Annotated in this window: 53 protein-coding genes (2 of these 53 only partly in view); 42 read left to right on the forward strand and 11 right to left on the reverse strand. The window is 32.4% G+C overall.

What is annotated here, in order from left to right; genetic code table 11:
- From rhuM to N508_RS07545, 6 genes are all read right to left on the reverse strand, one after another.
- Positions 1–178 carry the 5' portion of a RhuM family protein gene (gene rhuM / locus N508_RS07520; protein WP_023275809.1) on the reverse strand. 812 nt of this gene lie to the left of the window's left edge, so the window shows 178 of its 990 coding nt (coding positions 1–178); the start codon lies at positions 176–178; the stop codon falls past the left edge of the window.
- Between the two features lie 139 nt (positions 179–317).
- The gene (locus N508_RS07525) at positions 318–1,808 is read right to left on the reverse strand and encodes a type I restriction-modification system subunit M (protein WP_023275810.1); all 1,491 of its coding nucleotides are present in this window, start codon (positions 1,806–1,808) and stop codon (positions 318–320) included.
- Positions 1,805–2,371 (reverse strand): restriction endonuclease subunit S, encoded by a 567-nt coding sequence (locus N508_RS07530; RefSeq protein ID WP_023275811.1) that lies wholly within the window; start codon positions 2,369–2,371, stop codon positions 1,805–1,807. Before N508_RS07530 ends, N508_RS07525 begins: the two co-directional genes overlap by 4 nt.
- Positions 2,372–2,561: 190 nt before the next feature.
- Positions 2,562–2,981, reverse strand: coding sequence for a protein-export chaperone SecB (locus tag N508_RS07535; protein WP_023275812.1), 420 nt, complete (start codon positions 2,979–2,981; stop codon positions 2,562–2,564).
- Complete coding sequence (locus N508_RS07540) at positions 2,982–3,278, reverse strand: hypothetical protein (protein WP_023275813.1); 297 nt, start codon at positions 3,276–3,278, stop codon at positions 2,982–2,984.
- A 3-nt stretch (positions 3,279–3,281) separates the two neighbouring features.
- Positions 3,282–3,806 (reverse strand): poly(ADP-ribose) polymerase family protein, encoded by a 525-nt coding sequence (locus N508_RS07545; RefSeq protein WP_023275814.1) that lies wholly within the window; start codon positions 3,804–3,806, stop codon positions 3,282–3,284.
- 158 nt (positions 3,807–3,964) lie between these two features.
- Between N508_RS07545 and N508_RS07550 the strand changes: the two genes are divergently transcribed.
- From N508_RS07550 to ppk1, 3 genes are read left to right on the forward strand one after another with little or no spacing between them, the layout of a single operon-like run.
- Positions 3,965–5,491, forward strand: coding sequence for a Ppx/GppA phosphatase family protein (locus N508_RS07550; RefSeq protein ID WP_023275815.1), 1,527 nt, complete (start codon positions 3,965–3,967; stop codon positions 5,489–5,491).
- Position 5,492: 1 nt separating this feature from the next.
- Positions 5,493–7,007 (forward strand): Ppx/GppA phosphatase family protein, encoded by a 1,515-nt coding sequence (locus N508_RS07555; protein ID WP_023275816.1) that lies wholly within the window; start codon positions 5,493–5,495, stop codon positions 7,005–7,007.
- A gap of 14 nt (positions 7,008–7,021) precedes the next feature.
- Positions 7,022–9,043, forward strand: a complete 2,022-nt coding sequence (gene ppk1 / locus N508_RS07560; RefSeq protein WP_023275817.1) for a polyphosphate kinase 1 — start codon at positions 7,022–7,024, stop codon at positions 9,041–9,043.
- A 2-nt stretch (positions 9,044–9,045) separates the two neighbouring features.
- On the opposite strand, the gene N508_RS07565 is transcribed toward ppk1, so the two are convergent.
- The 3 genes from N508_RS07565 to mdh form a co-directional block, all read right to left on the reverse strand.
- Positions 9,046–9,456, reverse strand: a complete 411-nt coding sequence (locus tag N508_RS07565; RefSeq protein ID WP_023275818.1) for a SoxR reducing system RseC family protein — start codon at positions 9,454–9,456, stop codon at positions 9,046–9,048.
- The gene (locus N508_RS07570; protein ID WP_023275819.1) at positions 9,443–9,658 is read right to left on the reverse strand and encodes a ferrous iron transport protein A; all 216 of its coding nucleotides are present in this window, start codon (positions 9,656–9,658) and stop codon (positions 9,443–9,445) included. Before N508_RS07570 ends, N508_RS07565 begins: the two co-directional genes overlap by 14 nt.
- Before the next feature lie 769 nt (positions 9,659–10,427).
- Complete coding sequence (mdh, locus tag N508_RS07575; RefSeq protein WP_023275820.1) at positions 10,428–11,402, reverse strand: malate dehydrogenase; 975 nt, start codon at positions 11,400–11,402, stop codon at positions 10,428–10,430.
- A 291-nt stretch (positions 11,403–11,693) separates the two neighbouring features.
- Between mdh and N508_RS07580 the strand changes: the two genes are divergently transcribed.
- The 33 genes from N508_RS07580 (at position 11,694) to N508_RS07740 (ending at position 45,143) form a co-directional block, all read left to right on the forward strand.
- Complete coding sequence (locus N508_RS07580) at positions 11,694–12,560, forward strand: fumarate hydratase (protein ID WP_023275821.1); 867 nt, start codon at positions 11,694–11,696, stop codon at positions 12,558–12,560.
- Positions 12,553–13,134 (forward strand): FumA C-terminus/TtdB family hydratase beta subunit, encoded by a 582-nt coding sequence (locus N508_RS07585; protein ID WP_023275822.1) that lies wholly within the window; start codon positions 12,553–12,555, stop codon positions 13,132–13,134. Before N508_RS07580 ends, N508_RS07585 begins: the two co-directional genes overlap by 8 nt.
- A 64-nt stretch (positions 13,135–13,198) precedes the next feature.
- Complete coding sequence (locus N508_RS07590) at positions 13,199–13,882, forward strand: DNA alkylation repair protein (RefSeq protein WP_023275823.1); 684 nt, start codon at positions 13,199–13,201, stop codon at positions 13,880–13,882.
- Positions 13,883–14,225: 343 nt separating this feature from the next.
- Positions 14,226–15,125, forward strand: coding sequence for an EamA family transporter RarD (rarD, locus tag N508_RS07595; protein WP_023275824.1), 900 nt, complete (start codon positions 14,226–14,228; stop codon positions 15,123–15,125).
- Positions 15,126–15,305: 180 nt separating this feature from the next.
- Positions 15,306–16,892: a flagellar biosynthesis protein FlhF gene (locus N508_RS07600; protein ID WP_023275825.1), complete on the forward strand. Its 1,587-nt coding sequence runs from the start codon at positions 15,306–15,308 to the stop codon at positions 16,890–16,892.
- Positions 16,889–17,734, forward strand: coding sequence for a MinD/ParA family protein (locus N508_RS07605; RefSeq protein ID WP_023275826.1), 846 nt, complete (start codon positions 16,889–16,891; stop codon positions 17,732–17,734). The genes N508_RS07600 and N508_RS07605 overlap by 4 nt, the downstream gene beginning before the upstream one ends.
- The gene (locus tag N508_RS07610; protein ID WP_023275827.1) at positions 17,731–17,937 is read left to right on the forward strand and encodes a hypothetical protein; all 207 of its coding nucleotides are present in this window, start codon (positions 17,731–17,733) and stop codon (positions 17,935–17,937) included. The genes N508_RS07605 and N508_RS07610 overlap by 4 nt, the downstream gene beginning before the upstream one ends.
- Positions 17,938–17,951: 14 nt before the next feature.
- Positions 17,952–18,665, forward strand: coding sequence for a sigma-70 family RNA polymerase sigma factor (locus N508_RS07615; protein ID WP_023275828.1), 714 nt, complete (start codon positions 17,952–17,954; stop codon positions 18,663–18,665).
- The gene (locus N508_RS07620) at positions 18,658–19,797 is read left to right on the forward strand and encodes a protein-glutamate methylesterase/protein-glutamine glutaminase (protein WP_023275829.1); all 1,140 of its coding nucleotides are present in this window, start codon (positions 18,658–18,660) and stop codon (positions 19,795–19,797) included. Before N508_RS07615 ends, N508_RS07620 begins: the two co-directional genes overlap by 8 nt.
- A gap of 149 nt (positions 19,798–19,946) precedes the next feature.
- On the forward strand, positions 19,947–20,978 hold the full coding sequence (gene fliM, locus N508_RS07625) for a flagellar motor switch protein FliM (protein WP_023275830.1): 1,032 nt from the start codon (positions 19,947–19,949) through the stop codon (positions 20,976–20,978).
- On the forward strand, positions 20,959–21,873 hold the full coding sequence (locus N508_RS07630) for a FliM/FliN family flagellar motor switch protein (RefSeq protein ID WP_081700797.1): 915 nt from the start codon (positions 20,959–20,961) through the stop codon (positions 21,871–21,873). The genes fliM and N508_RS07630 overlap by 20 nt, the downstream gene beginning before the upstream one ends.
- A gap of 59 nt (positions 21,874–21,932) precedes the next feature.
- Complete coding sequence (locus N508_RS07635) at positions 21,933–22,310, forward strand: response regulator (RefSeq protein WP_023275832.1); 378 nt, start codon at positions 21,933–21,935, stop codon at positions 22,308–22,310.
- A 1-nt stretch (position 22,311) separates the two neighbouring features.
- The gene (locus N508_RS07640) at positions 22,312–22,944 is read left to right on the forward strand and encodes a hypothetical protein (RefSeq protein ID WP_023275833.1); all 633 of its coding nucleotides are present in this window, start codon (positions 22,312–22,314) and stop codon (positions 22,942–22,944) included.
- A 17-nt stretch (positions 22,945–22,961) separates the two neighbouring features.
- Complete coding sequence (locus tag N508_RS07645; protein WP_023275834.1) at positions 22,962–25,121, forward strand: hybrid sensor histidine kinase/response regulator; 2,160 nt, start codon at positions 22,962–22,964, stop codon at positions 25,119–25,121.
- Positions 25,087–25,425 carry a hypothetical protein gene (locus N508_RS07650; RefSeq protein ID WP_023275835.1) on the forward strand — a complete coding sequence of 113 codons (339 nt, stop codon included), beginning with the start codon at positions 25,087–25,089 and terminating at the stop codon, positions 25,423–25,425. Before N508_RS07645 ends, N508_RS07650 begins: the two co-directional genes overlap by 35 nt.
- A gap of 31 nt (positions 25,426–25,456) precedes the next feature.
- Positions 25,457–26,131 (forward strand): OmpA family protein, encoded by a 675-nt coding sequence (locus tag N508_RS07655; RefSeq protein WP_023275836.1) that lies wholly within the window; start codon positions 25,457–25,459, stop codon positions 26,129–26,131.
- Positions 26,109–27,083, forward strand: a complete 975-nt coding sequence (locus N508_RS07660; protein ID WP_023275837.1) for a hypothetical protein — start codon at positions 26,109–26,111, stop codon at positions 27,081–27,083. Before N508_RS07655 ends, N508_RS07660 begins: the two co-directional genes overlap by 23 nt.
- 203 nt (positions 27,084–27,286) lie before the next feature.
- Positions 27,287–28,225 (forward strand): DDE-type integrase/transposase/recombinase, encoded by a 939-nt coding sequence (locus tag N508_RS07665; RefSeq protein ID WP_023274862.1) that lies wholly within the window; start codon positions 27,287–27,289, stop codon positions 28,223–28,225.
- 156 nt (positions 28,226–28,381) lie between these two features.
- A complete protein-coding gene (locus N508_RS07670) occupies positions 28,382–29,980 on the forward strand; it encodes a PP2C family protein-serine/threonine phosphatase (protein WP_023275838.1) in 1,599 nt (532 codons plus the stop codon).
- Between the two features lie 29 nt (positions 29,981–30,009).
- Positions 30,010–30,327 carry an STAS domain-containing protein gene (locus tag N508_RS07675; RefSeq protein ID WP_023275839.1) on the forward strand — a complete coding sequence of 106 codons (318 nt, stop codon included), beginning with the start codon at positions 30,010–30,012 and terminating at the stop codon, positions 30,325–30,327.
- 4 nt (positions 30,328–30,331) lie between these two features.
- A complete protein-coding gene (locus N508_RS07680; RefSeq protein WP_023275840.1) occupies positions 30,332–31,750 on the forward strand; it encodes a HEAT repeat domain-containing protein in 1,419 nt (472 codons plus the stop codon).
- A gap of 5 nt (positions 31,751–31,755) precedes the next feature.
- Positions 31,756–32,586 carry a CheR family methyltransferase gene (locus N508_RS07685; protein WP_023275841.1) on the forward strand — a complete coding sequence of 277 codons (831 nt, stop codon included), beginning with the start codon at positions 31,756–31,758 and terminating at the stop codon, positions 32,584–32,586.
- A 1,058-nt stretch (positions 32,587–33,644) separates the two neighbouring features.
- On the forward strand, positions 33,645–33,941 hold the full coding sequence (locus tag N508_RS07690) for a hypothetical protein (RefSeq protein WP_023275842.1): 297 nt from the start codon (positions 33,645–33,647) through the stop codon (positions 33,939–33,941).
- A 1-nt stretch (position 33,942) separates the two neighbouring features.
- Entirely contained in the window at positions 33,943–34,716 is a 774-nt protein-coding gene (locus N508_RS07695) for a hypothetical protein (RefSeq protein ID WP_023275843.1), read from the forward strand.
- Positions 34,716–35,246, forward strand: coding sequence for a DUF6115 domain-containing protein (locus N508_RS07700; protein WP_023275844.1), 531 nt, complete (start codon positions 34,716–34,718; stop codon positions 35,244–35,246). The genes N508_RS07695 and N508_RS07700 overlap by 1 nt, the downstream gene beginning before the upstream one ends.
- 2 nt (positions 35,247–35,248) lie before the next feature.
- Positions 35,249–36,277: a hypothetical protein gene (locus N508_RS07705; protein WP_023275845.1), complete on the forward strand. Its 1,029-nt coding sequence runs from the start codon at positions 35,249–35,251 to the stop codon at positions 36,275–36,277.
- Between the two features lie 75 nt (positions 36,278–36,352).
- Positions 36,353–37,771, forward strand: a complete 1,419-nt coding sequence (pyk, locus tag N508_RS07710; protein ID WP_023275846.1) for a pyruvate kinase — start codon at positions 36,353–36,355, stop codon at positions 37,769–37,771.
- Positions 37,772–38,378: 607 nt separating this feature from the next.
- Positions 38,379–39,545 carry a hydrogenase small subunit gene (locus N508_RS07715; protein WP_040636865.1) on the forward strand — a complete coding sequence of 389 codons (1,167 nt, stop codon included), beginning with the start codon at positions 38,379–38,381 and terminating at the stop codon, positions 39,543–39,545.
- Positions 39,532–40,596 (forward strand): hydrogenase 2 operon protein HybA, encoded by a 1,065-nt coding sequence (gene hybA, locus N508_RS07720; RefSeq protein WP_023275848.1) that lies wholly within the window; start codon positions 39,532–39,534, stop codon positions 40,594–40,596. The genes N508_RS07715 and hybA overlap by 14 nt, the downstream gene beginning before the upstream one ends.
- Positions 40,597–40,598: 2 nt before the next feature.
- Positions 40,599–41,795: a Ni/Fe-hydrogenase cytochrome b subunit gene (gene hybB / locus N508_RS07725; RefSeq protein WP_023275849.1), complete on the forward strand. Its 1,197-nt coding sequence runs from the start codon at positions 40,599–40,601 to the stop codon at positions 41,793–41,795.
- Positions 41,796–41,879: 84 nt separating this feature from the next.
- Positions 41,880–43,589: a nickel-dependent hydrogenase large subunit gene (locus N508_RS07730; RefSeq protein ID WP_023275850.1), complete on the forward strand. Its 1,710-nt coding sequence runs from the start codon at positions 41,880–41,882 to the stop codon at positions 43,587–43,589.
- Positions 43,590–43,758: 169 nt separating this feature from the next.
- Positions 43,759–44,316 (forward strand): hypothetical protein, encoded by a 558-nt coding sequence (locus tag N508_RS07735; RefSeq protein WP_023275779.1) that lies wholly within the window; start codon positions 43,759–43,761, stop codon positions 44,314–44,316.
- Positions 44,247–45,143 carry an IS3 family transposase gene (locus N508_RS07740; RefSeq protein ID WP_143815552.1) on the forward strand — a complete coding sequence of 299 codons (897 nt, stop codon included), beginning with the start codon at positions 44,247–44,249 and terminating at the stop codon, positions 45,141–45,143. Before N508_RS07735 ends, N508_RS07740 begins: the two co-directional genes overlap by 70 nt.
- A gap of 813 nt (positions 45,144–45,956) precedes the next feature.
- Here N508_RS07740 and typA read toward each other — a convergent pair.
- Positions 45,957–47,810, reverse strand: a complete 1,854-nt coding sequence (gene typA, locus N508_RS07745) for a translational GTPase TypA (protein WP_023275851.1) — start codon at positions 47,808–47,810, stop codon at positions 45,957–45,959.
- A 267-nt stretch (positions 47,811–48,077) separates the two neighbouring features.
- Here typA and N508_RS07750 point away from each other — a divergent pair, with 267 nt between their 5' ends.
- The 4 genes from N508_RS07750 to N508_RS07765 are packed head-to-tail and all read left to right on the forward strand — an operon-like array spanning position 48,078 to position 54,389.
- On the forward strand, positions 48,078–49,493 hold the full coding sequence (locus N508_RS07750) for an NAD-binding protein (RefSeq protein WP_023275852.1): 1,416 nt from the start codon (positions 48,078–48,080) through the stop codon (positions 49,491–49,493).
- On the forward strand, positions 49,486–50,664 hold the full coding sequence (locus tag N508_RS07755) for a cation:proton antiporter (protein WP_023275853.1): 1,179 nt from the start codon (positions 49,486–49,488) through the stop codon (positions 50,662–50,664). The genes N508_RS07750 and N508_RS07755 overlap by 8 nt, the downstream gene beginning before the upstream one ends.
- Positions 50,665–50,719: 55 nt before the next feature.
- Positions 50,720–54,040 (forward strand): PAS domain-containing hybrid sensor histidine kinase/response regulator, encoded by a 3,321-nt coding sequence (locus tag N508_RS07760; RefSeq protein ID WP_023275854.1) that lies wholly within the window; start codon positions 50,720–50,722, stop codon positions 54,038–54,040.
- A gap of 16 nt (positions 54,041–54,056) precedes the next feature.
- Entirely contained in the window at positions 54,057–54,389 is a 333-nt protein-coding gene (locus N508_RS07765; RefSeq protein ID WP_023275855.1) for a hypothetical protein, read from the forward strand.
- A gap of 627 nt (positions 54,390–55,016) precedes the next feature.
- On the opposite strand, the gene efp is transcribed toward N508_RS07765, so the two are convergent.
- Positions 55,017–55,589, reverse strand: a complete 573-nt coding sequence (gene efp / locus N508_RS07770; RefSeq protein WP_023275856.1) for an elongation factor P — start codon at positions 55,587–55,589, stop codon at positions 55,017–55,019.
- Between the two features lie 189 nt (positions 55,590–55,778).
- Between efp and N508_RS07775 the strand changes: the two genes are divergently transcribed.
- Both N508_RS07775 and glyS read left to right on the forward strand, forming a co-directional pair.
- A complete protein-coding gene (locus tag N508_RS07775) occupies positions 55,779–56,981 on the forward strand; it encodes an ATP-binding protein (protein ID WP_023275857.1) in 1,203 nt (400 codons plus the stop codon).
- Positions 56,982–57,214: 233 nt separating this feature from the next.
- Positions 57,215–57,671 carry the beginning of a glycine--tRNA ligase subunit beta gene (glyS, locus tag N508_RS07780; protein WP_023275858.1) on the forward strand. Its footprint extends 1,613 nt past the window's final position, so only the first 457 of its 2,070 coding nucleotides appear in the window; it begins with the start codon at positions 57,215–57,217; the stop codon falls past the right edge of the window.

A 57,671-nucleotide genomic window follows, 5' to 3' on the forward strand; every position in this document is an offset into this window, starting at 1 on the left:
TATCTACTTCATTATCAGATAATATATTGTTTATATGTCTTGAAACACCAGTTCTATCTATATTATATAGTTTTGCAATACTATCCCTATCAAGCCATAATGTTTCATTATCTAAATCTAATTGTAAATCAAGTTTGCCATTTTTTGTTTCATATATAATCAACTGTTTTTCACTCATATTTCACCTGTAACTTATTGATAAATAAAAAATGTGCAAATTTTGCACATTTGGAAAAATGTGAATATTTGAAAATTATATAAATCAATATATAATTTTACTCCCAGTTGTAAAGAGTTACTTTACAACTGGTATTTCCTTATAAGCCTAGATTTTGTAAATGTTTTTGCATTTCTTTTTTTACTGCTTCTAGCTCTTTTTCTAAACTTTCTATTTTACTGGCTACTTCTTTCATATCCACTTGTTCTTCTTCTTCAAAAGTATCTACATAGCGGGGAATATTTAAGTTATATTCATTTTCTTTTACTTCTTCATAGCTTGCAATATGGCTATATTTTTCTATCTCTTTTCGCTCTTTATAGGTAGTAAAGATTTTATTTATTATTTCATCGCTTAGTTCATTTTGAGTTTTATTTTGTATAAACTCATTTGATGCATCTATAAATAAAATATCTTTCCTTGCTTCGTTTACTCCCCCTTGTTGCCTACTTTTATCAAATATTAATATGGCAACAGGTATGCCTGTAGTTTGAAAAAGCCCGCTAGGTAAGCCTATAACTGCATCAAGTATATTTTCTTCTATAAATGCTTTGCGGATAGCTGCTTCGCTTGCTCCCCTAAAAAGCACACCATGTGGCACAATAACCGCCACTCTGCCTTGCTTATCTTTTGCTACTTCTACCATATGGCTAATAAAAGCATAGTCGCCCTTGCTTTTAGGTGGCATACCACGATGAAAGCGGTTATATGCATCATCTTCTAAATTATCATAGCCCCATTTATCAAGAGAAAAGGGTGGGTTAGCAACTACCACTTCAAACTTCATTAAGCCATCTTCATCTTTTAAAAGTGGGTTATTAAGTGTATCTCCCCATTTTATTTCTGCATTTTCTTTGTGGTGTATAAACATATTCATTCTTGCAAGGTTGTAGGTGCTGCCTACTTTTTCTTGCCCGTTTAATGAAAAATCATCATTGCCAACTTCTTCCCCCACCATTAAAAGTAATGAGCCAGAGCCACATGTAGGGTCGCATATTCTATCTCCTGTTTTTGGCATAGCAAGTTTTGCTAAAAGGCGGGATACAGTTTCTGGGGTAAAAAATTCCCCAGCTTTTTTGCCTGCATCGCTTGCAAACTGTTTTAAAAGATACATATAGGCATTACCTAATAAGTCTGTTTTGCCTACATCTTGCAAATCTATCTTTGCAAAATCTCTTAAAAGGTTGCGAAGCATGTTGTTTCTTTGGTCTGCTTGCCCTAGTATTGATTGGCTATTAAAATCAACTGTAAAAATATCTTTTAAATGGTCTCCATTGGCTTCTTCTATAGCATGTAAGGCTTTGTTTATTATCTCCCCAAGGTTATCTTGTGAAATCTGCTTAAATACATCATCAAAAGATGCACCATCTGGTATATGAAACCGCATATTTTTCTTTTTCATTTCAAGCCTTGCAGGGTTATCTCCATATTGTTTTATAAGCTCATTAAGTTCTGCCTTATACATATCACTTAAATATTTATTAAAAAGCATAGCTAAAGAATAATCTTTAAATATACTTGCATCTACTATTCCACGGGCAGAGTTTGCTGCATTCCATAATAATGTATTAAGTTCTTGTTGTGTTATCATATCAAAGCTCCATTCATTAAATTTTCTAACTGCATTTTTCTAAGATTATAAATTTCTTGTTGCAATATAAATTGTTTGCTATTCAGCCGATAAAGTTTTGTAATTTCTTCCTGCTTATCCATACTAGGCAAATCAATTACTAAATCATCTAATGCCGTTCTTGGTAAAACTGGAGTAGTGGCAGAAAGAAGTGTTACTTTATCAAGCTGCTTTTTACATGCTGGACTATTAAGCCATATAGCAAGATAATCACTATTACATATTTTACTATCCACATTTAATATAAAGATAGCATTAGATGTAACAAACTGTTCACTACTTTCAAATACAGCAGCTTTAAAAGTACCCCTTGCTGTAAGCACTATTTCCCCTTGACTAAGTGGGGTTATACGCTTAATATTATCAGTAGATATTTTAATACATTGGTGGTAGTTGATTTCCCCAAATGCATTAATATCTTTTGCTTGCAGCAGATAGAAAGTGCCATTTTCATCTGCTGCGACTTGCCCCCTAAAACTATAACCAGTTTTAATGGTGCAAAAATCTTTGATTTGTAACTTCATTTTAACCTCCTTACTAATTTCGCTACATTCTTCTACTGCTGAAATTAGCGTTTTTAGTTACAATATATCCTAACTTTTTAGGATATATATACCTATACTACTGATAAAATTATTTGTCAAGAGAAAAATGCAGTAGAGAGATGTATCTTAAAAATTATTAGAGATGCTAAAAAAATATGGTGATATAGTGTTACTTTTTACTGTCCTCAATAAGTGCATTTACATTGATTGTTGGTAATAGTAAAGTGGTTCCATTATTTGCAATTTTGGTTATATCAGCTACAGTGGAGCGGATAAATGGAAATAATAAAGCTGTTCCATTATATTCTACTGCCCTTTGAAATTGTCCTGCTTCCAAACCTTTGTTAGTAAAAATACCATATATTATAAACGATAGATAGAATGGATATTTATTATTTCCTTTTTCAAAAAGTTCCACTTCTATTATTAATTGTCCATCATTGCCATTAATAGAAACTTGGCGTGCAAGTTTAAAGTTCTCACCACTTAAAGATATATTGTGTGGTATTACATCTCTATTTAATTGATAATTAATATTATCAACACCATAATGTATGAACCCTAATGCACCATTAATATCTTTTGGCATTTATGCAACTCCAATATAATCATTTTTATTAGCAGAGTAAGAGCTATATTTAGTTGTTATATCCCGCTTATCATTTATATCAAAACTTTTTAAAGATATAGATGTTTTACCAATTTTTTTAATAATAAATTTATCATATTTTGTTATAATATTCTCATATATTTCATTTTTACTATAGTTCTCAGGTAATTTATACTCCCAAGGCAAGTTTTCTGCTTGATTTACAAGCTCTAAAAATTTATTGTTTGGCATATCATTTACATACTTTTCAAAATTTTTCAAAAAATCTTTATTCATCTTTTAAACCTCAACTTTACAATCTGTAATACAATCAGTGTTTATAACACATATTTGTATTCGACCAATTCCAATAGGGAACTTTTGTTTAGCCTTGTTTATATTCTCAAAATTTGTATTTTTAATTTCAAAAAATGCTCTTATAACATCAAAGTTTTCTTGTTGTTTTAATAATTCAATAGTTGTTGACATAAAACTTTTATCTATTTCTTCATTTTGTATTTTATTGTATTTATTGGCTACTATTGCACACATTTTATCAAACAGTTTAAGGTGTTTTGGGTTACCGACTAAGTCAAATACTTTCTCTTCATCTGCTTTAATCATAGCAGAAACTATGCCAATTTCCTCAAATTGCCTAACTTTTTTACTCCAATCTATAGCATTTTGCTTGTTGTCAAAAAAATATACACCATTACCAAGCCATTCAGTTTTTCCACATGATATTTTAAAATTTATTTCATTGCTAGATTTACAAATTTTATTTGCATTTTCAAGGCTTGTACCATGGTATGCCCTTTGCTCCATTATATACCTTAATGTATTTAGAATATTTTTGTATTACTTTATTATATTATATTATTTTTATTCTTGCAATATAATTTTATTTCCCATTTTCTTTTACTGGACTATCTTTGACAATGTAAAATTATTGTGTTAGAATAACAAATTATAAGGGGGTGGATATGGAACATATACAAAAGACTATTGCTGTTATAGATATAGGCAGTAACTCTATCAGGCTGCAGGTTGCCCGTGTAATAGACAAGACTTATAAAGTAATAAATGATTATAAAGCCACTGTCCGCATAGGAGACAATGTATATAAAACTGGTAAATTTTCAAATGAAGCCATAGATACTCTTTTGCAGGTGCTTACAAACATTAAAACTATGATGGATAGTGATAATGTGGAAGTGTGCCGAGCTGTTGCAACTGCATCTTTCCGTGAAGCATCTAATGGGCAGGAAGTTGCAGATTTTATAAAATCTAAAACTGGTATAGATATAGAAATTATTTCAGGTATAGAAGAAGCCCGTCTTATGTATCTTGCTGTATCATATTATTTTCAAATAAATGACTGCAATGTTTTGCTTGTGGATATGGGCGGCGGCAGCACTGAATTCAGCTATGCAGAAAACAGCAGCCTTATTTTTTCAGAAAGCACCCCCCTTGGCTGTTCTAAATTAAGTTATGAATATTTGCAGGGTGACCCGCCAAATGATGAGCAGCTAAAAAATCTGCGTGCTTATCTAAAGGATGTGTTTGATGAAAAACTGCCAAAAAAAGGTGTTACAAAGCTAATATGTTCTGGCGGCACAATAAACAATATTTCAGCCATATATAACAAGCGTCAAAATCTTTCAGATGCTTCTGTTAAGTTTGTAGATACTGTTTTTGCAAAACATTTTTTAAACGAGATAGCAGGCAAGAAGATAGAAGAACGGCTTAAAATCTCTGGAGTAGAGCCAACTCGTGCAGATATTATATTAAGTGCCACTCTGCTTGTAAATATGCTTTTAAAACGGTATAATTTAGAAGGGTTTTACACTCTTTCTGGGGGTTTGCGTGCAGGACTTACAATAGATGTAATGAATAAAATGGGTATAGAGCTTATTTTTCAGGGCGGCAATACTGATGTAACTTATGCAAGGCTTGTAGAAACTGGTAAAAAGTATTATTTTGATGATGCTCATGCAGAGCAGGTTACAAGGCTTGCAAAAATACTTTTTGAAAAACTGCAGAAAATTTTAGATTTAAAAGATGAAGATTACAGGCTTTTAGAAGCTGCTTCAATGCTTCATGATATAGGGCAGCATATATCATATTCAAAGCACCATAAACATTCATATTATCTTATCACAAATACAGAGCTTCCCGGTTTTTCAGACAGTGAGATAGCCATAATAGCTAATATTGCAAGGTATCACAGAAGGTCTGTGCCAAAACTAAGCCATGAAAATTATTTAAAACTATCTAATAATGCACGACATAAAGTTTCTAAACTTGCTTCTATTTTAAGGCTGGCTGACGGGCTTGACAGGACTCACTCTCAGGCAGTAAAAGATATAAATGTAGATATAAAGGATGAAAAAATAATAATATCATTAGAAATAGATAAAAACAGCAATATAGAAATGGAAAAAGCAGGTTTTGATAAAAAGAAAGATTTGCTTGAAAAAATAACAGACAGGACTGTGGAGCTGATATAGTATGAAAACATATCTTTACGGCATAATAAATATTGGTGCCAGTGCATTTCGTATGGCAGTATCAGAAGTAGGAAAAGGATATATTAAAGAAATTGATTATCTTTTAAAGCCTTTGCGGCTTGGGGTAGATACATTTTCTCAAGGATATATTTCATTAGAGCATGTAAAATATGCTGCCACAATACTTCGCGGTTTTAAATGCAAGCTGGATGAATATGGCATAAAGCATTACAAGGCAGTATGCACAAGCGGTGTGCGGGAAGCAGGCAATAAAGATTTCTTTATAGATTATGTTAAGATACATGCAGGCATAGATATTATAATATTAGAGCCGTCAGAAGAAGTTTACATTAAATATTTAGCAGCAAAATTATCTGTTGCAGGTTTTGATAATATGGAAAAAGAAGGGGTAGTATTTGCAAATATTGCAAGTGGAAATATTACTCTTTCAGTTACAAAAGGTGATAATATTCTTTATTCTGGTGCTCTTCCTTACGGCAGTTTAAGGCTTAGGCAGATGTTTAGGCATATAAGCCCTTTAAAAAGGCACAAAGCTTTTGACCAGTATGCAGAGAATATGGTAGCAACAGTTGCAGGCATTATTAATAAAAAGGTGAAAGTAAAAAATCTTGTAGGCAGTGGCAGCTCTATCAATATGATGCTTAGGATATTCAAGCCGAAAGATAAATTTATTTTAAGGGAAGATTTAGAAAAGCTGTATAATAAAATAAGAGTTTATACTAAGCAGGAATTAGTTGATGAGCTTGCATTAAGAGATGACGAAGCAGAAGTCCTTGTGCCTACATTATGTATATATATTCATCTTTTAAAATATACAGGGGCTGACAGGTTTCATTTTTCTCCTGTTGATTTTCCTACTACTCTTACTCAGTTTTATACAGGAAGTCTTAAAGACCGCTGCTATCACAAAAGAATAAAAAATACTACACTTGCTCTTGGAGAAAGGTTTAATATAAATACAATGCATGCAAGGCGGACAGCCAAATTTGCTAAAAAACTTTTTATGGAGTTTGATGATTTACATTCACTTGATAAATCCAGATATGATATTTTAGAGATGGCATCATTTTTATATCAGGTAGGTGAATATATTGATGCTAAGCAGACAGCATATAATTCATATTATATTATTAAATCTATCAGCATACCGGGAATAAGTTCTCGTGATATATTTTTAACAGCATGTGTTGTTTATAATATGAACAGTATATTATCACAGGATGAAAGTATAGAAGGCAACTATCTTTCCCCAGAAGAAAAACTTATGATAAATAAACTTTCGTGTATTTTGCGTATGGCAGTATCGTTTGATGCAAGTAAAACTGGGTTAATAGAAGATATAGATATAGTGCAGAATGATAATATGATTATAATAAATGCAAAAGCGGTAAAAGAGCCTTTTGTAGAGCTTTTTACATTTGAAAAAGTAAAATATACATTTGTAGAAACTTTTGGTATACAGGTAGATATAAGAACGAAAATGATATATGATTAGTGGAAGTGGTATGTATGGATACAAATAAAAAAGAATACTATATAGGCAGAGAATTAAGCTGGCTTGCATTTAATGAAAGAGTGCTTTCAGAAGCTCAGGATATTCATAATCCTTTGATGGAAAAGTTAAAGTTTACTGCAATATTTGCATCAAATATGGATGAATTTTTTATGGTGCGTGTTGCAGGTCTTATTGAACAGATTAGTGCAGGTTATAAAAAAACAGATATAGCAGGCTACACTCCAGAAGAACAGCTTGTGGCAGTATCAAAAGAAACAAGACGGTTGATAGAAAAACAGCAGTCAATATTCAGAGAGCTTGTATCTGAGCTTGAAAAATATAATGTATATTTTAATCCAGTATTAAATAATGAATATGATGAAGATACTGAAAATATTTTTATTGATGCAGTAATGAGTGTTGTAAGCCCTGTAACACTTGACCCAGCACATCCATTTCCATTTATCTATAACAAGCGTATGAGTCTTATTGCAGCACTTGAAAAGCAGGGCAGGGAATATTTTTCGCTTATTATGCTGCCGGAAAATATAAGAAGATATTTTGCAGTTCATAAAGGAAATAAAAAGATAATCTGGACAGTAGAAGAAATTATTAAAAAACATATCCAGAAGCTTTTCCGCGGTTATAATGTTAAGACAGTGAATGTTTTCAGAGTAACAAGAAATACAGATATTGAAATGCGGTCAGAAGAAATGGCAGATATTATATTATCTATGAAAGATTTTCTTTCCCGCAGGGTAAAAGGTGCTGTTACAAGAGTTGAGATAGAAGCAGATACACCAGCATATATTGTGGAATTTCTGCAAAAAATGGTAAACTTTAAGGATATGGATACCCAGTATATACAGGGTGTTATAGATTTAACATTTTTATTCAGCCTTTCATCTATCATGCCAAATATGCAGTTTCCAGTGCATAAAAGTTTTTCAGTATCAGATTTGCCAGAAAATAGTGAAATATTTAACAGAATAAAAGAAAAGGATATATTTTTCTTTCGTCCTTATTATTCATTTTCTACAGTATCAAAACTTATTGCGGCAGCGGCAGAAGATAATGATGTGCTTGCAATTAAAATGACACTGTATAGAACAAATAGAGATTCTTCTATATTAGCCTCACTTGTAAAGGCTGCAAAAAGCGGCAAACAGGTAAGTGTAGTGGTGGAATTAAAAGCAAGGTTTGATGAAGAGAGAAATATTGACTGGGCTAAAAATTTAGAAGATGCCGGCTGTATAGTAACATATGGTATAGCAGGGCTTAAAATTCATGCAAAATGCCTTTTGATTGTCCGCAGGGAGTATGAAAGTATTAAGCGGTATACTCATATTGCAACTGGTAACTATAATGAAAATACTGCCGCACTTTATACTGATGTGGATTTAATTACATCAGATGACAGCATAGGCAGAGATGCGGCACAGCTTTTTAATTATTTAATGGCTTATACAGAAGAACAGCAGTGGAAAGCATTAAGTGTTGCTCCATTTAATTTAAGGGAAAACCTGTATAAATTGTTTGATAATGAAATAAAACAGGCAAAAGAAGGCAGAAAAGCACATATAGTTATGAAAATGAACTCTTTAATAGATAAAGATATGATAGATAAAATGTATGAAGCATCAAATGCAGGTGTCCGTATAGATTTAATTGTTCGCGGAATATGCGGTTTAAAGGCAGGCTGTAAAGGTTTCAGCAGTAATATAAAAGTGAGAAGCATCATTGGCAGGCTTTTAGAACATTCCAGAATATTTTATTTTGAAAATGCAGGAAACCCAAGGTATTTTATAGCCTCAGCCGATATGATGCCAAGAAATTTAAACAGGCGTGTAGAGCTTATGGCAGAAATAAATGATGAAGATTTTAAAAATGCCTTAGGTAAGTTTTTAGATATAACATTAAAAGATAATATGAAAGCATGGCAGCTTACAGGTGATACTTTTATAAAAATTAAAAAAACTGATGATGAAGAGGCAGTTAATTCTCAGGAATATTTTATGAATAACAGGCTTATTTAATACTAATTGATTATTCTAACAGGGCTTTTATTAATATTTTTTGATATATATTTTAAAATAAGCCATGATATTACTAATGATAAAACAGCAGAAAAGGCAGTTAATGTGTCTTTATGGAAAACTGTATCAATAATGGCAGATACAGCAAACATTATTATAAGCGGCAGACCAAAAAGCAGCATTGATATTTTCAGCATATATTTTTCATCTATTATCAAAGAAACAGTATCGCCAGTATTATATTTCTTTTCAGTATAAAGTGTTATTTTTTTAGAAGCTGTAGACATTATACATGATGAAGTGCAGCTTTCACAGCCTGCATCAATCAGAAGTGTAACATTATTTTTATTATCACAGGAATATACTTTTGCAGAGATAACTTTCTGGCAGTTTTGTGAATTATTTTTCAACATTTATCATATCAGCCATATTGTCACTAATTGCTATTTTTCCTGAACCTATCACACATATTTTATAAGGCGAGCTTTGCAGAAGTTTTATTTTACTGCCCGGAATAAACCCAAGAGCAGAGATGCGGAGAGTATCACTATGGTTATCACAGCTTAAAGATGATATTATATATGTATTATTTGCAACAGCATCGCTTAATTTCATTTAATTTCCCACTTCATTATATATTATGATAATCAATATCAACTAATAATATAGTCTAACACTAAATATAAAAAAGTCAACAGGGAAATAAAGTATCTGGAATTATCCAAAAATTTTATATTATAAGTTATTTTAAGCCTGATTTTTTAAAAGTGAAAAATCTAAATGATTTATATTGCAGTAGTGAATAATATATTTAAATTATCTATATTTTTAGATACTTCGCTTAAAAATCAAGCTCAGTAAGACATGGCAGCAGGCTCATGACGAGCCGTCTTTAGTGAGCGATAGACGAACTTGTTTCGGCAGAGCGTGATTTAAAAAATTCAGGGATGAATTTTTTAATATAAATTTATTAGTTCATTTTGAGGTTGATTTTAAAGGTGAAAAATCTAAATTATATATATTGCAGTAATGTATAATATGTTTAAAATATCTACCATTTTTAGATACTTCGCTTAAAAATCAAGCTCAGTAAGACATGGCAGCAGGCTCATGACGAGCCGTCTTTAGTGAGCGATAGACGAACTTGTTTCGGCAGAGCATGATTTAAAAAATTCAGGGATGAATTTTTTAATATAAATTTATTAGTTCATTTTGAGCCTGATTTTAAAGGCGAAAAATCTAAGTTACATATATTGCAGTAATGTATGATATATTTAAAATATCTGTTTTTTATCTACTTCGCCTTTCTGTATCAGTATGGTCTGAATAACAAAGTAATAGTTAGGACATATAATATAGGGCTGCTTAAAGCAGCCCAGTTATTTTATAAAAGGTTTAATTTTTTCATATCTTCTATTAATGTTTTAACAGCATTAACAGAGTTATCAAAAAGAGCCTGTTCTTCATCATTTAAAGTCAATTCAATAATTTTTTCTACACCTTTTCCACCAAGAACTGCAGGAACACCTACATAGTATCCATTAACGCCATATTCGCCGTCAAGGTATGCACAAACTGCTAAAACTCTTTTTTGGTCTTTAATAATAGCTTCTGCCATTTCAATAGCTGAAGCAGCAGGGGAATAGAAAGCAGAGCCTGTTTTTAATAATGCAACAACTTCGCCGCCTGCTTTTGCTGTTCTTTCAACTATTTTATCCATAACTTCTTTAGCTTTTTCTTTGCTGCCGTATTTGCGTTCAAAAAGTTCAAGAGCAGGGATACCAGCAACATTTGCATATCTGATAAGTGGAACCATAGTATCGCCGTGGCCGCCTAAAACTAATGCACTTACATCTTTAACAGAAATACCTAATTCCCATGCAATAAAAGAAGCAAAACGAGAAGAATCAAGAACACCAGCCTGCCCTAAAACTCTATTTGCAGGAAAACCTGTAACTTGACGCATAAGAGTAACCATTGCATCAAGTGGGTTTGAAATAATAATAACATAAGCATCTGGTGCATGTTTTTTAATATTTTCACCAACAGTTTTAATAATGCCTGAGTTTATGCCTAAAAGGTCGTCACGGCTCATACCAGGTTTTCTTGGCACACCTGATGTAACAATAACAACACCTGCACCTTCAATATCTTTATAATCATTTGTACCAGTAACAGAAACATCAAAATGGTCAGTTTTAGAAGCCTCAGAAATATCTAATGTTTTACCTTGTGGTAAGTTTTCAACGATGTCAAGCATAACAACATCGCCAAGCTCCCTTTTAGCAATAATTTGAGCCATTACTCCGCCGATTTGTCCACCGCCAATAAGAGCGATTTTAGGTCTTTTAAATTCCATAGAATAAGCCTCCTTTTAGACTTTTAATATAATGCAATTTTATTTTAGAAATATTTTCTGATTGCAACTACTATATTAATCCAACTTATCAAAATAGTCTAATAAAAAATTAAAAAAAGTAAAAATATTTTTTTTATATTAAAGAACCTGTTGATAATACATTTAAAATATATATTTATCAAGCCTTGCAAAAACATATATTTTAAGTATAAATAATGAAAGATACTTGAATAAATAATAAATTAGTGTTATAATTAGAAGAATAAAGCAATAAATTATAGAGAGGGATATATGGAGCTGAAAACACAGATTTTAGAAATGATTCGCTTGTCGTCAACAAATCTTTCTGCAGATGTAGAAAAAGCAATAATTGATGCTGCTGCAAAAGAAGATGAGGGCAGCCCTGCAAAAAATGCTTTGAATACTATTGTTGAAAATATAAAGCTTGCAAGGCAGCAGTCTACACCAATATGTCAGGATACTGGTGCATTAATATTTTATGTAGACTATAAAGCTGGTGGAGAAGAAAAAGTATATATTGATGCAATTGGAGAAGCTGTGAAAGTTGCTACTGCAAAACAATATCTTCGTCCAAATGCTGTGGACCCTGTTACAGGAAAAAATAGTGGTAATAATACTGGGACAAATGCTCCATATATCCACTTTCATCAGTGGGATAAAGACTATACCCGCATACGCTTTATGCAGAAAGGCGGCGGCTGCGAAAACTGCGGCACACAATACAGACTTCCAGACATTACTCTTGGAGCAGGCAGAGATTTAAAAGGTGTAAGAAAGTGCATTATTGATGCAATTTATAATGCACAAGGTCAAGGCTGTGCACCTGGTATTATTGGTGTTGGTATAGGCGGAGATAGAGCATTATCACATATTCTTGCAAAAGAGCAGCTTTTTAGAAAAATGGGTGAAAGGAATATTGACCCTGAAATTGCAGCATTAGAAGAAAATGTATTAAAAGATATAAATAAATTAGGCATAGGTCCTATGGGTTTTGGCGGTAAAACTACAGCACTTGAAGTGTTTATTGGCTATCAGCACCGTCATCCTGCTACATTCTATGTTTCTATTGCTTATATGTGCTGGGCAAACAGAAGAAAAATGATGACTATTAAAGACGGCGAGGTGACTTATGCTTAAAATTACTACACCAATATCAGAAGAAACTATAAAATCATTCAAAGTAGGTGATTCTGTATTACTTTCAGGCAGAATAGTTACAGCAAGAGATGCTGCTCATAAATTAATGGTGGAAGAAAGACCTGATTTTATAAGAGAATATCTAAAAGATGCAGTAATTTATCACTGTGGTCCAGTTGTTAAGCAGGATGCAAAAGGCGAATGGTCTTTTGTATCAGCAGGTCCAACAACTTCATCTAGGGAAGAGCCATACCAAAGCACTGTTATAGGCGAATATGGAGTTCGTGCAGTAATAGGAAAAGGTGGTATGGGTCCTAAAACTCTTGCAGGTTTGAAAGAGCATGGTGCAGTATATCTGCATGCAATAGGTGGTTCAGGCTCTTTAACAGCTTCAAGAGTTAAAAAAGTGGAAAAAGTTTTCATGATGGAAGAATTTGGCACACCTGAGGCTTTTTGGGTGGTTGATGTGGAAGATTTTCCGGTAATTGTTACAATGGATGCTCATGGCAACAGTCTTCATGCAAAAATATTAGAAGAAAGCGGCAAAGTTTATAAAGAGCTGCTTGGCAAATAAAACAGCTAAAATTAAGCGGTATAAGTTAAGATTATACCGCTTATATTTTTTTGTGGTTATTTTTATGAATTTAGATGAAATAAAATTAAAAATGCAGCAGGCTCAAGACAGGGCTAATGCTGAACATTTTGCAAAAACATCACCTGATGTGAAAAATATAACAGGTGTCCGCATACCTTATATGAGAAAGCTGGCAAAAGAAATAGCAAAAGGCGATACAAAATATTTTCTTGATAATTATAATATAGAAACCCATGAAGAATTTCTGCTTAAAGGCATTGTAATATTGTCTTCTAAATTTTCACTGGAAGAAAAATTTGCTTATCTTGAAAAATATGTTCCTGAAATATATGACTGGTCAGGTTGTGATGTTTTAGTATCAACACTGAAATGTAAGGATGATGAGTTACATTTAGTCTATGATTTTATAATGAAATACAGATATTCTAAAAATGAATATGAAACAAGGTTTATGATAGTTATGCTTTTTAATTTTTTAAGGGAAGACTATCTGGATAAAATCAAAGAAATACTTGAAACAGAAAATTTTGACAAATATTATACTCAAATGGCTGCAGCATGGCTTATATCTGTTATGTTTATAAAATACAGAGATTATACATTATCATATCTTAATAATAACAGTCTTGATGATTTTACATATAACAAGGCACTTCAAAAAATTAGAGAATCAAACAGGGCATCAAAAGAAGATAAAGAGCTTGTAAAGAAAATGAAGCGAAAATAAATATATTTCTTTTAAAAAAATGAATAAAAATGCTTGCTAAATAAAATAAAAAGTTAGATACTGTTATAGTTTACAGTTTCTAAAATTTAAGTTGTAATCATTGTGGATACCTGCTTATGTCTGCTGCATTTTAATAATCTAGATACTTCGCCTAGATGGTTCAGTAGGACATAAAGCAGTATTTATTTTTTAAAACACCTTGTATAATTGTCTATTCTAAGCAGAAGCAAAGAATTTGTATGATAAGTTACAATTAAAATTGCGAATTTTTTTAGAAACTGTAAAAAGTTATCATAATATTTCTACTCTGATATTATTAAGTTTTAAACAGGTTTTTGCTTTTATGGATAAGAAAACATTTGCATTTATTACTGCTTTTTTCTCTTTTTTAATCTGGGGTGTATTAGTCATATACTGGCACCAGCTTTCAAGTGTAAATCCTTTAGAGGTTGTAGCACACCGTGCTGTATGGAGCTTAGTTTTAACTGCTGTTTTAGTGCTTGTAACTAAAAAAGCTGGGGAAGCTGCTGCCATTTTGAAAAATCCTAAAAATATACTTCCATTAATATTATCAAGCATATTAATTGCAGGCAACTGGGGTCTTTTTATATGGGCAGTTGCTCATGACAGAATTTTAGAAAGCAGTATGGGTAACTATATTACTCCACTTTTTAATGTGGCAGCATCAGCCATTATATTTAAAGCTGCATTAAACAAGTATCAAAAATTATCTGTTTTTTTAGCATTATCAGGTGTTATTTATATGATTGCAGTGTATGGGCAGGTGCCATATATTGCTCTATTTTATGCAATTACTTTCTGCACATACGGCATTATTAAAAAACTTGTGCCGGCTAGTGCATTAACAGGACTTTTTATAGAAACATTAATTATATCAGTGCCTTCTGCAATATATGTCTTATATCTTATTTCAACAGGCGAAAGTGCAGTTTTAAAGGGAGATTATTTTATTACTTTTATGCTTGTATGCGGTGGAGTGGTAACTACACTTCCGCTGCTTGGTTTTTCATACAGTGCAAAAGTGCTGCATTTAAGCACACTTGGTATTTTGCAGTATATTACACCAACAATAGTCTTTTTGCTGGGAGTATTTGTGTATAATGAGTATTTTAGTGCAAATATGCTGCTTACATTTGTCTTAATATGGGCAGGGCTTATAATTTATTCCGCAGATGGTTTAATACAGCTTAAAAAATCAAAAAAGAATATATACAGAGACTAATTAGTATAAAGAAACTTTCATTTTTATATACTTATAATAAATATGCAAGTGATTTACATAAAAGAAATTTTGTGAAAATCATTTCTAGTTGTTGCATTTCTTAATTTATTAATCTATACTATATACTGAAATATTGTATAAAAGGGGCGGCAGCATCCTAAAAAGGAGTTTTATCTTTATATGAAGATAAAAAAATATGAAGTATCAGATATGAAAGAAGCACTGCGTATGATAAAAGAGGATTTAGGTCCTGATGCTGTTATTTTATCTACACGCAAAGTGATGAAAAGCAATAATTTTGGACTTTTTGCCCGCCCTGTTTTAGAGGTTACAGCAGCAGTAGAATATGACGGTATTGCTCTTAGCAGGCAGAAACAGTCTGCTCAAGGCGGTGGATATGGATATGAAAGCTATCCATCTGCTTATACATCTAAAACAGCTAAAAAACAGTCAGTTAAACGCCCAGTATATGCAGAAACTCAGCAGCATGCAGCAAAGCCTGTGAAAAAACAGTCAGCACCAAGTATATCTTATGGACCTTATATTAATCAGAAGTATCAAAACACTTATGATATGAATGATGATTATCTGGCGGAAGCTATGGCAGAAGCTGGTATTATAGATGATGAGCCTTTTTATGCACCGCCTGTTAGAAAAAGGCAGCAGATAGAAGATGATGAAATACCTGCAGCATATATGCCAAGGCATGAAGAAGAATATATTGAGCCTGCACCTAAAAAACATACAAAGTATCATAAGTATGAAGAAAATGACAAGCAGGATGTAAAAAAACAGCAGGAGCAGGCTAAAACTCAGGCAGAATTAAATGCAGAAAGAATGGCTGCTGTAATAAAGGCAGTAGGGCTTGATAAATTTACTGATTTGCTTGAAGATATAGGCGATATAAAAAAACAGCTTGCTAATATGCAGAGCAATATAGCCGATAACATAGTTATAGATTTACCTGCAAAATTAAAAGATTATCATGCACTGTTTATTAAAAATGGTGTAGATGATATAATTTCTTACAGGTTATTAAAAGATATTGAAGCAAGAATTGAGGGAAAAGAGGCAACATCTGCTCAGATAAAAAGCATAGCAGTAGATAAACTTGCAGAGCTTATACCTGTTGAGAAAAACTATTATGATGTTATGATTAATAAAATAGTGGCTCTTGCAGGTCCAACAGGTGTTGGCAAAACTACAACTATTGCAAAAATTGCAGCTACTATGACATTAAAATACGGCAAAAAAGTATGCCTTATTACAGTTGATAATTTTAGAATAGGTGCTGTTGAGCAGTTGAAAACTTATGCTGAAATAGTTAATCTTCCCCTTTATGTTGCCACAAGTCCTGAAGAGCTTTTGCGTGTTGTTGCAAAAGTGAAAGATAAATATGACAGTGTATTAATAGATTCTATGGGGCGTGGTCAGTTTGATACAGGTCAGATAACAGGCATTAGAGATTTTTTAAAAATAGATTCCCGCATAACTACGACATTAGTGCTTTCTATGGCATCAAACCATATAGAGCTTTATGATACATTTGAAAGATATGAGGTTTTAGAGCCAGATTATCTTATTTTTACAAAGCTGGACGAAACGAAATATTTTGGACCGCTTATAAACATTCCTGTAAAAAAGAAGCTGCCGCTTTTGCTTGTTACAACAGGTCAGAATGTGCCTGATGATATGGAAATACCAGATGGCAGGAAAATTGCTAAGAGAATGTTACAGGAAATACCTACTTTATGGAGCGACAAATGACAGATCAGGCATTTACTTTGAGAAGAAGAGCATGGGAAGCTAACAGAAACAGCCATTATATTTCCGTATCCAGTGGAAAAGGCGGTGTTGGTAAAACTAACTTTACAGTTAACTTTGCATGCCAGCTGGCAAATCTTGGCAAGAAAGTTCTTGTATTTGATGCAGACTTAGGTCTTGCTAATGTGGATATTATGTTATCTTTATCAGTTACAGCTACAATAAAAAAATATTTAGAAGGCAGAGCAACTATTGATGATATTTTAAAAAAGAATATTTACGGTTTTGATGTTTTTCCAGCATCAAGCGGTTTTATGGAACTTGCTCATTTATCAGATGAAGATTTTGATAAAATATTTAATATTTTTATTACTCTTGATGACAGATATGATTTTATAATATTTGATACTGGTGCGGGTATTTCTGATGCTGTTGTCAGGTTCAGCTCAATTTCAGATACAATAATTGTTGTAACTCAGCCTGAGCCTACTGCTATAACTGATGCTTATGCTTTTATGAAAGTTATTAAGCAGACTTATGATATTAAACTTGTTAATGTTGTTTTTAACAGGGTAGATGATATACAAAATTCAGACAATGTTTTTGCAAGCCTTAAAAATGTTGCATCTAAATTTTTAAGTATGGATTTGCGTCTTTTAGGTCATCTTCGTGATGATAAAAATGTTCGTAAAGCTATCAGGGCTCAAAAACCTGTAAGTATATTAGACCCAAAAACAGCATTCTCAAAAGATATACAGGACTGTGCCAGACGCTTTATAGGAGCACCTGTAGAAAAACAAAAAAGTGCCAATGTTTATGATTTATTTAAAGGAGTATTTAAATGATTACATCTCTTAAATATTATCCTATATTAATCGCATCTGTTGTTATGATGGCATCGTTTTTATTTAAAATACTTTTAGTGCCAGACTTGAAAGTAACATATTTTGCAAGAGATATTGTTTTATTTTTTATAGTTTATTATGTGGTAAAAGTATTAACAAACAGTCTTACAAGAATACTTAAAAACTATTGGAAAATCCTTTAATTCAGGAGCAGTAGGTGGAAAAGTTTAGTGAAGAAGAAAAGCAGAATATTGTAGCGGAATTTCTGCCTAAGATAAAGTCATGGACAATCAGACTTAAAGGGACACTGCCAGACAGTGTTGAAGTTGATGACCTTTTTTCTGCTGCTTCTATTGGTTTAATAGAAGCAATGGATAGATTTGACAAAAGCCGCAATATTAGTTTCAGCACTTTTGCAGAAAGACGAATAAAAGGTGCTATATTAGATTCTTTACGCAATCTGGATTTTCTGCCTAGAAATGTTAGAACAAGATTAAAAGCCCTTGATGCAGCTGTTAATGAGCTGGCAGGAAAACTTGGAAGAAAACCAACAGTTCAGGAAATAATAGATAACACTGAATACAGTGAAGAAGACATTTATCGTCTTATGGGTTTACAAGAAAATGAAAAAATGTTATCATTAGATGAAACTGTTGGTGACGGAGACGATACAAGCCTTGTAGATTTCGTAAGAAGCACTGGACTAACGCCAGAAGATGAAGTTATGAAAACTAATCTTATAGAAAGAATGGCAGAAGAAATAGATAAACTTTCTGAAAAAGAGCGTCAGGTAGTCACTCTTTATTATTATGAAGAGCTTACAATGAAAGAGGTTGCAGAAGTTTTAAATATTACAGAATCAAGAGTATCACAAATTCATACATCAGCTACACAGAAGTTAAAAAGGAGGCTAAAAGATATTTATGAATAAAATAAAAGTCTTAATTGTAGATGATTCTATTTTTATGAGAAAGGCACTAGAGTCTTTACTTTCAGGTGAACCAGATATTGAAATAGTAGGGCTTGCTAAAAATGGTAAAGAAGGTGTTGAAATGGCAGAGCAGTTTCACCCAGATGTTATTACCATGGATATAGAGATGCCTACAATGGATGGTATTACAGCCTTAGAAATGATTATGAAAAAAAATCCGACACCTGTGATTATGGTAAGCTCGCTTACAAAAGAAGGGGCAGATGCTACATTAAAAGCATTAGATTTAGGTGCTGTTGATTTTATGACAAAAGATTCTCAGTCATTTGGCGGAGCAGATATTGAGAAAGGCTTAAAAGATAAAATTAGAAAATTTGCAAGAAATAAAGGGGTTTTAAGGCTTTTCTCTCATTCAAGCTCTTCCCAGTCTCATCAAACTCCGTCATATAAATTATCAGGGACACTTGCATCTCATACTCCAAATGTTCAAACACCATTTGCTCATACTGCTCAAAGTGGCAATACTGATGGCTCAAAAAGAGTTGTTGTAAATAAAACAGGTATAAAAAGAATTGTAGCACTTGGCACATCAACTGGCGGTCCACAGTCGCTGCAAAGAGTTATTCCATTACTTCCTGCTGATTTAGGAGTGCCTGTTGTTGTTACTCAGCACATGCCGCCAAACTTTACACAGTCTCTTGCTTCAAGACTTAATACTTTATCTAAAGTAGAAGTAGTAGAGGCTCAAGGAAAAGAAAAATTAGAGCCAAATGTGGTATATATTGCAAAAGGTGGATACCATTTAAAATTTAAAAAAGTTGGACCATCTGTTTATACAGAGCTTTCAACAGAGCCTAGCAATGTATTTAACATTCCCGGAGTTGATGTAATGGTTGATTCTATTGCAGAATTATACGGCAAAGAGTGTTTAGGTGTTATTATGACAGGTATGGGAAGCGACGGCTGCAAAGGTTTAACTAATCTTAAAAGAATGGGTGGCACAATTATTGCACAAGATGAACCAACATGTATTGTGTATGGTATGCCAAGAGCAGTTGTTGAAGCTGGTATTGCAGATGAAATTGTTCCGCTTGATGAAATAGCTGCAAGAATTTCCTACCATGTTAAATAAATTTATTAATCAAGCTGAATAAACTTGTTAATAAGGTTAAATAAACTGGTAAATAAAATATTTAATTGACTATTGTCATAAAATAATTGTAATATAATGACATAAGTGCCTAGTTTAGAAGTAAATTAGTGCTTATATAAAGGTGATTAATGGCTGATATATTAAGTCAGGATGAAATTGATGCTCTGTTATCAACTGTTTCAGATGAACCAGCAGGCGAAGGAAGCGGTGGCGATAGTGGTGATGATTTTGATGACTTTGCCCCTGATTTTGTCCCGAAAAAAATATCTGTATATGATTTTAGACGGCCAGACAGGGTTTCAAAAGAGCAGCTTCGTTCTATTAGAAACCTGCATGATAAGTTTGCAAGAAACTTCAGCTCAAATTTATCAAGTTTTTTAAGGACAATAACAGATATTTCTCTTGTGGGTGTTGACCAGATGACTTATGGTGAATTCCTTATGTCACTGCCTGACCCAACAAGCTTTAATATTATCTCTATGATACCTTTACAAGGCAATGCTGTTTTAGAGATTAACCCGTCACTTATCTTTCCAATAGTAGATAAGCTTTTAGGCGGGCAGGGGCTGCCGCTTTTCCATGTGCGAGAGCTTACGCCTTTGGAAATGACTATTATAGACAGTATTATTACACTTATTTTAAAAGATTTGGAAGATGTATGGAAACAGATTATTCCAAATGTAAGGCTTAAAAAAGAGTTAAGTGAAAACAGTCCGCATGTCATACAAATTGTTGCACAAAATGAAGTAGTTGTGCTTGTAGTATTTGAGGTTAAGTTTGGTGAGGCTACTGGTATGATGAATATTTGTCTTCCAGCACTTATTTTAGAGCCAATACTTAATAAAATAAGCTCTCAGGACTGGCTTATTGGAGCAAAAAAAGGCAGGTCAGGTGAATATGAATCCCGCATATTAGAGCTGCTTGAAAATATTAATGTGCCATTAATTGTAGAGCTTGGCAGAACAAAATTAAAAATAGGGGAAATACTTAATTTAAGAGAAAACGATACAGTTATTCTCAGTAAAAAAGCAAAACGCCCTTTAAATATATATATTAGTAATAAACAGAAATTTTTTGGAGCTTTGGGTATTCTTGGTATAAAAAAAGCTATCAAGATAACAAGAGCAACTACGGAGCAGGATGATGACAGAAACGGTTAATTTTATTAACAGCCCCGGCTTAGAAAAGTTTTCAGGGCTTATTGTTTCTACATTTGCATCTTCTTTATCAGCCATAAGCTCTAGAACAGTAAATTTATCTCTTAGTGAGATGGTAAAATGTGATGCAGATACACTGTTTGCTGCTTATGAAAATGAAACACTTGTTGTTTCAAAAGAAGATAATGGCGATTATGAAACAGGGCTGCTTTTTAGAACAAGAGATATTACAAAACTTGCAGACTTTATGCTTGCAGGTGACGGCGAAAGTAAAGACGAAATAGATGATGATACAAAAGATGCAGTGCAGGAATTAACTTCTCAACTGCTCAGCAGTTTAAATGTTCCATTTGAGGAAGCATTTACTAACAAGTTTTCATTTAAAAGTGAAGATGTTATTAAAAATACATCATCAGCTCTTTTTCAATGTGCTGAATACTACTGTATAGATTTAGCAGGTGATGTTGATGGTGCAGAGTTAAATTTCAGGTTTGTATGTGATACAAATATTGAAGGAAAATTGGGCGGTCAGGATGATGGCAATTTAATTAATGACGGCAGTATTGAAGCTCTGCTTGGAAATGCAGGCATATCATTTGATGATGAACCCCCTGCAGAAAGCAGCGGCAATACACCGAAAAATCTTGATTTGCTGCTGGATATTGATATACCTATAAGTGTAAGAATGGGCAGTGCTAAATTATTTTTAAAAGATATTTTAGGATTAGGACCAGGAAACATTGTGGAATTAGAGCAAAATGCTGATGACCCTATTGAACTTGCAATTAATGACAAGGTGATTGCAAGAGGGGAAGTTGTTATTGTTGATGGCTATTTTGGTTTTAGAATTAAAGAGATTGTCAGCAAGGCAGAAAGAATTAGAAAATTAAAAGATTGACATATTTAAAAATAATGAATAAATATAAAGGATACTAACCTATAATTGCGGAGGTTTAAATGGGTTACGAACAATCAATAATTACTGTTGATGATTCTTCTACAATGAGAAGAATTATTAAAAATACTCTTCAAAAGCTTGGTTTTGAAACAATACTCGAAGCAGGAAATGGTGTAGAAGCTCTGGAAGTCATGTCTAAAAATAAAGTAGATATGATTGTTACAGACTGGAATATGCCTGAAATGGATGGACTTACATTTGTTAAAGCTGTTCGTGCAAAAGATGAGTATAAAGATTTACCTATTTTAATGATTACAACAGAAGCTGCAAAAGAAGATATTTTAACAGCATTACGCAGCGGTGTAAATAACTATGTTGTAAAACCTTTTACCCCTGAAACATTACAAGAAAAGGTATTTAAATTACTGGATTTATAAAATGAGCGAGTTCAAAGACCTGAATGAATTATTGAGCATAGCACGCAACATTAATGAAGGCAAATATGATGTTGTAGATGTTACTGTTGAGCCTGAAAGTGAGCTTTATGATATAGCTCAGTATTTTAATGATTCATTAAAAAAATTACAGACTGTTTCATCAGCTATAGAAGGGGCATACAGCGATTTGCCTGCTTTTGAAAAAGTGCTTAACGGTGTAATTAATGATTCTAAAAGTGCATCAGAAGATGTTCTGGCATTTGTAGATAAGATAAACTTTAATATTGATGATATTAAGGAAAATCTTGAGCTTGTTAGGCAGTTTATAACATCAGGGGATTATGCGCGTGCTGGCGGTATGATTGACAGGCTGTCAGAGTGTGCTATTCAAGGTCAAGATATATGCTGCGATATAGTTTCTTCCTTAGAGTTTAAAGAAGTAACTAAATCTAAGATTAATGAAAGCATAAAAGTAGTAAACTCATTAGAAGAAAAACTGGCATCTGTTTTAATAAAACTGGGTATTAAGCAGAATGTTATAGATGTTGATGTTTTAGATAAATTTAAAGATACTAAAGAAATATTGCAAGACCAAGATTTAGTTGATAGACTCCTTAAAGAATTTGGTGTATAAGGAAAGCAGGTGAATATATGAATAATGATGATATGCAGGAATTAGTTCAGGACTTTTTAGTTGAAACTAATGAAATAATTGAAAATTTAGACCATGACCTTGTAGAGCTTGAAAGCAACCAAAATGATTTGGAGCTTTTAAACAAAATCTTCCGTGGTGCCCACACAATGAAAGGTTCATCTTCATTTCTTGGGTTTACTAAACTGGCAGAGTTGACTCACCATGCTGAAGATATATTAAATAAACTCCGTAAAAGTGAAATGGTAGTTACTCGTGAGATTATGGATACTCTTTTAGAATTTGTAGATAAAACAAAACAAATTATCAATGATATTGAAAACGGCACAGATAGTGCAGACTGCTCCTCTGTTATTGAAAATTTGAAACTGGCAAGTGAGGGCAAACTTACTGCAAGAGCAAAAGCAGCTCCGGCAGCTCAACCAGCACAGGCAGCTAAGGCGGCAGCACCTGCTCCTGCACCAAAACCTCAGGCAGCCCCTAAACAGGAAGCAGCAAAAACTACTCATCAGGCAACTCAGGTAGAACAGACAATTCGTGTTGATGTAAGCCGTTTAGACTCCCTTGTAAACTTAGTTGGTGAGCTTGTTTTAAGCAGAAATATGCTTTCTCAAATTGCTGGTGAACTTGAGAATAAGTTTGAAAATGAATATCTTGTTGAACAGCTTTTAGTGGCTACAAACTCAATAGGTATGAATACTACAGAACTACAGCTTGCAATTATGAAAACAAGAATGATTGCAATAGGTAAAGTATTTAATAAATTCCCACGAGTTGTTCGTGATATTGCAAGAGATACTGGTAAAGAGATAGAGTTAATCATATCAGGTGAAGAAACAGAGCTTGATAAACAGGTTATTGAATCTATTGGTGACCCGCTTTTACACATGATTAGAAACTCCTGCGACCATGGTGTAGAAACTCCTGAAGCCCGTCTTGCAAAAGGCAAACCAAGAATGGGAACAGTTAATTTATCAGCATACCATGAAGGTAACCATGTCGTTATTGAAATAAAAGACGACGGTGCTGGTATGGACCCTGATAAACTAAAACGAAAAGCTATAGAAAAAGGTGTCATTACTGTTGAAGAAGCAAACAGTATGGATGATAAACAGGCTTTTTCATTGATTTTTAAAGCAGGCTTTTCTACTGCTGAAAAAATTACAAACATTTCAGGCCGCGGTGTTGGTATGGATGTTGTTCGCACAAATATTGAAAAATTAAATGGTATTATTACTATTGATTCTAAAATAAATGAGGGTTCAATATTCTATTTAAAACTTCCGTTAACACTTGCTATTATTCAAGCACTTCTTGTTGAAGTTGCAGGTGAAACATTTGCTATACCTCTTGCATCAGTTGTTGAAACTGTTCGCATTACAAATGAAGAAATCCACTCATTTGAAGGCAGGGAAGTATTAAAATTAAGAGACAGAGTATTATCTCTTGTCAGACTTGATGAAGCATTTGCTCTTGATGAGCTTGAGCAGGACGAAATATATGTAGTAGTCGTTGCATTAGCAGAAAAACAGTTAGGATTTATTGTTGATAAGTTAATTGGTCAGGAAGAGATAGTTATTAAATCTCTTGGCGATTACTTAGGCGGAAACCCTGGTATTGCAGGTGCAACTATTACTGGTGATGGTCGTGTTAGATTAATTTTAGATGTGGCTGGTGTAATTGAAGTTGCACAAAATATGCCTAGAAGAATTAGAAACACTAAAAAACTTTCATCAAATAAACGCTCTAGTATTCAGTCTGTATCTAAGAAAACAAATGCAGTTAAAGTATTAATATGTGATGATTCTTCAACAGACAGAAAAATTACTAAAAAAGTTCTTGAGTCTCAGGACTGGATAGAAACAATTGAAGCACCATCTGGTAAAGATGCACTGAATATTCTTAGCAAAGACAACAGTATAGATTTAGTAATCAGTGATATTATGATGCCAGATATGGATGGTTTCAGACTTGCACGCAGTATGAGAGAAAAAGGTTATGATATGCCTATAATTGCAATATCCGCTAGAATGGAGCCATCGGATAAGAAAAAACTCACTACTTCTGGTGTGAATGCATTTATATCAAAGCCTATAAATCAGCAGCTGCTGCTGGATAAAATTGATGAGCTTATCTCGCAAAAAAATAACAACGGTTAGTTTTGCTGTTGTAATATTATTAATATTATTAGTTAAAGTTGCTGCAGCAAGGGTTTATGTATATGAAGTAACCACTGCAGCAACTCATTTTCAAACTGCATCAAAACTGCCGCCTGATGCTTTTTTATATTATAATGGCGGCTATGATGTAATATATGACCTTAAAGTAATTGCTACATATCCTGATGAAAAAATGGATCAGGCATTAAAGGATTATAACCTTGAAGAAAATAACAGTAATAGTCTTGTTCACAATCCTGTTCCTCGCAGTATACCAAAAAAACCATATTATTGGTGGAGATAATCTATATGCTGCTACTTACGAGGAGCAGAATATGTATGAAGTCAAAATTGAAAATAATTTATCAAAAGTGATTACAACAATGACTGTAATGGCTATGACAGAACAGGAAGCTTATGATAATGTGGCTTTAAATGGCTGGACTGTTATTGGTGTAAAACTGATAAAAGAAAGGGTGAAAGATGAATATACTCTTTCTACTGACTATATAAAAACAGAAATCCCAAACAAAATAGAGCTTGAAGATGCCATAGAGATACCTGCAGCAAAAGAGCTGGAAGAAGAAAGCCGCATTATTGTTTCAAAAGAAAGCGGCAATAAAAATGTGGCAGATAACTTAAACCTTGTTCCTACATCAAAAGATTTAGAATTAATATTAACAATACATTTTCAGCTTGGAAATGTATCACCAATATTTAATGATGACATATCAAAATTATTTGACAGCCTGCCAAAAGACAAAAACTATGTGCTTTTTGGAAATGCAGATGATGTTGCAGTAGGCAGACATGCTACATACAGCAATAACTATGAGTTGTCATATTTAAGAGCAGACCATATAAAAAAACTGCTTATTGAAAAAGGATATAATGCCGATAAAATAAGGACAATAGGTTTAGGCACCGGCTACCCATTAGAAAAAAACAGTAAAAAAGGCAGCCTTAAAAACAGACGAGTAGAGATATATGGATTCAGAACGCAAAGCTAGGTATGAACAGCTCTATAACATTAAACTTACAGAATTTTATAATTTTGTCAGTGAAGTTATGGGTGATTTTAACTACTCACTTCACAGAACAGTAAAAGATATAGAAAATAAACGCCGCATAGAAATATGGTCATATCAAAGCCGTGAAGACCAGTCAGCAGTTGTATGGATAGAAGTTGTAAAACCGGGAGAGATATTAGACCCATACATTACAACAGATGTTCTTAGAACAATGAATGACGAAAATGTTACCCGTCTTTTCTTTTTTACAAATGGTCAAATGGGACCTGAAGAAAAAGAGGTATTAGAAGGCTCTAACCATTTTGTTTTTGGAACAGATGAAATAGTAGAAACATTAATAGCCATAGATATGAAACGCTCTATAAAAGTGGTGCGTAAGCGTAAAAAAGTAAAAGTGCCGTCAGCTATGGTATTAATTAAAAATTTTTTAAAGGCAAATAAAGTAACAAGACGGGAAATTAAACTTAAAACAAGTGCAGTTCCAGAGCTTGCGTCTCAATATTATAAACTTATCCGCAGAGTGTTAAATGAAATAGACAGAATACCGGATATTAATGACATACCTGCTCAGTCAAGAGAGCGTCTTAAAAAAATACAGTATGACCTGCTTCCAGAGCTTTTAAAAACACCTTATTATACTTTTACATATCAGTTTGTATATTTAAGAAATGCTCTTTTTTCTTTAATTGAATATACAATAATATATATAGGCAATGTTATTGAATATGAAGCAGAAGATGATTTAAAGAAAAACAGAGAAGTTATAGAAGAAATTATGAGTAAACTTGACAGTGTTGATGAAGAGATTTCAAACTATAAATCAGACCTTATGTTTACTTCTGAAAAGGTAGCATTAAAATTAATAATGTATGCAGCAGTATTTAGCGTCGCTTCTATTTTTATAATGATTGTATTAAAATTTACCAGATAAAATCATGAATTTTTTAAAAATATAATTAATAATAAAATAATTATTATGCCAATATATGTATTATCCATTATTTAAGCTGATAAAAATAAAAAAATTTTTGTAAGATTATGAGACATATGTTACAAAAATAAGTATAAAAAAATACCTCTTAGTATATAGTATAAAATTAAGCAAAAAACTAAACTAAACTAAGAGGTATCACAATGAATAAAGTGATAATAACAGAAGAAATGCGATTTCGTCAACGGTTATGTGAGTATGCATTAAAAAAAGGAGCAACGAAAGCAGCCCGCAAATATCAAGTGAACCGTATGTTTGTATACAGGCATTTAAAGAAATATGATGGAACAGTTCAGAGTTTATCTTTTAAAAGTCGTAGACCAAGAAACAGTCCAAATAAGCATAGTAAAGAAGAGCTTGATTTAATATTTAACACATATGCCGAGCATGGTTTGTATGGTAATGCGGAGGTATATGTCAGACTTCTAGAAATTGGTTATAATCGTAGTTTTGGCAGTATGTGTATGCAGATAAGGAAGAAAGGCTTAAAGTCATTAAACAAGTCAAAAAAGAGCTATACAAGATATGAACCAATAACAGGTCAGTATATAGGCGACAAGGTTCAGATAGATATAAAATATGTTCCACAGGAATGTATAATGTTTTCCAGCTATGGTAAAAAATATTATCAGATAACAGCGATAGATGAATACAGCAGAATGAGAGTATTAGAAATAGTAGAAGAAAAAAGCACATTTGAAACAGGTAAGTTTTTAGACGAACTGGAAAGTAAATTTGGCTTTCCACTAAAAACAATTCAAGTGGATAATGGCTATGAGTTTGTAAATGATAAGGAAGTTACAAACAAGAAAAGCTATTTTGAAGAGACAGCTGAAAAGAAAGGATATACTATTAAACGAATAAGACCTTATTCACCTTGGCAGAATGGAAAGGTGGAAAGAAGTCATAGAGAGGATGGAAAAATTTTATATGCAAATAATAAATTCTATTCCAAAGATGAATTAATTAAGGCTCTTAAACAGCATGAAGATAGATATAATAATACTGCTAAAACATGCTTAAATTTTAAATCTCCATATGAGATTGTTATTGAAAATAAATTATTGCTTGATTTATATTAAGTTAAGATTTATTTTTTACTAAAAGTGTAACATTTGTCCTGTTAGTTAAGAAAGCTGATAAAAATAAAAAAATTTTACTATTGTAAAATAAAATTCTTTTTTGTATAATCAAGTAATTATGAAATAAGCAAAAGAAGTATATTACAGAGTGGGTATATGGACTTAAACACATTAACAAGACTTTTTGATGGTCTTGATTCATACATTATAGCAGTTGACAGTGAATTTAATATTAAATTTGCAAACGGCAGGATTTCTTTTGTTTCTGGCAAGCATCCAGATGAAATACTGAATAAAAAATGTTATAATGTTATACATGGATATAATAAACCATGCAAAAACTGTCCTATTGATGAAGATAAAAATTTTTCTGGCACAAAAGTACTTATAAAAGATATTATTACTTATAAAGGGGAAAGAATATTTACCCGTGCTGCTTTTACCCGTATATCTGATGATTTATATGTATCTTCTTTAATTGATATTACAGATATAGAAAGAGAGCGTTTGAAATTAACCCATTCAACGAAAGAATCAAAAGCAAATAATTTCAGATTAACCCATGAAAAAAATATTATGGACCATGAAATAACATTTTTAGAAAAAGCTATTGATAATATGGCTCATGGGATTATGATAGTTGATGATGAATATAACATTAAAACTATTAATAAAATACTGAAAGAAACTTCTCAGCTTGGAAAAAAAGATATTGAAAAGATAAAGTGTTATAATGTTTATGGCTTTGAAGAACCTTGTAAAGACTGCCCTTTTCAAACAAATCACAGTAAAGCATTAAGGCATATACATAATAAACATATGACAATAATGTTTTCTAAATTTGATAAATATATTGTTGAAAGTTTAAGAGATACAACAAGAGAAATTAAGTTAATTGATGATATAAAAGAACGCCAGAATGAGATTAATGAAAAGCAGCGTCAAATGTCTATAATGAATAAAGACCTTTTACGCATGAATGAAAAATTAAAAACAATTCAGGCATTAATAGAAGAAGAATTAAAACAGGTTGGTCATATTCAAGAAAGTCTGCTTCCTGAAAAGCTGCCTGAAGTAAGCGGATATGATTTTGGTGCTACATATATTCCAGCAGAGCAGGCAGGTGGTGACTATTATGACTGTATCCAAATGAGTAATAACTACTGTGGTTTTGTTGTGGCAGATGTATCAGGTCATGGAACACCCGCAGCAGTTATTATGGCAATAACCCGTGCTATAATGCGAAGCTATACATTTGATGTAATTTCTGCATCAGATGCTCTTACTATGGTTAATGATATTTTATGCGATAATATACATACAAAAGATTTTGTTACAATGTTTTATGCAGTATTAAACACTAATAATGGTATGTTTAATCTTGCCTCAGCAGGTCATAATCCTGTGCTTTTCTTTGATTCATCAGAGTTTATTGTAAAAAAAATAACAGCATCTGGTATGTTTTTAGGAACATTTGAGGGCTTAAGTTTTGAAGAAAAGAAATGGTATATAGAAGAAGGTGATGTATTTTTTATGTATACAGATGGGTTAGTTGAAGCTATGAACAACCAGCGTGAGCAGTATGGTTATGACAGACTTGTATCTAAACTTATGATGTTTAATGATTATCCTGCCGAGCGTCTCATCAAGGAAGTAATGGAAGATGTTAAAGATTTTACAGCAGGTGCACCTTTTGAAGATGATATTACAATACTTGTAATTAAACGGAATAAAAAGGAAAGTAAAAATAAATAGTCATATTAATAATATTAGGAGGATATGATATGAATGTTAAAAATGTAAATGGAAAAAATGTAGCCTATCTTGAAGGTGAAATTAATGCTCAGACAGGTGCACAGGTAAAAGCAGAAATAAATACACTGCTTAATAAAGGCGATTCTGTTATTTTGTCTTTTAAAAGTGTAGTATATATGAACTCATCTGGTTTAAGAGAAATTATAGACTTGTTTAAAACAGCAAGTAAAAATAAAAAAGAAGTTTCTCTTTGTGATATGAACTCAGATATTAGAGAAATGTTTTCTTTTACAGGACTTGATAAAGTATTTAAAATTTATGATACAGAAGCAGCTGCAATAGGTTAAGATTATGGTTGAGTTACAATACGAAATTAAAAATGGAGTATTTAAAGCTCATATAAACCCTGATAACGACTTATCTGATATTTCAGAAGTGTGCAATATTGTTGAAGAACACAGTGAAGTTGTATTGATAGGTATTGATTTATATAAATGCTCCTATATACAAAGCAAATTTTTAGCAGGGCTTGTTGCTGTAAAAAAATTAGCAATGGTCAGGAAAATAAATATTGAACTTTTAAATGTATGTGACAATATAATACAGGTTCTGCAGTCTACTAATCTTCAAAAATTATTTGTAATTAAAGATGATTTTGCATCTTATCCACTTGATGCTCTTTTTGAAAGGTTTTTAGATACAGATAAAGCAGGCACTGTTTCAGAATATTTAGCAGCAAACTATGATGATAATATACAAAACAAACTTATAGAGCTTATAGATGGTGGAAACCCACTGCTTGTTGAATATGCAATACTTACTATGGGCAGAGCTCAGGATTATCAAAACTTAGAAATATACAGGAAAGCTCTTAATGCTAATGAAGCCAGTGTTAAATCAGCTGCTATATTAGTGCTTGGATGGATAGGCGATACTCAGTCTAAAGAGCAGCTTTACAGCTATCTTGCTAGTAAAGAGATAGGTATTTCTGAAGCGGCTGCTGCATCTATTGCATTGCTTTCAGATGATACTGATTCTGAAAAACTTGCTAAATATCTGCATGACAGTGATATTAGAATTCGTCTTGTTGCAATATATGCTTTATCACTTATTAATGATGAGAAAGCATTTGAATATTTATCAAATGCAATGAATGAAGAAAAAGATGAAGCTGTCCGCATCCAGCTTACTAAGAAAATAGCATTGTTTAAAGATGAGCGTGTTGGAAGAATATTACTTGGTTTACTTGATGATAATTCTATACAGTTAAGAGAGGCAGCAGCTTCTGGTTTATCAAGACGCGGCAGTGGTGAGTTTACATCAATACTGGTTGAAAAAATTGGCGATAATGATAACTGGGTTGGCTTTTTCGCTGCTAAATCATTAGCTGGCATAGAAGATGAAAACATAATCAAAAAAATTGAAAGCTATTATGATAAAGTAGAACAGAATGTTAAGCTTGCAATCATAGAAGTATTAGGAAAATGTAAAGGTGTTGACCCTTCGTTTTTATTATCAAAACTAGATGATACAAACGAGGATATAAGAAAAGAAGCATTAAATTCATTAAGTCTTATGCATGGTCCTGTAGCATTAACTGCTGCTATAAAGTTGTTTAATAAAGATGAAAGCTGGCTTGTAAGGTATAAAGCAGTTAATATTATACTTGAGCAGAAACCAGTGGGCTATGATAACTTATTAAGAGCTAGACTAAAAGATGAGACTAATAAGTATATCCTTGAGCATATCATTGGTGAAATTGGAGAGTAGGTGTTATGCTTTTAAGTTCAATCAAAATTAATGACCAAGAGTTTGTAGAGTTAAAAGATGTAATTTATAGAAATTCAGGTATAATGTTTGCAGAAAACAAAAAATATCTGCTTGAAAACAGGTTGTCAAAAAGGCTTGCAGACCTTAACTTTACTACTTTTAAAGACTATATTTATTATTTAAAATATGATATTAAGAAAAGACAGGAGCTTGATACATTAATTAACCTTGTTACAATTAACGAAACTTATTTTTTAAGGGAACGGGGTCAGCTTGATTATCTTGTATCAAATATTGTGCCTGATTTAATTAAGGCAGGAAAGAAAAGCATAAAAATATGGTCAGCACCATGCTCTACAGGTGAAGAGCCATACTCTATTGCAATACTTCTTAAAAATGCAGGTTTATTTGATAAAGCATCAATAGATATTATTGCAACAGATATTAACTCTGAAGTTGTAGCATTAGCCAAAAAAGGCGAATACAGGCAGGCTTCTTTCAGAGGTGTCCCTGCTGATTTTATGAGAAACTTTGATGTTCAAGGACAAAGTTATTTTATTAAAGATGAAATAAAAAGACATGTCCGTTTTAATACAGGCAATATTACTACCCCTACAATTACCAGCCTTATAGGAAAAGTTGATGTAATATTCTGCCGTAATGTTCTTATTTATTTTGATATGGATGGTAAACAAAGAACAATTAAAAATTTCCATAATATGCTGACAGAGCCGGGCTATCTGTGTCTTGGACACTCAGAAACATTGAATAAAATCTCAGAAGATTTTACAATGAAAAATGCAGGCACATGTATAATTTATATGAAGAAAAAATAATATAAAGCCCAGATAAATTTAATTTATCCTTTATTTTTAAATTTTATCCAGCTGCGGACTTTTAATTCCATCGCTGCTCGCTTGGAAAGTCCTTGAGTTGTAAAAAACGGGGTCTTGCCCATGTTAGTGGCAGACCGTTTTCTATACTTGGAGCGGAGCGTAGTAAAAGATGCTCCCCCTGAATTTGAAAAAACATGCTTGGTCGCAGTAAATACTCCCGTCGCATAGAATAAGCGACGGGACTTCCTGCCCCTGCCTTAGTCTACTGAGCTTGAAACATAGCGAAGTAACTATAATAGTGATGTTTTATAATTCCTTCTCTCACTGATACTCACTCAGGAAGACATATTTTAGTATTTCAAAAATTTATGCAGTATAAAAATTACTTCATTAAAAAATATACAAAGTTAAGTAAAGCTCTAATACATTTCAACTTATGTCACACTGAGCCAAAGGCGAAGTATCTAAATTTATACTTTATTAAAAAATACTGTCCAGCTACGGACTTTTAATTCCATCGCTAATCGCTCGGAAAGTCCTTGCGTCATAAAAGACACTCCCCTTGTATTTTTTAAATCACGCTTGGTCGCAGTAAATGCTCCCGTCGCTTACTTTCAGACGGGACTTCCTGTCCCTTGCATTGTCATACTTAGAGTGATAAGGCGAAGTATCTTAATTTATCTTTTATTTTCAAATTCATCCCTGAATTTGAAAAACCACGCTTGGTCGCAGTAAATGCTCCCGTCGCTTACTTTCAGACGGGACTTCCTGTCCCTTGCATTATCATACTTAGAGTGATAAGGCGAAGTATCTAAAAGATAAGATATTTTAAATATATTATGCACTTTTGCAATATATATAATTTAGATTTTTCGTCTTTAAAATCAGGCTTAAAATGACTTATATACAAAATTTCTGGGTAAGTCCCCACATTATCACATTTTATATACTTGCTGTTTAAGAATATTTTTATTATATTATATTATGGTCTAATGCAATGTTAAGTTTTAAGCAGAAAAAACGATATTAAATAAAAGAACACTCAAAAGGAGGTTACTATGCCAACTCCCTATGATGTCTCAACAGTAGTATCCAGAAGTTATATTCCTGAGCAGATGCAGGATAGTATGCAGAAAGGTCAGGAGCAGAAAAATGCTGCGTTTTTAGCAGAATTTCAAAAGGAATATGAGAAAAAGCAGAAAGAAGTAGGTGGTAAAATAAAAACAGAAAGTGCGGGAGTGGCAGATAAATCTGTTAAAATGGAAGAAGAACGCAAAAAAAGAGAAAAACGCAGAAAACAAAAACAGCAGGAAGATAAAAAAGAAAAACACGGTGGCATAGATATTCAGGCATAAAATGCAGAAACGAGTAAAACTTTCAGTTATAAAAGAAAATCAAATTAATGCAGTATATGGGCTTATATTGGATTTAAACCCGCTTACTATTCAGAGCGAGCAAGCAGATGTATTTCAGGAAAAAAGTATTATTATTTTTCCAGAAAATGTGGATAATAATAGAGAAATATATATTCTTGAAGTTAAAAACATACTTGATAACACAGTTATATTTGAAAAAGTAAAAAGAATTGATGATGTATTTTTTAAAAACCATTATATAGAATTCAACCATACATTCAGTATAGCAGAAGTAATAAGCAGTAATGAATTGAAATACAAGTCTCTTGCTGCAAATATTAACAGGCAGGAGCTTAACTCTACCGCTTCCCGTTTAAAAGAAGTATTTTCAAGAGATGAAGTAGAAAACAGGGAAATTATTAATTTTTTAATAGACATAAACTCTAAACTTGATGAAATTTTATATCTTTTAAAACCAAAAGAAAAGATAGATGGTGCAGAAGACTATCTTTCATTAATTATATCAGAAGAAGGTATTTTATTTGCCTGCAAAAAAAATATAGCAGCTGATAAAATATTTTTATATACTACAATAAGAGACAGCAGCGGATTTTTTTCATTTGCTGCATTATGCAGTGTGGAAAAATTAATGTATTCAGGCGAATATATTATATATAAGGGTGTATTTTTTGATGTAAATTTTGACACTAAGGATAAAATAATGAAATATATATTCAAACTTGAAAGAGAAATGTTAAAAGAGGCTAATAAATAATGGGAAATACTTTAATAATACTTCTAAGTTATATTTTAAACTTTATATTAATAATATTAATAGTAAGTCTGCTTTTAAGAATAAGAAATGTGGAAAGAAAACTGATAAATTTTTCACCTACTGAAGCATACAGTATTATGGAAAATATGCATGAAATGGTGCTTGAAAGCCAAAGGCTTGCAGACAGTTTAGAAGCATCTATTAAAGCAAGGGAAGCAGTGCTTGAAGATTTATCAGATTTAGTTGATGAAAAAATATTAAGATATGAACATGTTACGGGAGAAAAATTTTCAAAAATAAAAAATGAGAAAAAAGAAGTAAAAAGTGAGCAGATACATTTAGAAACAGTCTTGAAAAAACAGGAAACATTAAAGGAGCAGTTAAATAAGCAGGACAGCAAAAAAGACTTGAAAACAAACATACTTTCTCTTAATGCAGAAGGTAAATCAAGCATAGATATTGCAAGAGAGCTTGGTATATCTATAACAGAAGTTCAGCTTGCACTAAGGCTTCCTATAAAGGATAAGTAAAAGTGGATATAAATATTTCTGCCTATAAAAACAGCATGCAGCATAACATCATAAATGCAGGGGATATTGTTTATGCATCAAGTGTCAAGGCAGGCAGAGATGGAAGCTATATATTAAATATAAACGGCAGAAATGTGGAAGCATTTTCAAAAGATTTGCTTTATGGCAGTAATTTAAAATTAATGATATTAAAAATAAATCCTTTGGAAGTTGAGCTTTTAAAACAGCAAAGCAGTAGTTTATTTCACATTGGAGATAAACTGCCTGTAAAAATATTATCTGCAAATAATGGCATTTTTAGTGTTGAAATAGGTGGCAGAATATATCAGGCAGAAATACCTGCAAATTCAGGCAGTGCAAAAATAATGGCAGAAGTTATCAAAACAGAGCCTGTCTTAACATTAAAGGAAATAAATATTTCGTCAAAGCAAACAGCTCTTGCTGTTATGGCAAAAGAAATAGCGTCTTATAATCAGAAAGAAACAGCAGCAGTATTAAAAGAGTTTGGTGCAATACATTTATCATCATTTATGGCAGATGATATAAAAAAAACACTAAAAAACAGTGGTCAGTTTTTTGAATACAAGCTGTCAAAAGGTTTATCTCTTGAAGGAGATATGAAACTTGCCGCCTATACTCAGCAAAACAGCAGTGCAGAAAGTGCCGTTACTAAACAGCAGATTGCAAATGTATTAATGGGAAGTGATTTCTTTTCTTTTTTTGAAAATGATGAGCTTGATTTTGATGATGGTATAATAAGGGTTGCTAAAAACAACAGTAATTATTATTCAGTATATATTTATATGAATTTTACTAAAATTGGGGAAACTATTATCAGTATAACAAGGCATTATGAAAATTCATATTTAATAACTGTCCGCTCAAAAGTAAATATTATGGCAGAACTTTCTAGATTAAGGATAAAAAACTGCAAAGTAGTATGGAAAGAAATGCAGGATAAAGATAAAGAGTTTTTTCAGATAAAAAAAGAAAACTTAAAAGAAATGAATGGATTTGAAAGAATAGGCTAGGTTATATAAAAATTCTTGAAATAAAAGGTAAAAAATAATATCCTTACATAGATTAATCAAATGGAGTATTCAATAATGAAAGCAATTACAAAAACAAAGCTGATATGCACTATTGGGCCAGCATCTAATGACCCGACTGTAATTAGAAAAATGATAGAAAATGGAATGAATGTGGTAAGGCTCAATTTTTCGCACGGCACACATGAAAGCCACAGAGCAACAATTAAACTTGTAAGGAGTATTTCTCAGGAAATGGGAGTGCATGTTGGCTTTTTGCAGGATTTATGCGGACCAAAAATACGCCTTGGTATACTTCCAGAAGAAGGTGTCAGGTTAATTGCTGGTGATTATATTGCACTTGCTTCTACAAATAAAAAATATGAAAATGCTCTGCCTGTAGAGTATGATAATTTACATAAGGAAGTAAATATTGGCGAAAGAATACTTTTAGCTGATGGTATGCTTGAGCTTTGTGTTACAAGTATAGAGGAAGAGAAAGTAATATGCAAAGTTATTACTGGCGGTGTGGTTTATACAAAAAAAGGAGTAAATATGCCGCAGACTGATTTACATGTGCCTGCATTTAGTGAAAAGGACAGAATAGATTTGCAGATGGCATTGGAAGAAAAACTTGATTTTGTAGCACTTTCTTTTGTCCGTTCTGCAAAAGATTTAGAAGAAATAAAAAGCATTATAGATAAAAGTGAGCATAAACCGCTTCTCATTGCAAAAATAGAAAAGCCGCAGGCAGTAGATAATTTGGAAGAAATACTTGATGTGGTAAATGGGGTAATGGTTGCCCGTGGTGATTTAGGGGTGGAGATGCCTTTGGAAGAAATACCACATGTTCAAAAACATATTATAAAACAGGCAAGAAAAGCAGGCAGAATAACAATTACAGCAACGCAGATGCTTGCAAGCATGGTAAAATCACAGCGTCCAACACGGGGTGAAACTACTGATGTGGCAAATGCAGTCATTGATGGCACAGATGCATTAATGCTTTCAGATGAAACAGCAAACGGCGACTATCCAGATACAGCAGTTGAAACTTTAGCTCGTATTGCAAGTGCTGCAGAAGGATACAGCAGATATACACCAGATTTTGATTATTCATTATTTAGAGACAACCATGCATTTACACTTGCAATAGGCAGAGCTGCATGCTGGCTTGCAAAAGATGTTGGTGCAAAATGTATAGTATGTTATTCTGCAACAGGTCTTGCTCCATACTGTATATCCAGATTTCGTCCAGAATGTGAGCTTTTAGTGCTTACTTTTGATGAAAAGGTATGTAATATGACAAGTCTTATATGGGGTGCTCAGGGTGTAATATCTGAATTAATGACAGATTTAGAATCTGTAATTGAGACAGCAAAAATCAAATCTATTGAAGCAGGTCTTGCAGAACATGGTGATACTATCATAGTTACAGCAGGCATGCCTTTTGGCAAAACAGGCACAACAAGTCTTTTGCATTTAATTCAATTATAATGTATAAAATACATAATACATAAAAGGTGGGAATTTTTTTCTGCCTTTTTAATTATATTTATATAATCAATAATAGTCTTTCAGTAATATTGCCTAAAAAAATAAGGTATAAAATAAAATATTAAGTCTGTTTAATAGTCTAGTAAATATTAGTATATTTATAATAAAAAAAGACAATTACTATCTATTTTAAATGAATTTATGTTATTTTGAAAAATAATATAAGTAAAAAAACATAAAAAAGAAAATGAAACAATATAAAAAGCAAAAAATATAACTAGAAAATAATTTTACAGCAATTATGTATAATTATATATATATTATTTATCAGTAGTTTACTTGATAAGATGAGTTTTCTTATAAATTTGTTTTTTTTAAGGTTAAATAATTATATCTATTGTTTTATTTATAAAAGTATGGTATAAGAATAGTATATCGGTATGTGCCTATACTGATATGTATTATAATTCATAGTAACCAAGTATTTATCTTTGTGTATTACAGCTGGTATTTTACATGGTTTACCCATGATAAGAATATATCATATTTCAAATTAAATAAGTGCAAACGCACCATGATAAGATGTGGAATGCACCAGGGGGTTTGTATGATCGAACGTAGTTTATTATCCGCCGGAATATCTAGGCGGGATTTCATGAAGACAGTTTCAACAGCAACTGCAATCATGGGATTACCACTTGCAATGGCTGAAGAAGTTATTGCACAAGCAGGCAGAGAAGATAAGCGTCCGCCTGTAATATGGCTTCATTTCCAAGAGTGCACTGGATGTTCTGAAGCATTATTAAGAGCTAACCATCCTAGCATTGCAGAAGTTGTTCTTGATATAATTAACCTTGAATATCAGGAAACATTAATGGCAGGTTCTGGTGATCAGGCTGAAGCATCACTGCATAATGCTATTGAAAAGCATGCAGGTAAATATATACTTGTAGTTGAAGGCTCTATACCAACAGATGATATGGCAGTGTGCTGTCAAATTGGCGGCAAAACAGCAGTAGATTCTTTTAAAGCAGCTGCTGCAAAAGCTGCTGTTGTTGTATCTCTTGGTGCATGTGCATGCTCTGGTGGTATTGTTGCTATTGAGCCAAATCCAACTAAGGCAAAAGGTGTAATAGATATTCTTGCTGGTGATATGCAATGGTCTGATGATGATTTAAAAAATAAATATATTTCACTCCCGGGCTGCCCACCTAACCCACATAATATATTAAGTGTTATTTTATATGTTGCTACATTTAACAAACTGCCAGAAAAAGGCTTAAAAATACCATCTATTGCAAACCTTTCTATGAAAGATGAAAGAGCACACCGTCCAACATTTGCTTACGGCAGATTAATTCATGAACACTGCGAACGCAGACCACACTTTGATGCTGGACGCTTTGTAAGAGAATTTGGTGATGAAGGTCACAAAAATGGATGGTGTTTATATCATATGGGATGTAAAGGTCCTGAAACTTATGCAAACTGTTCAATAATACATTTCAATGATGGTGCTGCATGGCCTATTGGTAACGGCTGCCCATGTATAGGATGCACAGAAGGAACAGTTTTATTTAAAGACAGCTTATTCTCATTAGCTAAAGTGGCTCAACCAAAACCACATTCAAATATAATTGAAACACAAGGTAGAGGTAAAGAATCCTCCGTTGCACAAGCAGCTGTAGTTGGCGGTCTTGTTGGTGCTGCAATAGGTGCAGGAGCAGTATTTGCAAGTAAACTTCCAAAGGAGCCAGAGGATGAAAACAAATAGACGCGATTTTTTAAAGGCAGCAGCAGGCTCTGCAGCAACAGCAGGTGTGCTAACTTTAGCTCCGTCTTATGCAGTAGCATCAGATGAGGGGGAACCTTTTGCTAAAGATACTATGGTTAAATTTTATGATTCAACTGTATGTATTGGCTGTCAGGCCTGCGTTGTTGCATGCTATGAAACAAACTTTGTAAACAGAGCTGATAATCTTAACAAACCAAAAGAGGAACGCAATTTTATTGAAAATAATGATGTTATTCCTGTTTTAGCAGAAGAAGACCAGTTTAATCCACAAGCTCCGTGGATACGCGTGAATGGTCTTGATTACAGACTTAGAACTATTATTAGAAAATATGTTGATGAAAATGAAAAATCTCATTTCATTAAACAGAACTGTATGCACTGTAAAAAACCGGGCTGTGTATCTGCATGTCCTGTAAGTGCATTACAAAAAGATAAAGATGATGGTGTTGTTACTTATGACCCTAACCGCTGTATAGGCTGCCGTTATTGTCAAATGGCATGTCCATTTAACATACCAGCATTTGAATGGCACAGAGCAAATCCAAAAATTACTAAATGTGATATGTGCCGCTCAACAATTAACCTTAAAACTAATGATTTTGATATTGATGCAGAGGGTAATGCTGTATATAAAGATAACCCTAAAAAAGGCACTGCATGTACAAAAGTATGTCCTACTGGTGCTGTATTATATGGCAGAAGGGAAGATATGCTTGCTCTTGCTCATGACCGTATTAATAAATCAAAAGAAAAAGGCGAAAACAAATATTATGAAGATACAGCTAGAGGCGAATCTGTTCTTGGCGAAAAAGTTTATGGTGGAACAGGCGAGCTTGTGATTTCTGCTGTTGATTTCAGAAAACTTGACTTCCCTGTTGATAAAATAGGTGATAGAGCAACTGCTTATAAATCAGAAGGCATTCAGCATACAATTTATAAATATGGTATTGCTCCAATAGCCCTTTTTGCAGCATTATCTATAGTTGTTCGTAAAAATGTTAAAAAACATCACGAACATGAGGAGGACTAATAATGAGTAAGCAAAGAGAATATGCAATCCATAAAGCCCCTATTCTTACTCCTGCATTTTTTATTGTATTAGCAGTGATATGTATAGGTATGGCTCTTGTTGTTTACAGATACTTTGTAGGTATTGGTCCTGTATCTAACCTTTCAAACGGCTACCCTTGGGGTATATGGCTTTCCTATGATGTGGCGACTGGCTCTGCAATTGCCTGTGGTGGTTATGTATTAGCAGTTACTGTATATATCATGAATAATTTTAAATATCATTCAATGGTTAGGTCGGCAGTTCTCGCAAGTATGTTTGGATACAGCTTAGCAGGTCTTTCAGTTATGGTGGATATTGGTCGTTACTGGAACTCTTACGGCTTTTTTGTACCTAGCAGAATGAACCCTAATTCAGCACTTTTTGAAGTTGCACTTTGTATCATGGCATACTGTGTGGTATTAATACTTGAATATCTCCCTGCAGTGTTTGAAAAATTTGCAGACAGCGATAAAGCAAAATCTCCAAAACTTGTGGAATTTGGCAAAATATGGGAAAAAAGATTTTCAACAGCACTTTTTGTTATTGTTGCAATAGGTGCTACTCTGCCAACAATGCACCAGTCATCATTAGGAACATTATATGTATTAATGGGCTATAAACTTGACCCAATGTGGCAGACTGGCTTTTTACCACTGTTATTTTTAAGCAATGCTTATTTAATGGGCTTTTCTATAACAGCTTTTGAAACTGTTCTTTCTACAAGATTATTAAAACGACCATTTGAAAAAGAAATAGTAGACTTATCAAAAGTTATCCCTTTTGTTGTGGGCTTTTGGCTTATAGTAAGGGTTATTTCTGTTACTTTAAACGGCGGCTGGTCAAATGCTTTTGCATTTTCTACTCAGTCAATATGGTTTTGGCTTGAACTTATATTAGTTATAGTGCCATCACTTATGATTTTAACATGCAAATACGCTAGAAGTGAAAGCGGTATATTCTTAGTTGGTATGCTTCTTTTAATCGGCGGAGGTATGTATAGGATTGGTGTATATAATGTAGGCTTTAATCCTGGAGCAGAATGGAATACATATTTCCCAAGTGTAGCAGAATTTTTAATTACTTTAAGCTTTATTGCCATAGAAATATTTGGATATATGGTGCTTGTTAAATTAACCCCTGTGCTTCCAAATCTGGAAAACCATGGGCATCATCACTAGGCTTTTTAGCCTGTGAAAAGCATATATATAGTATGCTTAAAAGGGCTTGTAAGCCTAAAAAGATTATAAGAAAAGGAGATTTATATGCCAGTTAATGGAAATAGAATTACAGTAGACCCGATTACAAGGATTGAAGGTCACTTGCGTATAGATGTAGAAGTAGAAGGCGGTAAAGTTTCTAACTCTTGGTCATCTGCTCAAGCATTTAGAGGTATTGAAACTATTATGAGAGGCAAAGACCCACGCAGTGCATGGGCTATGACTCAGCGTTTCTGCGGCGTATGCACAACAACTCATGCATTATGCTCTATTAGAACAGTTGAGGATGCTTTAAATGTGCCTGTTCCTGTTAATGCCCACATGCTTAGAAACTTAGTATCAACTATGCAGTCTTTACAAGACCATATAGTTCACTTCTACCACTTAACAGCATTAGACTGGGTAGATATTGTAAGTGCATTATCTGCAGACCCTGCAACAGCTGGTAAAATCGCAGAAAGCCTTGCTGCTTATTCCCCAATAGGCAAAGCATGGCCGACAAACTCTTTTAATGCTATGAAAAATGCTAAAGATCGTTTAGCAGCTTTTGTTGGAACTAAAAATTTAGGTATTTATGGCTCAGGTTACTGGGGTCATAAAGATATGAGACTTACTCCAGAAATAAACTTAATTGCTTTTGCTCACTATTTAGAAGCATTAGAATATCAACGCAAAATTGCTGAAGCTGTAGCTATTATAGGCAGTAAAAATCCACATATCCAAAACTTAACTGTTGGTGGTGTATCTACTGCAATTAATTTTGACAGTATGGCTGCTCTTAATATGGAAAGAGTTCAGTGGATTAAAAAACTTCTTGATGATACAGCTGATTTTGTAAGATGTGTATATATTCCAGATGTTATTGCAATCGCTGGTGCTTATAAAGACTGGTTTAACCTTGGTAAATGTTCGCCTAACTATATCGCAGTGCCAGACATACCAATGAACAGCGAATTAACTGAATTTGGTTTGAAAGGTGGCATAATTATTGGCGATAATTTTAGAGAAATTAAAACTTGGAAAGATGAAGCATTAAGAAAGGGTATTACAGAAAACACTACTCATGCATGGTATAAAAACCCACAAGATACACTGCACCCTTATGATGGAGAACAAATTCCATCATATACTGACTGGCAGGAAAATGGCAAATATTCTTGGGCAAAAGCACCACGCTTTGAAGATAATGTTACTCAAACTGGTCCAATATCTCAAGTATTAGCAGGCTATATGGCAGGCGACCCACTTGTTAAAAAATATGTTGATTTTGTTGCATCAAAAGCTGGTGTAACTATTCCACAGCTTAATTCTGTAATGGGCCGTAATGCAGCAAGAGCAATCAGGTCCTTATTAATGGTTGACCATGCATATCTCTGCTTAGAAAAATTACTTGATAACTGCAAAACAGACCAAAGCTATGTAAACTATTTAAAAGAAGTGCCAACTGATAAAGAATACATTGGTGTTGGTTTCAATGAAGCACCACGCGGTATGCTTTCTCACTGGATTAAAATTAAAAATGGTTTAATTGAAAATTATAGTGCAGTTGTTCCATCTACATGGACAGCAGGTCCAAGAGATGACAAAGGCAGAAAAGGTCCTTATGAAGAGTCATTAATGAACCTTCCTGTTGCAGAAATGGATAAACCACTTGAAATCATACGCTCAATTCACTCTTTTGACCCTTGCATAGCTTGTGCAGTTCACACTATTGACCCAGAGGGCAAAGAAATAGTGAATGTAAAAATAAGATAATTATTAAGTATTAAAAATATAAAAGGTACCTTTTTAAAGGTGCCTTTTTTGTAATTATGGATTTACAAAATTATATATACTGCAAAAGTGCATAATATATTTGATGTATATATTTTTAGATACTTTGAACTTACCCAAAAAAGTTGGACGAGCCATATAAGGAGTGTATATGGCAAGAAAATACAGCTATGAGTTTAAGAAGTTTATAGTAACAGTCTTAGAAAGCGGTATAATGAGTGCCAGTGAATTATCAAGATGCTGTAAAATTCATAAAGGAGTAATATGTAATATCTATAACAGATATAAGCATTCAGGCGAATCAAGTTTACATCATAGCTTTACCCGCAATGAATATAGTAGAGATTTTAAATTAAATGTGTTAACTTATAAGGCATCAAATAATTTAAGTTATGAGCAGACAGCACTATATTTTAATATACCATCAGCATCAGTAATATATGACTGGAATAAGTTTTGCAGTAAGTTTATTGGAGATAATATGTCAGATAAGAATATCCCGAACAGTAAAAAGAGTAAACACTCAAACTCTACTGATATTAAACTCACTAAATCAGATGATAGTGAAGAAGTAAGACAATTAAAAGAGAGAATATCAGAGCTTGAAAAAGAGCTTTATTACAAGTCAGCGGAGAATGCATATTTAAAAAAGCTGGAAGCCTTAATGCAGTCAAAGGAACAGAGAGTTCAACAGAAAAAGCACAAATAATAACTGCATTAAGGCTGTATTACAGTTTGGATATCCTGTTGTCTGTGAGTAATATGAAAAGAAGCACTTACTATTATAATGTTAAAAAGCCTGCTGCATTAGATAAATATGCAGAAGTCAAGACATCTATATTAGAAATATATGAAAAATCTAACAAGACTTATGGTTATCCAAGAATATCAAAGGTATTAGAGAAACTGGGTTATACTTATGACAGGAAGACAGTGTATAAATTGATGAAAGAACTAAAAATTTCATCACTAATCAGGGTTAAGAAAAGGTATAAACAAGGCAGAGTAAGTCATATATGCAGCAATAAATTAAACAGAGCCTTTACAAGTGAGAGACCATGTTTAAAATGGGTAACAGATGTGGCAGAGATAAAAATTAATAATGAAAAGGTGTATTTATCAGCAATAATGGATTTGTATAACAGAGAAATAACAGCATACAGTGTAAGCAAATATAATAATGAAGAAATGGTAATAGATAATTTAAAACAGGCAATAGATAAAACAAAAGATACAACAGGGTTAATGATACATTCAGACCAGGGTATATTATATCAGGCTAATCAATTTAGAAAGTTATTAAAGGAAAATAATATAGAGCAGAGTATGTCAAGGCGTGGCAACTGCTATGATAATGCTGTTATGGAAAGTTTCTTTGCTACTTTAAAATGTGAATTGGTTTATATTAACAAATTCAAAAATATAGAACAGTTTAAATATGAACTTGAAAAATATATTGATTTCTATAATAATTACAGAATAAAAGCTAATGGACTTACACCTTTACAGGAAAAAGAAATTTATTTAGTGGCTTAGTTCAAAATTTTTGGGTAAGTTCACTTCGCCTTATCACTCTCAGTATGACAATGCAAGGGACAGGAAGTCCCGTCGCATAGCGTAAGCGATGGGAGCATTTACTGCGACCGAGCGTGGTTTTTCAAATTCAGGGATGAATTTGAAAATAAAAGATAAATTAAGATACTTCGCTTTATCACTCTCAGTATGATAATGCAAGGGACAGGAAGTCCTGTCGCATAGCGTAAGCGATGGGAGCATTTACTGCGACCGAGCGTGGTTTTTCAAATTCAGGGATGAATTTGAAAATAAAAGATAAATTTAGATACTTCGCTTTATCACTCTCAGTATGATAATGCAAGGGACAGGAAGTCCCGTCGCATAGCGTAAGTGATGGGAGCATTTACTGCGACCAAGTGTGATTTAAAAAATACAAGGGGAGTGTCTTTTACGACGCAAGGACTTTCCGAGCGAGTAGCGATGGAATTAAAAGTCCGTAGCTGGACAGTATTTTTTAATAAAAGATAAATTTAGATACTTCGCTTAAAAATCAAGCTCATTAAGACATAAGTTGAAGTGTATGAGAGCTTTACTTAACTTTATATATTTTTAATGAAGTAACATTTTTACACTGCACAAATTTTTGAAATACTAAAATATGTCTTCCTGAGTGAGTATCAGCGAGCGAAGGAACTATGTTTCAAGCTTAGTAATACACTGCTTTAATCAGAAATAATCAATAAATATTTGTTATAATTATTTCATCATACAGTAAAAAGCCCCGTATAATAAAATTACACGGGCTTTTTTATAAAAAGAGATTATTCAAATTAATTAATCATCTAAATCTTCAATACCCTGTAATTTTTTCCCCCGCAGAGTATGCCTTTCTTGCGCTGAAAGGATAATTTTTCTAATTCGTATGGACTGTGGTGTTACTTCCACCATTTCATCATCTGCAATAAAATGTATAGCTTTTTCAAGTGTCATAGGAAGTATTGGTCGCAGTGTAAGTGCTTCATCTTTACCAGATGCACGCATATTTGTAAGTTTTTTCTCTTTACAAGGGTTTACATTTAAATCATTATCTTTATTATATTCTCCAATAACCATACCTTCATATACAGCATCACCCGGCACAACAAAAAGCTGTCCCCTAGGCTCTAAATGAAAGAGTCCATAACCTACTGCAACCCCTGCTCTGTCTGAAACAAGTGAGCCAGTATGGCGGACTGGAAAATCACCTCTGTATTCTTCATATCCTGCAAAAAGTGTATTAATAATGCCAGTTCCTTTTGTATCTGTAAGGAAATCATCACGGTAACCAATAAGACCACGGGAAGGAATAGAAAACTCTGCTCTAACTCTGCCAGTGCCTTTATTTACAAGATTAGTCATTCTGCCTTTTCTCATAGAAAGTTTTTCAGTAATAACACCAAGATATGGCTCTTCACAGTCAATATATACATTTTCAACAGGCTCTAAACGAATACCGTCTTGTTTTTTAAATATAACCTGTGGTCTTCCCACATTAAGCTCAAAGCCTTCTCTTCTCATTTCTTCTATTAAAATAGCAAGCTGAAGTTCGCCTCTGCCTTTAACAATAAAGCTGTCTTTTTCTGCTGCATCTTCTACTTTAATAGATACATTTCTAAGCACTTCTTTTGCCAGCCTTTCTTTAATTTTAGCAGCCTGAACAATTTTGCCTTCTTTACCAGCAAGTGGAGATTTATTAATAGTAAATTTCATAGCAACTGTAGGTTCATCAACTGATATTCTAGGAAGCGGTTCAGTGTTATCTTTAGAGCAAATTGTATCACCAATAGTAACTTCAGCCATACCCGCGACGACTAAAATATCCCCCGGCTGTGGGTTAGTGTTATCAACTAATTCCATACCAGAATATGACTGAATTTTAGAAACTCTTGCAGGTTTTGATTCGCCTTTTTCATTAAAAATAATAAGTCCGTCATTAATATTTGTAATATTACTTCTTATTTTACCAATAGCAAGTCTGCCAAGATAATCAGAATATCCTAAATCTGAAACAAGCATTTTAAAAGTTGATTCTTCATCATAGGCAGGAGCAGGTATTTTCTTTAAAATCATATCAAAAAGTGGTTTTAAATCTTTTCCCTGTTCTTCAAGAGTAAGGGATGCAACACCATCTCTGCCTACTGCATAAAGGATAGGAAAATCAAGCTGTTCTTCTGTTGCATCTAAATCAATAAATAAGTCTAAAACTTCATCTATAACTTCATGAGGTCTTGCATCTTTTCTATCTATTTTGTTAATACATACTATAACTACTAAACCTCTTTCAAGTGCTTTTTTAAGAACAAAACGGGTTTGCGGAAGTGGTCCTTCAGAAGCATCTACTAAAAGTATGGCACCATCAACCATAGATAATGCTCGCTCCACCTCGCCGCCAAAATCGGCATGTCCTGGAGTATCTAAAATATTGATTTTAGTGCCATGCCAGCTAACAGAACAGTTTTTAGCAGTGATAGTGATGCCTCTTTCTTTTTCAATATCCATACTATCCATTGCTCTTTCTTCAGTAACTTGATTATCTCTGTATACGCCGCTTTGTTTAAACATAGCATCAACAAGAGTTGTTTTACCATGGTCAACATGGGCAATAATTGCAATATTTCTTAATGAATTATTTTGTGATAAATTTTTCATACAACCTCAAATTTTTTAAAGTAGGAATTTACTCTTTTGCCTTTTTTTTAGTAAATAGTCAAGTTATTTTATTTAAAAACAGATAATTTGGCTTATAATATACTGATAAATAATAAATTAATACTGCAATATATTGATTATATATTTTATTTATATCAAATAAATAATAAAAATTTGAATAAATTAAAAATAAAATAATGGCTGTATTGACATATATAGATAATCATATTAAAATACAGAAGAAACTTAAATACATGGAGCATTACTTTGGCATCTAAAAAAGTGTTACTTTTTGGGCTTGGTTTTTTCCAACGCAGGTTATTAAAAATGCTTGCAGATGAAAGACCCTGTGTTGTTGTAGATATAAATGGTGACCTTGTGGAGCGGGTAACTAATGAATATAGTAATGTTACAGGTATAGAGGGTGAAGCTTCCAGTATTGTTATATGGAAGAAAATCAATTTAGAAGATATTTCTCATATTGTGTCATCTTTGCAGGATTTTGATGTTGTTTTAGAAATATGCAGGATAGCTCGTCAAGTATATAATCTTCAAATTCCAATTGTATTAATGCTTTATAAAAATGACAGGCGTGAAGAATTAGAGCAGTTTGATGTAAAAGTGATTAATCCAATATTAATCGCGTCAGAATCTGTTTTAAATATTATACAAAAAAACTATGCAAGACCTAACAATATAGGGCTTGGTAATGGTGAGATAGTAGAGGTTATTATCCGCAGGCGTTCCCATATAGTTGATAGAAAAATGCGTTTTTTAGCACCAAGCAGGTGGAAAGTAGCAGCTGTATATAGAAATGCCTCATTTATAGTGCCTGATGGTGATTTTAAGCTTCAAATAGGGGACAGGGTCGTGCTTGTAGGCGAGCCAAAAGTTGTAGAAAATATTGTAAATATTTTAATGATAGGCAAGCCTGAATTTCCATTGCAGTATGGGCAAAGTTTTGCAGTGCTTACAGGTGGTTTAGTAGAGAGAGATTCTGTTGAAATAAATTACTTTTTTAATAATACAAAGGCAAAAAAATATTTGTGGTATGATACAGAACATCATAAAGTTACAGATACAAAAGAAATAGAGATAATACAAAAAGCAGGTTGTGAGTTTGGCGGCACTCTTAAAAATTTTCGCAGTGCTGCATATCTTCATGATGTAGGAACATTAGCAGTGTCAGGTAGTGCAGGGTTTGGTTTATTTAATAGAAAGCTAAAATATTATTTTAAGAAAACTCATCATCCTATTCTTATATGCAGGGGCAGAATGCCTTATAATGAAGTGCTGGTGTTATTAAACGGCAGTATTCCTGAAAGACTTATTGAAACAGGTGCAGAGGTCGCTGCCCATTTTGGTGTGCCTTGCAGATGTATATATGTTGTGCCACCCGGTGCTTTAAAAACTAATCAGGATACTTATGATATGGAATCTCGTAAAAATTTTGTCAGAGATTATGAAAATTTAACAAGAACAAAAATACCACTTTTAATACTAGAAGGTAATCCTGTTCATAAAGTTTTGTCAGAAGTAGATGATAAATTAAATAATCTTTTAATAGTGTCAGCTAACTCTAAAGACAGTATATCATTTTTAAACCCTCATACATCATTTTTAATAGCATCCCGCACAAATAACAGTGTGCTTGTGCTTCCAGATGAGGATTCTAATGACTGAGCATGAAGCACTGTTTTTATTTCTTATGGCAATAGGTGCTTTTTTTATGCCTTTTATCAGTAAAAGGCTGCTTTTGCCTGCTGCTGTTGGGGAAATAATATATGGCATAGTTATAGTTTCTGTTTTGCCCCATGGTGAAAACCAGCTTGAAATGGTTGAATATTTTTCAGCTCTCGGCTTTTTAATTCTTATGTATTTAGCTGGGCTTGAAATAGATTTTGACAGGTTCAGAGATTTATCAAGAAAAGAATTTTTGCTTTATGTATCAGTTTTTATTCCAGTGGCTGTTGTTGCATGGTATTTATCATTTTACTTAAATCTGCACTGGTCATTTGCTATTATATTTTTCACATCAGGTATAGGGCTTTTGTTTCCAGTTCTTAGGGATACAGAGCTTATAAAAACAGATTTTGGTCAGAAGCTTTTAATTATTACTATGATAGGCGAGATACTAACTCTTGCAGGGCTTACTATCTTTACTATTATATCTAAATATGGATATACAATAAATAGTGCAAGGCAGATTTTATATTTAGCAGTATTTTTTATTGTAATTTATTTATTTATGAAAATCTTGAAGGTTGCACTTTGGTGGAAGCCTAATCTGCAGTCTGTATTTTTAGAAGTAGGTAATACAACGGAAACAGGTATGCGGGCTAATTTTGTAATACTTTTTGCATTTGTTGCTTTTGCTGCTGTTTTAGAAATAGCTTTTGTTGTGGGAGCATTTGTTGGCGGTATGATGTTTGCCCTTGTTTTTGCAGGCAGAGATGGTGTGCTTGATAAGCTTGGCGGAGTTGGCTATGGGTTTTTCATACCAATATTTTTTATATCAGTTGGTATGCGTGTAACATTTGATGATTTTCTACAGAAAGATGTTATTTTGCTGGCACTTCTAATTATTACATCGCTGTTTTTATCAAAAGCAGCTGGGACGATACTGCTTTTATTTTCATCTATTCCTAAGCAGAAACTTTTACTTGTTGCAACAGGTCTTTCATTTCCTCTTACTATGCTTGTTGTTGTATCAAGTATCTTTTATGATTTAGAGCTAATAGACAAAATGCAGACATCAGCAGTTCTTTTAGCATCAATGATTTCTGCTATTATATTCCCATGGATATTTAAGGCTTTTGCAGCTGTGATTATGCCTGATGAAGATGTAAGATAATAAAAATTTTACATTTAATTATGCAGTATATATAATATTGTAATGGATAATTTATATGAATAATATTAAGTTGCTTGTTATTACTTTTGTGGTTATAGAAATATTTGTATCTATCTTTATTCTTCGTGATTTAAACAGAAGAATAGATGTTGAAATAGCATCAAGGGTAAATACTATTACTACACAGAAAGAAATTATTTATAACAATGTAGTAAATGATGCTTTATCTAAATTTCAGATATTATATACTAATCAGGCTTTTTGCGAAGATATTAAAGAAATAAACAGCCTTACAGGCAAAGAAAGAGAAAATGCAATAAGGCGTATGCACCATCATTTTCTTGATATGTATGTTAATTTTATTCCGGGTTCTGCTAATTTAATAAGAATATATGATAAGTCAGGTAAATTAATAGGCAGATATGTTGATGGCGAGCTTGACCCGTCATCATTTAACAGCAGCTTCCATATAATTTATCCAACAAAAGAAAGCAGACTTTTCACAATAGATTCTAAAGATATTGCTGTAATCATTCCACACAAACTCCAGCATAATAATGAAGTGTATGGATATATTGAATTTGGTATGACAGCAGATTCATTTTTAAACCATATAGAAACTCTTTATTCCAGCTTATATATATTTTTAATTAAAAATACATATATAGATAAGGGTGGTAAAGAAGATATTCAAGGTATGGATATAGGTGAATATAAAGTGATGACAGGACGCCATCATCATATATCAGAAATAGTTTTAAAGGGTATTATTAATAATATAGACTATGTAGTATCTTTACAAAAAGATGCCAAAAACTTTATAAAAGATATATATATGGATGGAGCAAGATACTGGGGTGTATTTATCAGTATAAATGATATTGATGATAACGAGCTTGGCTATGTAGCAGAGATTATGCCTAATAACTATATATATCAGCTTAAAAATGTTGCTTTTTTCTTATGGCTTTTAATAACTGTAGCACTATGGCTTTTTGCTTTTATTGTTATAGTTATGGATAGAAACAAATACTCTATGATGCAGCTTAACAGGGTGCTTGAAGGCTATAAGCTGGCAGTAGATAATTCATCTCAAATTATAGAGTTCAGCAGCGATTTATTTATAACTAATGTAAACCAGAAATTTTTAGATTTAATGGGCGGTCAGATTGATGAATATATTGGTGAAACACTAGCTCATTTTGCAAAAAGATGCAGTGAACCTAAAAAATTTATTAACTCTTTTAACAGTGAAAGCACTAATACAGTATTTAACGGTATTTATGAATTTACAACAAAGCACAGTAAAAAAGCAGTTTTATCAATATCAAGCACTCCTATTATGAATAGTTATGGCGGTGTAATAAATATTTTATGTGTAATGAGTGATTTAACTCCAGAGTATTCTGCAATTAATGAATTAAAAGTAGCAGAAGATAGAAGTGAAGAATTTATTACAATCTTAACAGACTATATTAATGCAACAGGAAATATATTAGTTGTTTATAAAAAAGATTTTACATTAGAATATTCTAATTCAAGCCAGGCATCAGACTCTTATGATAATATAGTAAACTGTTACAAGCATTATGCAGGCAGATGCACAAGGGCATGCAGGGAATGTTATATAAAACAGGTATTTGAAGAAAAAATTAAAATATCTTATGAAGTAATAGAAGAAGAAAATAATATATATGAAATGATAAGCTTTTTCCCTATTTTTGATAAGCATGGTAATGTAAGGCTTGTTGTATGCGAACACAGGAATATTTTTGACAAGGTAGAATCTCAGAAAACACTGCTTGAATTAAATGAAAAAGAGCGTGCAATGGTTACACAGCTGCATGAAATGGTGCAGGCTAGAGATATTGCAAAAGCAGAAGCAGAGCATGCAAGTAAGGCAAAAAGTTTATTTTTAGCTAATATGAGCCATGAAATAAGAACTCCGATTAATGGTATATTAGGCTTTTTAGCACTTTTAAAAGACTATAAAATGGATGAAACTGCAAAAGAATATCTTAATATTATAAGCACAAGTTCAGAAAGTCTTTTAGGTGTAATTAATGATATATTAGATTTCTCTAAAATAGAAAGCGGTAAAATGGAGCTTGAAAAAGTGCCATTTAGCATTGTAACAGATATTGAAGCGATAGCAGATTTATATATAGCACAAGCAGAAGAGAAAAAAATAGAGCTTACATGTTATATAGACCCGCTTTTGCCACATAAACTTTTAGGTGATTCTTTAAAAATCAAGCAGATTATGACAAACTTTTTATCAAATGCTGTAAAATTTACACCAGAATATGGCAGCATATCATTAGATGTGCGCTGCATTTATAAAGAAAATGGTATAGCAAGAGTTAAATTTTCAGTAACAGATACTGGTATTGGTATAAATAATGCTACTAAGGAAAAAATATTTTCTCCATTTGCTCAAGGAGATACATCTATAACAAGACGGTTTGGCGGCACAGGGCTTGGTTTATCTATATCACATAGTATGCTTGAAATGATGAATTCTCAGTTAGAGCTTGAAACAAAGGAAAATAATGGCTCTACATTTTCTTTTGAGCTTTCATTAAAAATAATTGATGATACAGACTATATTGAAAAATTTGATACAAACTTTAAAATGTTTATTTTTGACAGTAAAAATGGTTGTGGCAGGGTTATGCAGGAATATATGTCTTCTTTAAATATAAAGATTAATGACTGCAATGGTGATTACAATAAAATTACAGAAGATACTGATTATGTGCTGATAGATTCTGGCAAAGATATAGAGCATTTTAAAGCATTATTTAGCAAAATGCCTTATAAGAACAAAGTTCAATATATAGCAGGCTCATACAGTATATATAAGAACGAAATCAGTAAGATAGATGGTATAAGCCATATTTTTCTAAAGCCTGTTACATTAACAAGATTAAAAAATATATTTAAAAATTTGGTGCAAAAAAGTTATAAAGAAGATAAAAAATTATCCGATATAGATAATCAAGTGATGCTGAAAGGCAATGTTCTAGTTGTGGAAGATAACCCTGTAAACCAAAAACTTATGGTTATCTTTCTTGAAAAAACAGGCTTTAATGTTACTGTTGCAGGTAATGGTCAGGAAGCTGTAGATATAGTATCAAGTGGAAAAGAATTTGATATTATATTTATGGATATACATATGCCAGTTATGGATGGTGTTTCGTCCACAAAAGAAATCAGGGCAAAAGGTATTAATATTCCTATTATAGCATTAACTGCGAATGTTATTAAAGAAGATATGGATAATTTTATTGCAAGTGGTATGAATAAGCATGTTGCAAAACCAATCAACTTTGATAAACTTCAGGAAGTTCTGCTCCAGTATGTAAAAGCCTGAAAACAGGGGGCTTTTAATGAAAGTTGATATGGAAACACTTGCAAAATCTACAGGAATAGCTAATACAGAGCTTTTGAAAGGCTTTGTGTGTGATTTTTTTAATATATGCTCAAAAGATTTAGAGCGTATACCACAAAGCATTAAAAAAGGTGATAATGAAGCAGTAATTCGCCATTCTTATAATATATATGGAGCAGCTTACAGGCTAAGGCTTGAAGATATTAAGCAGGCTGCAGCATGTCTTGTCCGTGCAGCAAATAATATGGAAACAGAAAAATATGACAAACTTTATGATGAATTGGCAGAAGTATTTACTGCAGGTCAAATAGATTATAAGGAAACAGCATAAAATAGATATAATATAAACACCTGAAAAATAGATTATGAGAACTTGTTAAGACAATTATGTCATATTGAGCCATAAGGCGAAATATCTAACATATTAGTATTTAAAGACTTTTAGCAAATATAAATAATTATTATCCTAGATTCTTCGCCAGTGGCTTAGAATAGACATTGTATAGTGTATGTTTACAGCAATAATTATGTTGAAATTATATAATATTCAAGCCTAATTAATACATCATTATTTATACTGCTTAAAGTAAAAGTATGTCTTTTTGAAAGAGTAAAGCGACCGAAGGAACTATATATTTATATTACTTAAAATTTTATAATATTTATAAAACTATTGCAGTTATGTCATATTGAGCCATAAAGCGAAATATCTAAAAGAGAAGATAATTTAAATATATTATATACTAATATAATTTAGATAATGTAGATTTTTCGCCTTATAAATTCAGGCTCAAAATGACTGTAGTCTAATTTTTTTGGGTAAGCTCAAAGTATTAGTCTATTTTCAATAGAATTAGCAAAATGTATATATATAAAAATCATATAAAAGAAAAAGCACTTTCACATAATTATAAAAGTGCTTTTTTATTGTCTGATAGGGGTATTATGCCACAATAATTTATTTTTTAGAGCTTACTCTTTCAATATATGATGCATCACGAGTATCAATTTTTAATACATCGCCTTCATTAATAAATAATGGCACTTGGATTTTGCCGCCAGTAATAACAGTAGCACCTTTTGAACCACCTGTTACTGTATCCCCTTTAACTCCCGGCTCACATTCAGTAACTTCCAGTTCTACAAAGTTAGGAAGTGTAATGCCTATTGGCCTGCCATTGAAAAACTGCACTGCTACATCTAATGATTCTGGCATAAATAAGTATGCATCACCAACACAGTCATCATCAAGATGAACCTGCTCATAGCTTTCCTGGTCCATAAAAATATATTCAGTGCCATCATTATAAAGATACTGCATTCTTTTTTCTTCAAAGTCTGGCTCTTTTAATTTTTCACCTGAATCGTAAGTTCTTTCAAGCACTCTGCCTGATATTAAGTTTTTAATTTTAGTGCGAACTGTGGCTCCACCCCTGCCGCATTTAATGTGCTGCCATTCTATTACAGCGTATGGCTCACCATCAACTTCAATTTTAGAGCCTCTTTTAAATTGGTTTGGAGTAATTGGCATATTTTCCTCATTTTTATAAATTTTTCAGAGTGTATCATTGTTTTTCATAAATTGCAAGTAAAAGCAGTATTTTAATTTTTGGAAAAAATTCCAAAAACTATGCAGATATATTTTTTTTTGGAAAAAATTCCAAAAAATACTTGAAACAATATTATAAGCAAACTATATTAATTTTGTAGGAGCAGTATTATGATTATTAGAAAAGAATATATTGATTATCTTATAAAATTTAAAGATATGGAATTAATAAAAGTAGTTACTGGAGTAAGACGGTGTGGTAAGTCAACTTTATTTATACAGTATATAGACTATCTTAAACAGAATAGCATAAATGATGACCATATAGTTTTTATTAACATGGAAGATATGAAGTATGAAGAGTTAAGTGATTATAAAAATCTATATAATTATATTAATGAAAAGATAGTAGATAATGGAAAATATTATATTTTATTAGATGAAATACAAAATGTAGATAAATATGAAAAAGTGATAGACAGCTTATTAATAAAAGGTAATTGTGATATATATATTACAGGCTCCAATGCTTATATGTTGTCTGGAGAATTAGCTACTTTATTAAGTGGAAGATACATTGAAATTAAAATGCTTCCTTTTTCATTTAAAGAATATGTTTCATATCATAAAAATGATAATAATGGATATGAAGATTTATTTAATAAGTATATAAATAGTTCATCGTTTCCATACAGCATTTATTTTAAAGAAGAAATCATACTTACTAACTATTTGGAAGATATATATAATTCTATTATAATAAAAGATATATCAATGCGGATACAAAAAATAGATATATCACTTTTAAACAGGATTGTTAAATTTATGTTTGACAGTGTTGGAAGTATGCTTTCTATTAATAATATTGCAAATAAACTTACATCAAGCGGATATAAAATAGATAATAAAACTGTCAGCAAATATCTTAAATTATTAACAGATAGTATGCTTTTTTATAAAGTGGAAAGGTATAATGTTAAAGGAAAAAATATATTATCATCACTGGAAAAATATTATGCAGTTGACATTGGTATAAGAAATATTAAACTAGGAAGAAGATATTCAGATTTAGGTCATATTATAGAAAATATAGTATTTTTAGAGCTGATAAGAAGAAAATATGAAGTATATATTGGTTTTATTCAGGATGGTGAAATTGATTTTGCTGCCTTTAAAAATGGAAATATAGAATATTATCAGGTTACTTTATCCCTTATTGATAAAAATGTTATGGAAAGAGAAACAAAAAGCCTTAAAAACATACATGATAATTACCCAAAATATATATTAACTCTTGATAAAATAGGCACAAATACTAATATTGATGGTATCAGGCATATTAATCTTATAGACTGGCTGTTAGAAATGTATTAAATAGTCAAACTTCATAAAAAATAACAATATTAATCATATTTTTTACTGTAATAAAATAACAGGTTGATAAAATATATCTAAAAATATATAAAACACTTGAAAAATTTTACACTAGCATATATAAGTATAGTTTAGAGTATATTATAAAAATGCGATAAATTTTTATTTTTTTATGCTTAATCAGTAGTTTTTATTATACTGTTATTATATTATTATGTAAAAGAGGATTGTTTATGCCTTCATATTTACTAGAGATTGGCTGCGAAGAAATACCAGCAGCATTTATTCCATCATCTTCTAAATATCTGCTTGATGAATGGACAAAAAGGCTTTCAGCTTTAAATTTACCATTTTCATCAATAGAGTCTGGTGGCACACCACGAAGGCTGTATGTAAATATAGAAGGTCTGCCTGTTTCGCAGGTTGATAAAACTGAAATTATTATGGGTCCGCCAGCTAATATTGCATTTAACAGTGATGGCTCACTAACTGAAGCTGCTAAAAAATTTGCAGCTTCTAAAGGGATAAATGAAAGCTCATTAAAAAAAGTAACTACTCAAAAAGGCGACTATTTACAGGGCGAGAAAACAACAGGCGGTGAAAATACTGTTGCTTTACTGCTTAAAACTGCACCTGAAATTATTAAAAGCATACCTTTTCCAAAATCTATGAAGTGGGGAGATAATGATT

Source organism: Mucispirillum schaedleri ASF457, from assembly GCF_000487995.2.
GTDB lineage: Bacteria > Chrysiogenota > Deferribacteres > Deferribacterales > Mucispirillaceae > Mucispirillum > Mucispirillum schaedleri.

Bases quoted from the DNA above. Each gene is read 5' to 3' on its own strand.
- hybB (WP_023275849.1), top strand. From the start codon at position 40,599: ATGAGTAAGCAAAGAGAATATGCAATCCATAAAGCCCCTATTCTTACT.
- N508_RS07565 (WP_023275818.1), bottom strand. From the start codon at position 9,456: ATGTTGAAAAATAATTCACAAAACTGCCAGAAAGTTATCTCTGCAAAA.
- efp (WP_023275856.1), bottom strand. From the start codon at position 55,589: ATGCCAATTACTCCAAACCAATTTAAAAGAGGCTCTAAAATTGAAGTT.
- N508_RS07610 (WP_023275827.1), top strand. From the start codon at position 17,731: ATGATTACATCTCTTAAATATTATCCTATATTAATCGCATCTGTTGTT.
- rarD (WP_023275824.1), top strand. From the start codon at position 14,226: ATGGATAAGAAAACATTTGCATTTATTACTGCTTTTTTCTCTTTTTTA.
- N508_RS07570 (WP_023275819.1), bottom strand. From the start codon at position 9,658: ATGAAATTAAGCGATGCTGTTGCAAATAATACATATATAATATCATCT.
- N508_RS07755 (WP_023275853.1), top strand. From the start codon at position 49,486: ATGACTGAGCATGAAGCACTGTTTTTATTTCTTATGGCAATAGGTGCT.
- N508_RS07640 (WP_023275833.1), top strand. From the start codon at position 22,312: ATGAGCGAGTTCAAAGACCTGAATGAATTATTGAGCATAGCACGCAAC.
- N508_RS07695 (WP_023275843.1), top strand. From the start codon at position 33,943: ATGCAGAAACGAGTAAAACTTTCAGTTATAAAAGAAAATCAAATTAAT.
- N508_RS07655 (WP_023275836.1), top strand. From the start codon at position 25,457: ATGTATGAAGTCAAAATTGAAAATAATTTATCAAAAGTGATTACAACA.
- N508_RS07650 (WP_023275835.1), top strand. From the start codon at position 25,087: ATGAGCTTATCTCGCAAAAAAATAACAACGGTTAGTTTTGCTGTTGTA.
- N508_RS07665 (WP_023274862.1), top strand. From the start codon at position 27,287: ATGAATAAAGTGATAATAACAGAAGAAATGCGATTTCGTCAACGGTTA.
- pyk (WP_023275846.1), top strand. From the start codon at position 36,353: ATGAAAGCAATTACAAAAACAAAGCTGATATGCACTATTGGGCCAGCA.
- N508_RS07765 (WP_023275855.1), top strand. From the start codon at position 54,057: ATGAAAGTTGATATGGAAACACTTGCAAAATCTACAGGAATAGCTAAT.
- ppk1 (WP_023275817.1), top strand. From the start codon at position 7,022: ATGGATACAAATAAAAAAGAATACTATATAGGCAGAGAATTAAGCTGG.
- N508_RS07660 (WP_023275837.1), top strand. From the start codon at position 26,109: ATGGATTCAGAACGCAAAGCTAGGTATGAACAGCTCTATAACATTAAA.
- N508_RS07685 (WP_023275841.1), top strand. From the start codon at position 31,756: ATGCTTTTAAGTTCAATCAAAATTAATGACCAAGAGTTTGTAGAGTTA.
- N508_RS07600 (WP_023275825.1), top strand. From the start codon at position 15,306: ATGAAGATAAAAAAATATGAAGTATCAGATATGAAAGAAGCACTGCGT.
- N508_RS07590 (WP_023275823.1), top strand. From the start codon at position 13,199: ATGAATTTAGATGAAATAAAATTAAAAATGCAGCAGGCTCAAGACAGG.
- N508_RS07620 (WP_023275829.1), top strand. From the start codon at position 18,658: ATGAATAAAATAAAAGTCTTAATTGTAGATGATTCTATTTTTATGAGA.
- N508_RS07580 (WP_023275821.1), top strand. From the start codon at position 11,694: ATGGAGCTGAAAACACAGATTTTAGAAATGATTCGCTTGTCGTCAACA.
- N508_RS07525 (WP_023275810.1), bottom strand. From the start codon at position 1,808: ATGATAACACAACAAGAACTTAATACATTATTATGGAATGCAGCAAAC.
- N508_RS07775 (WP_023275857.1), top strand. From the start codon at position 55,779: ATGATTATTAGAAAAGAATATATTGATTATCTTATAAAATTTAAAGAT.
- N508_RS07555 (WP_023275816.1), top strand. From the start codon at position 5,493: ATGAAAACATATCTTTACGGCATAATAAATATTGGTGCCAGTGCATTT.
- N508_RS07735 (WP_023275779.1), top strand. From the start codon at position 43,759: ATGGCAAGAAAATACAGCTATGAGTTTAAGAAGTTTATAGTAACAGTC.
- N508_RS07675 (WP_023275839.1), top strand. From the start codon at position 30,010: ATGAATGTTAAAAATGTAAATGGAAAAAATGTAGCCTATCTTGAAGGT.
- N508_RS07690 (WP_023275842.1), top strand. From the start codon at position 33,645: ATGCCAACTCCCTATGATGTCTCAACAGTAGTATCCAGAAGTTATATT.
- typA (WP_023275851.1), bottom strand. From the start codon at position 47,810: ATGAAAAATTTATCACAAAATAATTCATTAAGAAATATTGCAATTATT.
- N508_RS07645 (WP_023275834.1), top strand. From the start codon at position 22,962: ATGAATAATGATGATATGCAGGAATTAGTTCAGGACTTTTTAGTTGAA.
- N508_RS07730 (WP_023275850.1), top strand. From the start codon at position 41,880: ATGCCAGTTAATGGAAATAGAATTACAGTAGACCCGATTACAAGGATT.
- N508_RS07530 (WP_023275811.1), bottom strand. From the start codon at position 2,371: ATGAAGTTACAAATCAAAGATTTTTGCACCATTAAAACTGGTTATAGT.
- N508_RS07760 (WP_023275854.1), top strand. From the start codon at position 50,720: ATGAATAATATTAAGTTGCTTGTTATTACTTTTGTGGTTATAGAAATA.
- N508_RS07715 (WP_040636865.1), top strand. From the start codon at position 38,379: ATGATCGAACGTAGTTTATTATCCGCCGGAATATCTAGGCGGGATTTC.
- N508_RS07680 (WP_023275840.1), top strand. From the start codon at position 30,332: ATGGTTGAGTTACAATACGAAATTAAAAATGGAGTATTTAAAGCTCAT.
- N508_RS07700 (WP_023275844.1), top strand. From the start codon at position 34,716: ATGGGAAATACTTTAATAATACTTCTAAGTTATATTTTAAACTTTATA.
- N508_RS07585 (WP_023275822.1), top strand. From the start codon at position 12,553: ATGCTTAAAATTACTACACCAATATCAGAAGAAACTATAAAATCATTC.
- N508_RS07540 (WP_023275813.1), bottom strand. From the start codon at position 3,278: ATGAATAAAGATTTTTTGAAAAATTTTGAAAAGTATGTAAATGATATG.
- N508_RS07670 (WP_023275838.1), top strand. From the start codon at position 28,382: ATGGACTTAAACACATTAACAAGACTTTTTGATGGTCTTGATTCATAC.
- N508_RS07630 (WP_081700797.1), top strand. From the start codon at position 20,959: ATGATGACAGAAACGGTTAATTTTATTAACAGCCCCGGCTTAGAAAAG.
- fliM (WP_023275830.1), top strand. From the start codon at position 19,947: ATGGCTGATATATTAAGTCAGGATGAAATTGATGCTCTGTTATCAACT.
- N508_RS07605 (WP_023275826.1), top strand. From the start codon at position 16,889: ATGACAGATCAGGCATTTACTTTGAGAAGAAGAGCATGGGAAGCTAAC.
- N508_RS07635 (WP_023275832.1), top strand. From the start codon at position 21,933: ATGGGTTACGAACAATCAATAATTACTGTTGATGATTCTTCTACAATG.
- N508_RS07550 (WP_023275815.1), top strand. From the start codon at position 3,965: ATGGAACATATACAAAAGACTATTGCTGTTATAGATATAGGCAGTAAC.
- N508_RS07535 (WP_023275812.1), bottom strand. From the start codon at position 2,981: ATGCCAAAAGATATTAATGGTGCATTAGGGTTCATACATTATGGTGTT.
- N508_RS07545 (WP_023275814.1), bottom strand. From the start codon at position 3,806: ATGGAGCAAAGGGCATACCATGGTACAAGCCTTGAAAATGCAAATAAA.
- hybA (WP_023275848.1), top strand. From the start codon at position 39,532: ATGAAAACAAATAGACGCGATTTTTTAAAGGCAGCAGCAGGCTCTGCA.
- mdh (WP_023275820.1), bottom strand. From the start codon at position 11,402: ATGGAATTTAAAAGACCTAAAATCGCTCTTATTGGCGGTGGACAAATC.